A 56,602-nucleotide genomic window follows, 5' to 3' on the forward strand; every position below is an offset into this window, starting at 1 on the left:
GCCGCGGGCGGCGAGGTGGGGGTGGTGCGGGGCCTCGCGCAGCGACAGGACGGGGGCCACGCACGCGTCCGTGCCGTCGAAGACGGCCGTCCACTGGTCCCTCGTACGGGACTTGAAACGGGCGGCGACGGCCTCGCGCAGGTCACCCCAGCGGGTCCAGTCCTTGCGGGCCTCGGCGTGCTCCTGAAGGTCGAGCAGGCGGACGAACTCGGCGTAGAACTGCGGCTCCAGCGGCCCGACCGCCATGTGCTTCCCGTCGGCCGTCTCATAGGTGCCGTAGTACGGGCAGCCGCCGTCCAGGAGGTTGGCGCCGCGCCGGTCCTGCCAGCCGCCGGCGGCGAGCATGCCGTGGATCATCGCCGAGAGGTGGGCGGTGCCGTCGACGATGGCGGCGTCGACGATCTGACCGGTGCCGGTGGCGCGCGCGTGGTGGAGGGCGGCGAGGACGCCTACGACGAGGTAGAGGGAGCCGCCCGCGTAGTCGCCCAGGAGGTTGGCGGGGGCCGGCGGGGGCGCGTCGGGGCTGCCGATCATGCCGAGGGTGCCGGTGAGGGCGATGTACGCGATGTCGTGGCCGGCGCGCGGGGCGAGCGGGCCCTCCTGCCCCCAGCCTGTCATCCGGCCGTAGACGAGCCCCGGGTTGCGGGCGTGGCAGGCCTCGGGGCCGATGCCGAGGCGCTCGGCGACTCCGGGGCGATAGCCCTCGATCAGGATGTCGGCGCGTTCGGCGAGGTCGAGGACGCGGGCGGCGCCGTCCGGGGCCTTGAGGTCGATGATCACCGAGCGCTTGTTGCGGTTGGTGACGTCGTACTCGGCCTTGATGGCGAGCCCGGGGCCGCCGGGCCGGTCCACGCGGACCACGTCGGCGCCGAGGTCGGCGAGGAGCATGGCGGCGAACGGCCCCGGTCCGATGCCGGCCAGTTCGAGTACGCGTACGCCGGTCAGCGGGCCCTGCCCTGGCGTCGTTGCCGTTGTCATGCAGCCCCCATTGGCGTGACACAACTGATGTAACACCAGTGATGCTAAGAACCTGTTCCACTGGGCACAAGACCTCAACGAGCAAGCGCTTAGACAATCAGCCTCTCATTTCTCCCGTTTCTTCAGGGCATTTTCGGGCATGGCCACCGCACACCTCCGGCCTAGTCGCAGGGCTCCGCACCGCTCACGCTAGCCTCGGCCACCGACAACGGCGCGTGGTGCGGAACCGAGGGGTGTCATGAGCAGGCTGAACAGGGCGGACCGTCCGTACGACATCGTGCTCTTCGGAGCCACCGGGTTCGTGGGGACGCTCACCGCGGAGTACCTCGCCGCGCACGCGCCCGAGGGACTGCGCTGGGCTGTCGCGGGGCGCAACGAGGACAGGCTCCGGGCGCTGCGGGAGCGGCTGCCGGGCGGCGCGGAGGTCGGGGTGCTGCGGGCGGACGTGGCCGATCCGGCCTCGCTGCGGGCGCTCGCCGAGCACGCGCGCGTGGTGGCCACGACGGTGGGCCCCTATGTGACCTACGGCGAGGAACTGGTCGCGGCCTGCGCGGAGTCCGGGGCGGACTACCTCGACCTCACCGGTGAGCCGGAGTTCGTGGACCGGATGTACGTCCGCCATGACGCACGCGCGCGGGAGACCGGGGCACGTCTGGTGCACGCGTGCGGCTTCGACTCGGTGCCGCACGACCTGGGCGTGTACTTCACGGTGCGGCAGCTGCCGGAGGGGGTGCCGCTCACGGTGGACGGGTTCGTGACGGCGGACGCGACCTTCTCGGGCGGTACGTTCGCCTCGGCGCTGGGCCAGTTCGCGCGCGGACGGCAGATGATCGCCGCCGCGCGGGACCGTGGCCGGCACGAGCCGCGGCTGGTGGGGCGGCGGGCGTCGACGCCGAGCGGTGCGCCGCGATACGTCGGGGAGGTCGACTCGTGGGCGCTGCCGCTGCCGACGATCGACCCGCAGATCGTGGGGCGGTCGGCCCGGGCGCTGGAACGTTACGGCCCCGACTTCCGCTACCGCCACTACGCGGCCGTACGCCGGCTGCCGATCGCGGTGGGTGGGGTCGCGGCCGTGGGCGCGCTCTTCGCGGCCGCCCAACTGCCGCCCGCGCGACGCTGGCTGTCCGACCGGCTCAAACCGGGGGACGGGCCGAGTGCCGAGAAGCGCGCCAAGAGCTGGTTCAGGATCCGTTTCGTCGGCGAGGGCGGCGGCCGCCAAGTGTTCACCGAGGTGGCGGGCGGCGACCCGGGCTACGACGAGACGGCGAAGATCTTCGCCGAGGCGGCCCTCTCCCTGGCCTTCGACGACCTTCCGCCCACGTCCGGTCAGGTCACCACGGCGGTGGCGATGGGCGACGCGCTCACCGAACGTCTGCGGCGCGCGGGGATCGTCTTCCGGGTGGCCACGGCCCGGTGACCTACAGCGGCCAGGTGGCGACCGTGTAGATCATCCCGCAGATCCACGCGAGCCCCGCGAGCACGGCCAGGACGAGCGCGGCCATCACAGCCCGCTCGACCGGCCGGTTCGGGTCGGCGAGGGGCTTCGGGGAGCGGTGGCGGGGCATACGGTGCGTCGTCATGGGGCCCAGCCTGCCGATCACCCCGGGGCGCTCACATCCGTACAGATACTCAGATCGGGTACTCAGTCGCCCAGTACGGCGTCCACGCGCCCCCGCAGCTCAGGGTCGTCTCGGGGTCCCGTGCCGCCCGGTGCCCCTACGGGTTCCTGACCCGCGTCGCCTCCGTCAGGGCCCTCCGGCACAGGGAGTCCGCTCGGCGGGTCGTCTCCGGGAGGCGGTAGTCGGGGGTCAACGCCAGGGTGTGGGCGCAGGCGTTGTCCAGGTCCACGCGGTGGCCGACGGAGACGAAGACCGGCTTGACGGCCTCGCGGGTGCGGAGTGCGCGGCCGACCTCCTCGGTGCCCGCGAGGAGCGGGGAGGTACTGGCGCGTGGGGTGTCCGGGGCGTCGTAGGTGAAGGTGAAGGGGTTCTTGGCGACGCCGATCGTGGGGAGGCCGGTGAGGACGCCGAGGTGGCTGGCGAGGCCGAAGCGGCGGGGGTGGGCGAGACCGTAGCCGTCGCAGACGACCAGGCCGGGCGGGCACGGGAGCGCCTCCAACGCGGCCATGACCGTGGGGATCTCACGGAAGGCGAGCAGGCCGGGGACGTACGGGAACGGGATACGGCCGACCGCCGTCGCCTCGGCGACGACCTCCAGAGTCGCCGCGTCCAGCACGACCGCCGCGGCCGCCACGACGTCCCGTTCGTCGTCGTACGCCACGTCCACTCCGGTCACCCGCCCCGTACCGGGCGGCGGTCCCGGCTCGTCGAGCACCACCTTCGTCCGCAACTCGTCCTGGACGGCACGGGCTTGCTCCTCGGTCGCGGGCCAGCCCGCGGGAATGCTCACGGTCCTCATGGTGGGACGAGCGTACGTCGAAGTAGGCTCGCGATCATGTTCGTTCTGGAGCTGACCTACACCGCCCCGCTCGATCAGGTCGACGCCGCGCTGGAGGCACACGTGGCATGGCTCGACGCACGGTACGAGCAGGGCGTGTTCCTCGCCTCCGGGCGCAAGAACCCCCGCGACGGAGGGGTGATCCTCGCCGTCGCGGAGGACCGCGCGCGGATCGAGGGGATCGCGGCGACCGACCCGTTCGTCACGGCCGGCGTCTGCGCCTACCGCATCACCGAGTTCACAGCCACGAAGACCGCACCGGAGCTGGAGCGGTACCGCGAGTCGCCCTCCTGAGTCGTCGACGCGTTCGCACCGGCTTCCTTCCGCGGGCGTTCCGGATCAGCTCTCCAGGCGGGCCACGCGCCCCTTCTCGCCGGCCGCCCAGCAGCCGAGGTCGGGGGTGCAGTCCACGGTGTCGTACGAGCCCGTGTCGACCGTGCGCCAGGTGCGGCCGCCGTCCGTCGTCAGGTCGGTGCCGGTGGGACCGACCGCGAGGGCGGCGGTGCGGCTGTACGGGAGCCAGGCGACGCCCGAGCGGTAGGCGGGCGGCGGTGTCGCCGAGGGCTGCCAGGTGCGGCCGCCGTCCCGGGTCACGGCGCCGGCCTGCGGGGACGCCTGGTCGGGGCGGTAGTCGCCGCCGACCGCGAGGCCGTGGGCGCGGTCGCGGAAGGCGAGTGCGAAGACGCCTTTGGCGGGGTCGCCCGCCGGGATCGGCGAGTCCGTGGCCCGCCAGGTCAGGCCGCGGTCGGAGGAGTGCAGCACGCGTGCGCGTGCCGCTCCCCCGGTGGCCAGCCAGACGTCCTTGGGACCGGAGCTCACCAGGCACTGGCCACTGGCCGCGAACCCGGCCTCCCCCTCCAGCGCGGCCGGCATGCCGTCGCTCGGCAGCACCTTCCAGGAACGGCCGCCGTCGCTCGTGGACAGGATGCGGAACTTCCCGTCCACCGGGTCGCTCATCGCCAGACCGTGCTCGCGGTCGAAGAAGGTGAGGCAGTCGTAGAAGGCCCGTGCGTCGGTGTTGCGGAAGGACTCGGTCCAGGTGGCCCCGCCGTCGTCGGTCCGGTACACCCGGGACGCCTCGCCCTCGCCGATGGCCAGCACGACGGCCCGGCGCGCGTCGAAGGCCTCGATGTCGCGGAACTGGAGCTCGCCGACACCGGGCGGAGAGACGTTCCGCCAGCTCGCGCCGGCGTCCGTGGTGCGCAGGACGGTCCCCTGGGTGCCGGAGACCCAGGCGGTGGTCCGGCTGACGGCCGACAGTCCGCGGAACCGCACCTCCGGGGTCCCGCTGTCCTTGAGTTCCCAGTGCGGCGCCCGGTGCTCCGGCTGCGGCTGCGCCTGTGCGGGCAGGGCCGTCAGCGCGGCCAGCGCCGCCGCGCACGCCACCCCCGCGGCGAGCCGCCAAGCCGGCCGCCTGCCCGTAAGTCCCCTGTGTCGCGTGCGTCGCGTGCTCCCCATGCGCCTCATGGCGGGCGAAGCTAGTGCACGCGCCCGTGGCCGTCCAGACCGCCGTCGGGCGGGGCGGCGGTCGCCACACGTGCCCTTCGTGTCACGGAAGGTGGTCTGCGTCACTCACGCGCATGAGAAACGGTGACCGAGGTCACTCGACTTTCGTGTACACGGATGGGCCCGTTCCGTCGTCTCTACCAGTGCCCGGCCCGATCCGCCCGGAAGTCGGTCCAGCCGTCACGAGGGAGCAACGCGTTGTCCACTGTCATCGAGCAGCCCGTTGAGGCCCGTCTCGTCGCCGCCGCGCCGCGGATGCCGAGTATCCCCGCCACGCTGCACTACGACCGGCGCGATCCGTTCGCCGTCCGCATGACCTTCCCGGCTCCGGCCACGCTGGAGGGCGTGGAGGTCTGCTGGACCTTCTCCCGCGAGCTCCTCACCGCGGGGCTCACGACCGCCGAGGGGCATGGCGACGTGCGGGTGCGGCCGTACGGGTACGACCGCACCGTTCTGGAGTTCCACGCGCCCGAGGGCACCGCCGTCGTGCATGTGCGCTCGGGGGAGGTGCGGCGGTTCCTCCAGGCCACGGCCGAGCTGGTGCCGGTGGGGCTGGAGCACCTCCAGTTGGACCTGGACAAGCAGCTGGCGGAGCTGATGCGGGACGCGTAGCGCTCCGCGGAGAAGCGACTAGCGCACCCTTCCCAGCAGCTCGTTGAGCCTGCCGTAGTCGAGGCCCCCCACCAGCGAGTCGTACGTGCCCGCCACCAGCAGCTCCCTCGCGGCGCGGTGGACCAGCGCGTGCGCGGCCTGCGCGATGCCCGAACCGGCGCTCACGCGCGCGACGCCGAGCGCGGCCAGTTCCGCGACCGGCGGGGCACCGGGGCCGACCATGACGTTCAGCGGACCGTCGACGCCGTCGACGAGCAGCTTCACGGTTCCCGGCTCGACGGCCCCGGGGACGAAGATCCCGTCGGCGCCCGCGGCGCGGAAGGCGGCGGCCCGTTCCAGGGTGAGCTCCACGTCCCCGGCCTCCCGCAGGAACGTGTCGATGCGGGCGTTGACGAACAGCGGCACCCCCTCGGCATCGGCGGCCTCTCGCGCGGCGGCGATCCGCTCGGCCTGCTCGGCGACGGCCCGCAGCGGCCCGGCGCCCTCCCCGTACAGCGCGTCCTCGATGTTCACGCCGACCGCGCCCGCCGCGAGCACCGCGCGGACCGTGGCGCCGACGCCCTCCGGATCCACGGCGTAGCCGCTTTCGATGTCCGCGCTGACGGGCACGCCGACGGTGGCCACGATGTCCGCGACGACACCGAGCGCCCGCTCCCGCTCCACCCGGTCGCCGTCCGCCGCGCCCAGGGCCCAGGCGAGCCCCGCGCTGGTGGTCGCCACCGCGGCGGCACCGGCGTCCTCGACGACCCGGGCACTCGCGGTGTCCCAGGCGTTGGGCAGGACGAGCGGCCGCCCCGGCACATGCAGGGCGTGGAAGGCGAGGGCGCGGTCACGGAGGGAGGTCTGGTGCGTCATGGCGTCCAGCCAAGCAGCGGGTGCCGGGGCGGGTCTGGCAGGAATCCGACGTGGATGTGAGGGCAGGTACGCTCGCCGCCCTCAGACCCCCGTAGGCGCGGCGGCCGCCGTCAGCGCCGTGCTCAGCTCGTCCATGACCTTCCGCAGTCCCGGCGTCGCCGCCCCGCTGCGCTCGGTCAGCTCCGCCAGCCGCTCCGTGCCCCGTCCGTGCTCCTTGCGGGCGCCCAGCGCGCTCACCCCGGCCGCGGCCGCCAGCACGACGACGGCGGCGTCCCGCGCGGAGACGTCCGCGGGCCGCACGGGCCCTTCGAGGACCCGCCGTGCCTCCTCTCGCAGCGCGTCCACGACGGCGGCGCGTTCCAGGGCGTACTCGACGGTCGGGAAGAGGCCGAGGGCCCGGCGCTTGTCCGCCCGCAGGTATCCCTCGGCGGCGAGCTGTTCCCGTACGGCGTCCGCCGTCACGCGCGCGTGCAGCGGCACCCAGCTGCGCCAGTGGTGCGGCCGGGACTCGCGTACGAGTTCCAGGAGCCCGTCGAGGACGGCGTCCCCGGTCCGGGCGTCCATGTCGACCGGGGTGGCGATGCCGTCGTCGTCGACGAGCAGACCGCGCTGGGCCAGCTCGGCGAGGGCGCCGGCCCGCGCCAGGTGGGTGGTGCCGGCGGGCTCGTTCCTCGTGGTGTCCCAGGCCAGCAGATAGAGCCGGGCGGGCAGCGACAGCGAGCCGTTGGGCACGGGGCCTCCTTGAGGTGCGATCGGGTCTCACGTTAATTCGTTGACAGCCTTCTGGGCCTCTCCTACGGTGTATGACGGTCCTGTTGCCGCCGATTGGAGAAGGACGTTGCTCGTCTGAGGTCCTGAGACACCGCGTCACCCGCCGTATGTGGGTGCGTCGCGTGCGACCTCGGCGTTCGAGCCGTCCTCCGGTGCAGGGCTCTTCTCATGCCCCGGACATGCCCACGGAATCCGGCTCCCCCTTGGTCGCAGGTGTCTCGATACGCGTTTGCCCCCTGTCGCATCGAGCAACCGCGAGGCCCGTATGTCTACTTCCGTCACTTGCACCTCCCTCTTCTTCACCTGGCCCGACGGTACCCCCGTCTTCGAGGACCTGGACATCGCCATCGGCCCGGGCCGCACCGGGCTGGTCGGCGTCAACGGGTCCGGCAAGTCCACCCTGTTGAAGCTGATCGCCGGTGAACTCACCCCGGCCGACGGCGCCGTGCGCGTCGCGGGCGAGGTGGGTTACCTCCCGCAGAGCGTCACGCTCGACACCGGCATGAAGGTCGACGAGGCGCTCGGCATCGCCGACCGGCGCGCCGCGCTGCACGCCATCGAGGCGGGCGACGTGGCCGAGCGGCACTTCGAGACCGTCGGCGACGACTGGGACGTGGAGGAGCGCGCCCTGGCCACGCTCGGTGAACTCGGCCTCGGCGAGATCGGGTTGGACCGTACGATCGGCGAGGTGTCCGGCGGCGAGTCGGTGCTCCTGCGGCTGGCCGCGCTGCTGCTGCGCCGCCCGGACGTACTGCTCCTGGACGAGCCGACGAACAACCTGGATCTGTACGCCCGTCGGCGGCTGTACGCGGCCGTCGCGTCCTGGACCGGTGTCATGGTGGTGGTCAGCCACGACCGTGAACTCCTGGACCTGGTCGACCAGATCGCCGATCTGCGGGCCGGCGAGGTCACCTGGTACGGCGGCACCTTCTCCGCCTACGAGGAGGCCCTCGCCGTCGAGCAGGAGGCGGCGGAGCGGATGATGCGGGTCGCCGAGGCGGATCTGAAGAAGCAGAAGCGCGAACTGTCGGACGCCCAGATGAAGTTGGCCCGCCGCAAGCGGTACGGGCAGAAGATGTGGGACCAGAAGCGCGAGCCGAAGATCGTCATGGGGGCGCGCAAGCGCGCGGCGCAGGAGTCCGCGGGCAAGCACCGCATCATGCACGAGGAGAGGCTCGCCGAGGCCAGGGAGCGGCTGGACGAGGCGGTGGAGGCCGTGCGGGACGACGACGAGATCCGCGTCGAGCTGCCGTTCACGGCCGTCCCGCCGGGCCGCGAGGTCCTGACCCTCATGGATCTGGAGCTGGCGTACGGGGCGCAGGTGAAGGGCGGCTTCGATCTGCGCGGGCCCGAGCGGATCGCGCTGATCGGGCGCAACGGCGCGGGCAAGACGACGCTGCTGCGGACGATCGCCGGGGAGCTGGAGCCGGTGGCGGGCGAGGCGACGGCCCATGTGCCGCTGCGTTTCCTGCCGCAGCGCCTCGACGTGCTCGACGACGAGCTCAGCGTCGCCGAGAACGTGGCCCGGTTCGCGCCGGGCGCCACCAACAACCGGGTGCGGGCCCGTCTCGCCCGTTTCCTGTTCCGGGGCGCCCGCGCCGACCAGCGGGCGGCGACCCTGTCCGGCGGCGAACGCTTCCGGGCGGCGCTGGCCGCGCTGATGCTGGCCGAGCCGGCGCCGCAGCTGCTGATGCTGGACGAGCCGACGAACAACCTCGACATGGCGAGCGTCAGGCAGCTGACGACCGCGCTGGAGTCGTACGAGGGGGCGCTGATCGTGGCCAGCCACGATCTGCCGTTCCTGGAGTCGATCGGCATCACCCGCTGGCTGCTGCTGGACGGCGAGCTGCGGGAAACCACACCGGAGGCCGTCGCGGATCCCGCCTAGCCGCCCGGGCCGCGAGCACCGCTCGCGGCCCGGGTCCGGTTACCGCCGCGTATCTCAGGAGGGCCACAGCCTGGTACGGGGGGTTTTGGTTGCGCGGGCCCGCCCTGCATGATGGCTGACCGGTGCCGCTTTTCCGGGGTGCCGTCCCTGCCGCCGTTACGGAGTTACTCGTGTCCAGCAAGAAGGCCCTCGTCCGCCGCCCCAGCCCGCGCCTCGCCGAAGGCCTGGTGACGCACATCGAGCGCGAGAAGATCGACCTCGATCTCGCGGTCGAGCAGTGGGAGGCCTACGTCGAGACCCTGCGCGCGCACGGCTGGGACACGGTCGAGGTGGATCCGGCCGACGACTGCCCGGACTCCGTGTTCGTCGAGGACACGGTCGTCATGTACAAGAACGTCGCGCTGATCACCCGGCCCGGCGCCGAGTCCCGGCGCCCGGAGACCGCCGGGGTCGAGGAGGCGGTGGCCTCGCTCGGCTGCTCGGTGAACTGGGTGTGGGAGCCCGGCACGCTCGACGGCGGCGACGTCCTGAAGGTCGGCGACACGATCTACGTGGGGCGCGGCGGCCGTACCAACGCGGCCGGTGTACAGCAGCTGCGGGCCGCGTTCGAGCCGCTCGGGGCGCGGGTCGTCGCGGTGCCGGTGAGCAAGGTGCTGCATCTGAAGTCGGCGGTCACGGCGCTGCCCGACGGGACGGTCATCGGACACATCCCCAAGGTGGACCGGCCCTCGCTCTTCCCGCGCTTCCTGTCGGTCCCCGAGGAGGCCGGCGGCCACGTCGTGCTGCTCGGCGGCCACAAGCTGCTCATCTCGGCGAGCGCGCCCAAGACGACGGAGCTGCTCGCCGACCTCGGCCACGAGCCGGTCGTCGTCGAGATCGGCGAGTTCGAGAAACTCGAGGGATGTGTGACATGCCTCTCGGTCCGGATGCGGGAGCTGTACGCCTGACCGAGTGAGCGGACCACCCGTTCAGCCCCGGGACCTGCGGTCCTGGGACCTTTCGGGAATGCCCGGGAACACGGGCTGATCAGGGATCTTTACAGCGCACTTAACCTACGGTCTCGTAACCTACGGCTTCGTAGCCTACGCTCTCGTAAGTTCCGTTGGATCCGGCAACCGCTCGCCGGTTTGTTCAGCTTTGTCACACGTCCCCCTGGAGTTCCCGTGACGATCGCCACCCCTCACCTCGGCAGCCCTTCCGTCTGGACCGACGCCAAGCTGCTGTACGCGCTGGAGGAAGTGGTCGAGAAGGAGCTCAACCGGCACCTCAAGGTCACCAAGGACTGGATGCCGCACGAGTACGTGCCGTGGAGCGACGGGCGCAACTTCCCCGGCTTCTTCGAGGACGGCGAGGCCTGGGACAAGGAGCAGTCGAAGGTCACCGAGATCGGCCGTATCGCGCTCGTGGTGAACCTCCTGACCGAGGACAACCTCCCCAGCTACCACCACGAGATCGCCTCGCTCTTCGGCCGTGACGGCGCCTGGGGCACCTGGGTGCACCGCTGGACCGCCGAGGAGGGCCGCCACGGCATCGTGATGCGCGACTACCTCCTCGCCTCCCGCGCGGTGGACCCGGACAAGCTGGAAGCCTTCCGCATGCAGCACATGAGCGAGGGCTTCGAGTCGGACAACCGGCACTCGATGCTGCACTCGGTCGCCTACGTCGCCTTCCAGGAACTGGCGACCCGCGTCTCGCACCGCAACACCGGCCACCAGTCGGGCGACCCGGTCTGCGACCGCATGCTGGCGCGCATCGCGACCGACGAGAACCTCCACATGGTCTTCTACCGCAACCTTCTGAAGGCCGCGTTCGAGCTGGCCCCCGACCTGACCATGCAGGCCGTGCGCGACGTCCTCGTCAACTTCCGCATGCCCGGCCACGGCATGCCCGGCTTCGAGCGGTTCGCGGCCCAGATGGCGATCGGCGAGGTGTACAACCTGCGCATCCACCACGACGACGTCATCCAGCCGGTGCTGCGGTTCCTGAAGGTCATGGACATCGACGGTCTCGGCCCCGAGGGGCAGCAGGCACAGGACGAGATCGGCCTGTACATGGGCGGTCTCGACTCGGAGGCCGCCAAGTTCGACGAGAAGCTGGCCACGCGCAAGGCGCGGATGGCGGCGCGCGCCGCCGGCTGACCGCGCCTCCGGCCGACCGCCGAATTCCGGTGCGGTTCGCCCCTGGCCTGCGGCATCATGCGGCCATGCGGCAGAACAGCAGGGTGGAACAGGCGGTCGGCTTCCTGCTCGGCCTGGTCGACGGCGAGACCGCCGAGCGGGTACGGGCACGCACCGGGCTGCCCTCGCCCGAGCGACCCGAGGCCACGACGGAGCGTCTGCGGCGGGCCTGGACGTGGGCGATCCACCTGCCGGCCTCGGTGGCGCTGTGGATCCTGGAGAACGACGACCCCGCGCTCAACGCCGTGGTGTGGCGCCACATCCCGACCGACTCCGGGCTGCGCAGGGCCGTCTCGCGCGGTGTGCCGTTCCGGCCCGGCCGCACCGGGACCATCCCGGTCGAACGCGGCCTTCCGGGCTCGGAGCCCGAGATCCCCGAGAGCTACGTCCGCCATGGCCTCGTCGGCGGTCTGCGCGCGGTCGACTCGATGGCCGAGGGACGCGCCGCCGCGTCCATGGTGCTCACGCGGGACGACTGGTGGACCGTCGGCGAGGCGGACCGCGAGCGTCCGCTGCCGGGTTACGCGCGCTGGGCGCTGTCCGTGCGCCCGGACTGCCCGCCCCTGGTGCGCGAATCCTTCGGCTCGCACGCCAAGTTCACGCACCGGCTGCGCCAGGCGGGCGTGTACGGCGGTCCCGCCGAGTACGCGACGTCCCGGGGGCCCGCCATCGGTGTCCTGGAAGTGCTCGCGCTGGGGCACGCGCTGTTCCCGGCCCGCGTCCAGGAGGCCGAGGACGCGCTCCGCCCGCTCGTCCGGGAGCACTTGGGCGACCGTGAGGAGGCCTGGGCGGTGCTGGCCCAGCTGATGGAGACCTTCCACGGGAACGCACCGGAGCTGGTCGTGACCGCGGGTGCCATCGCCTAGGGGGGCGGGGCGGCTGGATTCGAACCAGCGTGTTCTGGTTTTGGAGACCGGTGCGCCTGCCTCTGCGCTACGACCCCGCCCTTGACGCCAGATCGTAATGCCTTGGCCCGATGTCAGTGGGCCCTGGTACCAATGAGGCACGGGGGCACGTCAGTACGGGGGGCACGGCATGGCGTACGGAGAGCGGGGGCGGCGTCCCCCGGTGGTCGACCTCGCCGACCGCAGGGCACTGGAGGCGTACCGCCCGGCGGATCCGGCGGTGGTGGCGCAGGCACGGCGGCTCAAGGAGGCCGCGCTGCTGGACTTCGGGCTGACGCAGTCGGCGGTGGCGTCCTGGCTCTACGCGAAGTGCCACCACCAGATCCCGACGACCGCGATCGACACGGCGGCCGTGGTGGCGTCCGGCGACGGCACGTGCCTGCTGCTGTTCAACCCGGACTTCTTCGTCGGACTCGGCCTGGACGGCGTGAAGTTCGTCCTGTTCCACGAGGCCCGCCACCTCGTGCACCGCCATCTGTTCGCCGACCCCGAGCTGCATGACGACCCGGTCTTCGAGCTGGCCGCCGAGGTGTCCATCAACCATGTGGCACTGGTCCGGCTCGACAGGTCCGAACTGCCGCTGCTGGACGGCCGGCCGACGGGTATCGACCCGCGCGCGGTGTACGAGCGCTACCGTGCGGACCTCACGGCCCACGGCCTGGAGCCGGTGTCGTACGAGACGTTCACCGAGACGGACCTGCGGGTGTACGGCGAGCTGAAGCGGATGCACCGCCCGCCGGTCCCGGAGCACCGGCTGTGTGCGCGTCTGGCGGGCGGCGCCCCGGTCCCGGCGGACCAGGAGACCGTCGACGCGGTGACCTCCTCCGCGCTGCTCAACTCCCTGCTGGCGGCCCGGCGCGGGCACGCGGGCGCGGAGCGGGAGCTGCTCGACCTCATGGACCGCACCACGGACGGCAGCGCCCGGGCGGCCCGGATCTGGGGGAACCTGGGCGCGGGCATGCTGCGTGGCGAGACCACGCGCACGCGTACGGTCCACTGGTGGCAGCGCTGGCTGGTCGACGTCCTCGGCTCCCGACTGCGCGACGGCGAACGGCTGGTGTACCCGAAGAAGCGCGGCGCCCTGCTCGCGGCCCTCGGCCAGGACCCGATGCTGGCGCGCCGCGGCCCGGTCCGCGACAAGGTCCTGGTCATCGCGTACGACACCTCGGGCTCGATGCCGCACCACGTGATCACCTGGCTCACCGCACTCGTGGGCCGGATCGACGGGGTCCAGGCGCACTGGCTGTCCTTCGACGCCGTGGTGATGCCCTTCGTGCCGGGCGAGCGGGTGTACGGCGGCGGGGGTACGAGCTTCCAGGCCGTCGCGGACTACGTGGAGGGCCGTACGGAGGTGAACGGGCGCCGTTTCGACGAGACCCCGGACGCGGTCGTGATGCTCACCGACGGGTACGCGCCGCCGGTCACGCCCGCCGAGCCGGACAAATGGATCTGGCTGATCACTGAGGGCGGCGACGAGTGGCCCGAGACGCACACACCCGCGATGGACTGCCATCGCGTCACCACGGGATCGCGGTAGATGACCACAGAGACAAGGCAAGAGACCAGGCAGTCGACGTCCGTTTCACGTCTTGAGTCGTTCATCGACGCGATGATCGACATGGGCCAGACGGGCCAGGTCTTCGGCGAGCACGGCATCGGCAAGACGGCGACGTTCTTCTCGCACCTCGCCCGCGCCCACCCGGACACCGCGCTGGTGTACGTACCGGCGGCCAACCTGACACCGGACGACCTGCTCGTCAACGCCCCGGTGCGCGATCCCCACACCGGTGAACTGGTGCTGCGCCAGCTGGTGATGAGCCAGCTGAAGCCCGGCACCCCGTTCGTGCTGCTGATCGACGACTCGTTGCAGGCGGGCGACACCATCCAGTCGCAGCTGATGCAGATCGCCTGCAACTGGACGCTGGGCGAGCACGATCTGCGGGCCCTGGGCTGCGTCGGGGTGTTCCTCACCGACAACGAGTCGCTCGCGGAGACCTCGTCGAGGCGCGGTGACCTCGCGCTCCTGGACCGCATGGTCACGCTGCGGATCACGGCCGACGACACGTCCTGGCGTCGGCATCTGGCGGCCAAGTACCGCCCGTGGGATCTGCGTCCGGTGTTCTCGCTGTGGGCGTCGCTCTCCCCCGCCCTGCGCGAGCGGCTCTCCCCACGCACCCTCGACCACGTCCTGGCCAACGCGAAGGAGGGCTTCCCGCTGCGCTGGGGCCTGCCCCTGGTCGACGGCGAGCGGCTGCGGCTGGCCGAGCCGGGACCGGACGGCAAGCCCGGGCAGAACCGCACGCACGAGATCCTGGACCGGATCGCCGAGTCGGTGGGCGTGGCCAACCCGTCGACGATCCCCGACCCGGTACGGCAGGTCGTGCGCGCCGCGCTGCGCAACCGCTGGACGGTGCTGCTCCAGGGCCCGCCCGGGTGCGGCAAGACGGAGCTGGTGCGGGAGACGGTGCGCGAGGGGCTCGGCCGGGACGCGCTGTACTTCTCGCTGCCGGTGACCAACGTCGAGGACCTGTGCGCGCCGGTCCCGTCGGCGGACGGCACCCTGGACAACCTGCTCGCCGCGCACTTCACGGGTCCTGAGCCCAAGGCGATCGTGTGGGACGAGTACAACCGGCCCAAGGACAAGGCCGCGTTCGCCAAGCTCATGGAGATCACCCAGGAGTGGTCGCTGGCCGGGCGGCGGATCGAGAACCTGCGCGCCCAGATAGCCGTCCAGAACCCGCCGTACCACCTCGGCCGCAAGCTGCTGGTGTCCCGGAACAACATCGCCCAGGCGACGCGCTTCACGGCCTCACTGACCGTCGAACCGGAGGACATCCCGGCCAACGAGTGGCTGCTCGCCCACTACGGCTCCGACGCGGAGACGGTCCTTGAGTGGTGGAAGCACGACATCGACGACGACGGGCGGGCCTGGATCACCAAGCGCACGCTGGAGCGGCTCATCAAGCTGCACCGGCGCGGGCTGCCGCTGGAGATGGGCACGGTGTATCTGGGCGACGGCGAGTACGCGCCGGTTCCGCTCACGGCCCTCATGGATCGGCTGAGGGGCCGCCAGGTCACGGGTCTGCGTGAGCTCGCCCGGGACGCCGACGCGTGGGAGGCCCGGCTACGTCGTGCCGCCGCGCACACCGACGAGGGCGGTGACGACAGTGACGTCGTCCACCAGATCCTCGCCAACGCGGAGCTGTCGCAGCTGAAGAAGCACCGCGCGGTGGTGGCACGTCTGGTCGCCCTGCTGCCGGCGAAGCTTCGGGCCACGTATCTCGTGGGGGCGTCGGAGCGCCAGCAGCGGTTCTGGACGGAGGTGTTCGTGGGGATGCGGAGACAGTGACTCTCAGGCCTCGGGCGGGGCCGTCCTGTGCACGCTCCGCACGGCGGCCACGTCGGAGGGGACAGCTGGTGGCGGGAGGTGTGCGCTGAGCGCGTTCAGCCGGCGTCTGACGCTGGCCGCGATGCCGTGGCCCAGGACGAAACGCGTGGCGGTGACGGCGCGGGGCGCGGTGTCGAGGAGGCGGTGGGCCTCGCGGCTGCGCATGCCGGTGTGGGTGAGGACCAGGTGGCTCAGTCGGTGCTCGGCGGCGGCCAGTGCTTCGGCCATCGTCTCGGCGGCCATCCGGTCGACGTGGTTGTCGGCCGCGCCCAGCACCGCCGCCGCGCGCACCCGGCCCAGGTCCAGCAGGGTGACCCCGGCCGCGGTGGCCGCCGTCACCAGCCGGGCGGCGGCCCGCGGTCCGATGCCGTTGCTGGCCACGGCGAGCCGGGTGAGCCGTCCGTGCGGCGCCCGCTCCAGCGCGTCGGCCAGCCGGAGCGCTCCCGCGTCCCCCAACCGGGCCGCGGACACGTACAGTTCGTCGATCGCGCCCGCCGCCACGACCGCGCCGAGCGCTTCCGATCCCGGCTCCCCCAGCGGGTTGCCGCCGACGAAGAGCCGCTCGATACGGCGCCCGTTGCCGGCCGCCGCCAGCAGCGCGTCGGCGAGGACGACGGCGCCTGCCGCGTCGAGGCCGGTCTGCACGAGGTCGAGGGTGCGCAACGACCGTGCGGACTCGATGAGTTCGGCCGCCGCCCGCCCTCCCCCGGCGCCCAGCGGATTGCGTTTGAGCCACACCCCGGTGACGACGTGCGGCGAGGCCCGCAGCTGGTCGGCGATCCGGCAGGCGCCGCCCGCGGTGATCCCGTTGCAGCCGAGGTAGAGCGTCTCGACCTCCGCGCCCGCTCCGGCCACGACGGCCGCCCCGGCATCGCCCAGTCCGTCCGTGCCGAGCAGCAGATGCCGTACCGGAGAGGGCCCCTGGGCCAGGGCATCGGCGACCAGGGCGGCACCCTCGGCGCCCAGCTCCTGCTTGCACAGGTCGAGCCGCCCGTCGGGCAGTGCCGTACCCGCCGGGAAGTCCAGCCGTTCCCCGGCGGGGCGCCCGGCTCGCAACCAGTCGAGCAGCGGGGCGAGTTCGGCGACCGGGCGCGGCACGACGGACGGCACACCGGCGAATCCGTCCGGTGTCACCATTGCGCCTCCCGATAGTCCTTGAGGAACACCCCGGACACCGGGTCCCCCGCCTCACCCCGCACGATCGGGTCGTACACCCGGGCCGCCCCGTCCACCACGTCCAGCGGCGTCCGGAAACCGGCCTGCGCCATCCGCGCCTTCTTCGGCGCCGGGTTCTCGTCGGTGATCCAGCCGGTGTCGACGGCGCACATGTGGACGCCCTGCTCGGCGAGTTCGGCGGCGCTGGTGCGGGTGAGCATGTTGAGGGCGGCCTTGGCCATGTTGGTGTGCGGATGGCCCGCCATCTTGTTGCGGACGGCGAAACGGCCCTCCACCGCGGTCACGTTGACCACGTACCGGCGCGGGTGCGGCGAGGCGAGCAGCAGGGGCAGCAGCCGGTCGCAGAGCAGGGCCGGGGCGAGGGCGTTGACGAGCTGGGTCTCCAGCACCTCGGCCGGGTCGAGGGCGCCGAGCCGGGCCGACCAGGAGTTCTCCGGTGACGGGTCGGGCAGCAGCCCCGCCTCGTCGGCCTCGCGCAGGGCGGCGGGGAGCGATGCGGCGCCGCCTTCCAGCATCCGCATCGGCGTGAAGCCGGGCGCCTGCCGCGCGCCCTCGGGCAGCGCGCCGTACTCCCCGGAGGCGAGCAGCGCGTACGACTCGGGCGGTCGCCGTACGGTCTGCGCGGCGTTGTTGACGAGGATGTCCAGCGGCTCGCCCTCCTGCCGCAACTCCTCGCACAGGCCGAGTACTTGGCGCGGGTCGCGCAGATCGACGGCGAGCACGGTCAGCCGGTCGCGCCACTTCCCGCTGCCCGGCTCGGCACGGAAGCGGCGCACGGTGTCGTGCGGGAAGCGGGAGGTGACCAGGACCTCGGCGCCGTCGCGCAGCATCATCAGCGCGAGCTGGAAACCGATCTTCACCCGGCCGCCGGTGAGCAGCACGCGGCGCCCGCGGAGGTCGGTGCCCAGCTGCCGCCGGGCCGTGTTGTCGGCGGCGCAGCCGGGGCAGAGGCGGTGGTAGAAGGCATCAACGTGTTGATAGGGCGACTTGCAGACATAGCAGGTGCGGGGCTTACGGAAGACGCCCGCGTCCCCGGACCCGGCCAGCGGTGCGTCCTCGCGGCGGCCCAGTGCGCCGGTCGCGGTCGCGGCCATGGCCCGCGCGTCGGCGGCGGAGGCCTCGGCGCCCCGTGCCTTGCGCCGCCGCAGCCGTCCGTCGCGGGCGAAGGACGCGGCGACCTGCTCGGCGCGCAATCGCACCGGGTCGTCGACGGGCAGCGCCCGCAGCTTGCCCACGACCTGGTGGAAGACGGCCAGTTCCGCCTCGCCGACCGCCTCGTGCTCCGAAGCGGACAGTCCCGCCGCCATGATCGCCTCGCCCCTGTGCCGTCCCCGCCCATCACCCGCCGTACCGCGGTCCCGACCGGATTCGAACCGGCGTATCCGCCCTGACAAGGCGGCGAGTCTGCCTCTGCTCTACGGGACCCCGCGCACGCATCCGGACGACCGGATTCGAACCGGCGTAACCGCCTTGAGAGGGCGGCGCGTCTGCCTCTGCGCTACGCCCGGACCGCGCCCCCGGATCCTAACCGCACCCCGAACGGCCGGTCGCACCGATTTACGGGACGCCCCGTCGGTGCAACGGTGCCCGAAGGGGGTGACACACCATGGCCCAGACCCATGAGTGGATGTTCTACGAGGTCATGTGGCGCGCCTGGGCGGGTCGGGAACAGGTCCCGTACCCCGTGCCCTGGTGGGCGCAGCAGGCCTTCCGACGCTGGAGCGACGAGTTCGACTCCGGCACCTACGAATCCAAGGAGGCGGCCTTCGCCTCCAACGCCCTGTACCGGTACTGGCACATGGTCGGCGTCAAGGACCACCGTCAGGAGTCCCTGATCGGCCAGGCGGGCGAGATCGAACCGGTCTACGACAAGTACAGCCTCTCGTTCTTCCTGCACGATCCGGCCACGGGCACCTCATGGCTGCCCCAACTCCCGGACGGCGGAAGGGTGGAGCAGCGGCTGGAGGCGCCGCATCTGCCGGTCGTGCTGACCACGTTCCGCACCGCGGACGACGTGGAGTTCGTGCAGCGCACCTTCGCCGGCACCGTCGGGGCGAGCGGCCGGGACCTGGTCGTCACCCGGGTCACCGTGGGCAGTCCGACGGGACAGGAGCGCACCGGGCTGCTGTGTGCGGCGGTGCTGCCGGCCGGGCCGAGCGGCTTCCAGCGGCACGACCGCGGCGGACGGCAGATCACCGACCGTCGGCTGACGTTCCTGCGTCATCTCCCCGACGAGCAGCGAGTGGAGACCAACTCGGGCTGGGGCCCGGTCTTCGACACCGCGCCGGAGCAGTACGGGGTCTACGGCAACCCGGACTTCTCCCACGACCCGGACACCTACCTCACCCGCAGCGCCTTCCACGACCTGGCCGTCGGCGGCAAGCTGAACGGCGCCCTGGAGGCACAGGACCAGGTGGCGGGGCTGTGCAGCGCCGTGTTCGCGTGGCCGTTCCGGATCGCCGAGGACGAGGTCTTCGAGATCGACGTACGCCTGCCCGTGGACCAGTTCTCCGGCGCGGCCGACCTCGCCGAACTCAGGGGCACGCCGACCGCCGAACTGGAGGCGGCCAACCGGGACTTCTGGACGGCGAAGCTCCTCGGGCAAGGCCTCCAGCCGGGGCTGCCGCGTCCGGTGGCGCACCTCGCCGACCAGTTCCGGCAGGCGCGTTCGCAGCTCCTGATCCTGTCCGACCACGGTGAGATCCATCCCGGCCCGACCGTCTACGACTCCTTCTGGATCCGTGACTCCAGCGTCGAGGCGACGGCATGCTCGCTCGTCGGCGACTCGGCCCTGGCCGAACGGCAGTTGGGAACCCACTACCCGCTGAAGTTCAACCGCGGGACCGGCCGGATCGGGCCATGCGCCGAGTACGGCTTCTACGGCGGACCGCACGAGAAGGACGACCGCGAGTGGGACAGCAACGGCCAAGCCCTGTGGGCGATCGGCCGGTTCGACCGCACGAGCGGCCGACGGGCGGCGTTCGGAGCCAAGTTGTACGTCCCGTACGTGCGCGACGCCGCCCGCTGGCTGCGGGACAACCGCGACGAGTACGGCCTGCTGCACAGCGGCTGGAGCGCCGAGCACCTCGGCGAGCGCGACAAGCCGCACTACTGGGACGACTTCTGGGGCCTGGCCGGACTGTACGAAGCGGCACGGCTCGCCGAGCGGATCGGGGCACCGGAGACCGCCGAACTCTGGGGCGCCTTCGACGACCTGAAGCACGCCACCGCCGAGTCGATCCGCTGGGTGCTCGGTGAGCAGCGGGCGCGCGGGGCCTGGGAGACGTACATCCCGACCGGGCCCGGCGATGTCGGCCGGCTCGACTCGACGATGATCGGCGCGGCCGCCTACTTCCACCCGCTGCGCCTGCACATGGGCAGCAAGCTGGGCGACGACATCGACCGGGCGGCGCGCTTCACGCTCGACACGATGTACGCGCACTTCGTCCGCGGTGGCTTCCGGCACGACGCCGCCTGGAACGCGTACGGGCCGTATCTGACCATGCAGTTGGCGCACGCCTGTCTGCTGGCCGGTGATCCGGGACGGATGGACGAGCTGCTCGGCTGGACCTTCGACGCGGGCTTCCCGCACACGGCCGGACGCGCGGCGGCCCTGGGCGCCTGGAACGAGCAGCACGCGTACCCGGTGGCCTCCGACTTCGCCGAAGTCCCCTTCGGCCGTTGGTACATGGGCGACATCCCGCACGGCTGGGCGGCCGCCGAGTATCTGCTGCTGATCCGCGACATCCTCTTCTTCGAGGCCGACGAGGACCACGACCCGCACCTGTACATCGCTCCCGGCGTGCGGCCGCACTGGGTGCCGGGGGACGAGCGCGTCACCGTGGACGCGGCGCCGACGCTCTTCGGCTCCCCGTTCGGCTACCGGCTCGCCCACGATCCGGCCGCGCGGACGGTGACCGTGGACATCACCCAGGCCCCGGAGGGGGTGCGGTTCGTCTACCCGTGCCGGTTCGGCGAGGTGCGCTCGGCCGAGGCGAACGGGCAGGAGCTCGCCGTGACCGGCCAGGACGTGCGGGTACCGGCGGGCACGTGGCGGTTCGGTGTGACGTACGCCTGATCAGTGTGAACGCCTGATCTCCAGGCGTTCCTTCTCCGACAGGCCGCCCCACACACCGAAGCGTTCGTCGTTGTCGAGGGCGTACTCCAGACAGGCGGAGCGGATCGGGCACAGGCCGCAGATCCGCTTCGCCTCCCGTACGGAACTGCCCGGCTCGGGGAAGAAGAAGTCTCCACCGGTCTGCGCGCACAACGCCTCGTCCTGCCAGTCCGGGCCGGGCGGGGTGATCGTTTCGATGAGCATGCTCTGGATCGTGCCGGGCGGCGAAAAACGTTCGATCAACGCGGGATCAACGCCGCGCTCGCGGGCCTCCGGCGCCTTGATGGTCCTCCGTAGCACGGCGTGGCGCACGGCGGCGCGCGGATTCGCGGGAAAACTGGGAGAGGCCTTCCGGTCACGGATGGTCACTGCCCGGGGCGATTGTCAGTGGGCGGTGCGAGACTCGTCAGTGCAGTGGACGGGACCCTTCAGAGGAGGGCAACGATGCTCACCACCCGTTATGTCACCGGCGCCCCGAACTGGCTCGATCTCGGCACCCCCGACATCGACGGCGCCGCTTCCTTCTACGGCGCGCTGTTCGGCTGGCGGTTCCAGCCGGGGCCGCCCGAGACCGGCGGATACGGCTTCTTCCAGCTCGACGGCAGGACGGCCGCGGCCGGCATGCAGAACCCCCCGGAGCAGGGCCCGCCCTCCTGGACGGTGTACTTCCAGACCCCGGACGCGGACGCCACGGCGAAGGCCGCCGAGCAGGCGCACGGCGCGGTGCTGATGCAGCCCATGGACGTCATGGACCAGGGCCGTATGGCCATCCTCGCCGACAAGGCGGGCGTCCCCTTCGGCATCTGGCAGCCCGCCCGGAACAAGGGCCTCGACGTCGTACGGGAACCGGGCTCGCTGTGCTGGCTGGAGCTGTACACACCGGACCAGCCCGCGGCCGCGTTCTTCTACAACGCCGCTCTCGGTCTGGAGACCTACGGCGTCGACTTCCCCGGCGGCACGTACACCACCGTCAACCCCGCCGGTGCCTCCGAGGACGCCATGTTCGGCGGCATCGTGCCCCTGTCCGAGGCCCCCGGGGAGACGGATCCGTACTGGCTGCCGTACTTCGAGGTCACCGACCCGGACACGGTGGTCTCCAAGACGCGGGAGCTCGGCGGCACGGTCCGTATGCCCGCCACGGACGTGGAGGGCGTCGGCCGCGTGGCCAAGCTGGCCGATCCGTACGGGGCGCGGTTCGCGGTGATCAGGAGCGTGCCGGAGCAGGGCTGACCGGGGTCGCGGGGAGCACGGTCGGTGAGCGCCCTTAACCTGTCGGGATGTTCAGGACGTTCACCGAGCGCCGGGCTCGGAAAGAGCAGGAGCGGCAGAGCGAGCTGTCCGCGCGGCTGAGGTCGCCCGAGCCGGAGGTACGGGTGACCGCCGCCGGGGAGATCGCCCAGGCGCGGGACACGGGGTGGGCGATACGGGAGCTGGCGCAGGCGATGGACCGGGAGCCCTCACCTATCTGGTTCGACGCCGTCGCGGGGCCGTTCTGCGATGCCGTGTGCCGGGATCGGGCGGTGCGGGAACGCGTGGAGCGGATGTTCGCCGCGCATGCCGATGAGCCGGTTGAACTGGTGCGTGCCTGGACCGCCCTGCTGGCGGAGTTCGGGACGGGTACCGCGTTGGACACCGTCGACGACGAGTTGGCGGCCGAAGTGGGCGCTCGGCTGCGGCGCGTGCGTGAGCAGGGCGGGAAGCCTCATGAGCTGTCCGGGACGGACCCGGACTCCCTCAACTACGTGGTCACCTTCGGTGTGACCGTCGAGTTGCTTCACGACGCCGTACGCCGCTACGTTCCGCTCCCCGCGGACGACATCGAGCGAACGCGACGCGAGACCCGGGAGACCTTGGAGCGGGCCCTCGCGCACCCGGCGGGGAGCGACGACCGCCACGCGCTGCTGGTTTCCCACGCCGAACCGCCCGATGACGAGACCTGGGCTGATCGGCAGCTGGCCGCCCTGCGCATCAGGGAGGCCCTCGACCTGTGCGGGAGTGCCGAACCGGACCGCGTGGCGCTGGGCGTGGAGGCACTCGCCGTCATGCTCCAGTTCAACCAGGTGTGCCTGAACGACGCCGTCCGCGCGACGCTCGACAGGCTCTGCGTACCGGACCAGGATCCGTTCACCTTCAGCGAGGTGCTGAGCTGCTACCCCGCGCTGCACGCCGGCCGACGCCTGGCCGACCCGCCGGTCGGGCTGTTCCTCACGGCGCTCGGTCACGCCGACCCGCTGGTACGGGCGAACGCCGCCGCCGGGCTGGACACCATCGCGCCCGGACTGCCCGAGGAGTCACGGGCGGTCGCCGCCCTGATCGAGGCCATGGAGAACGACCCCGACATCGAGGTCGTGCGCTCGGCGGCGTACGCACTCGCCACGATTCCCTGCGGCGAGGAGGCCGACACACGGGCCGCCTCCGCCGCGCTCGCGGGCAAGGCAGGATCGGCCGACCCGGGTCTGCGCGTGGCGAGCGTGGACGGAGCGATCCACCGCGACGAGCCCGGAGCGTACGACCGGCTGACGGCCGAGCTGCGACGGCCCGATGTCGAGGCCCGGTTCATCAGCTCCGTGGACCTCTTCCTCGATCTCGGAAAGCGGCCGCGGAAGGACGTGACCGCGCAGTGGACCCGGCTGCTGGAGGGGCTGCGCCAGGACGGCTGGCCCGACCGGCCGAACGAGCACGAGGACGGCGGCGACACGGAGCCCGAGTTCCGGGTGGCCCTGCTGGAGTTGACGCTGGACAAACTGCGCGCCCACCACGCCTAGGCGGACGCCCGCCGCACCAGCGTCGTCCGGAGCACGACGCTGGACGCGGCGCCGCCGGTGCCCAGCAGCAGCCGTGCCATCAACCGCCCCATCTCCTCGATGTCCTGACGGATCGTCGTGAGCGGCGGATCGGTCTGCTCCGCCACCGGCAGCATGTCGTCGAACCCGATCACGGCGACGTCGTCGGGTACGCGCCGCCCCCGCTCACGCAGCACCCGCAGCGCCCCGGACGCCATGAGGTCGTTCGCGGCGAACACCGCGTCGACGTCCGGGCACCGGTCGAGCAGCTCCCGCATGGCCCGTTCCCCGCCCCCGGGGGTGAAGTCCCCCTCGGCCACCAGCCCCGGACCGGCGTCCCCCATGACGTCCCGGAACCCCTCCAGCCGGTCCACCGCCGACGTCTGGTCCAGGGCACCGGTGATGTGCGCGACACGCCTGCGGCCGAGGCCCACGAGATGACGTACGGCGTCCCGCGCCCCGCCCCGGTTGTCGCTGTCGACGAACACCACGTCACGGCTGCCGTCGTTCCACCCGGGCCGCCCGCCGAACACCGTCGGGATCCTGGCCCGTTGGATCAGTTCGGGCAGCGGATCGTCGAGGTGCAGGGAGAAGACGAGCGCCCCGTCGACATGGCCGCCGGCGAGGTAGCGGCCGACCCGGGCATGGTCGTCGCGCCCCTCGGTCAGCAGCAGGACCAGCTGGTTGTCGTGTGCCGTCAACTCCTTGCTGATGCCCCTGAGTTGCCGGGCGAAGAAGGGGTCGGCGAAGACCCGGGTCTCCGGTTCGGCGACGACGACGGCGATCGCGTCATGGCGGCGCGTCACGAGGCTGCGGGCGGCCTGGTTGGGCACGTACCCCAGCTCCTCCACCGCGCGCCGGACCCGCTCGACGAGCGGCTCCCGCACCCCGTCCCCACCGTTCACCACCCGGGACACGGTGGCCCGCGAGACCCCGGCCCGCTCGGCCACGGCCTCCAGCGTGGGACGCGGCGCTGTCTCGGTCACTTCGGGGCCCTCCTCGTGGTTGCGGCTCAGGATAGCCCTGGTCGGGGAGGGCGTGAGAGCGCTCTCCGGGGAGATCGGAGCGGCGTGCGGATCGCCAGGATCGCCGTATGACGAGGAAGACGGCCCATGGCCGCTGACAGCCGACTCACCCCCGTACGCCCTGCTCCCCCGCGCCCACCACGGCCGGACCGTCCGGGACAGCTCCGTCGACGTGTTCGGGCGGGCGCGGTGGCCGCCGCGCGACTCGGCGGGGCCGGGTGATCCGTACGAGGCCGTGATCGTCACCGTGGAGGGCGGGCACTCGGACGCGACCCGCCTCGCCACCCGATCAGGGAGTCGCCGCGAACCGGGCCTGCGGTGCTGGAGCAGGACGGGGGGAGCCGGTATGGGGGCACCACCAGCCGCGGGAGGTCGGCTGGTTGCTCGGCGGCCTCACCGACTCGACGGTCGAGCCGGTCCAGGAGGGCCGACTGCTCGGTGTCGACGGCAGCCGCTCGGCCGGTCACCGTCGCGTGGTCTGCCGCGGCCCCCGCCTCGACGTGCAGGAGCAACCCGCCACGGAACGGGCCCTGTTCGTCCTCCCCGTCAGTGATCGTGCTCGTGCGGCTCGTACCCCGGGATGGTCCCGTCCGTCTTCTTCACCAGGAACAGCCCGACCATCCCCATGTCGGAGTGGCTCTGGACATGGCAGTGGTACATCCAGGCGCCCGCCCCGACGCCCTCCCCCGCGATCACCTGGAAGCCGAAGGAGTCCGCGGGCCCCACGATCTTGTTGTCGACGACCTGGCTCGGGTCGTCGGGTCCGGTGAGCATGCCCGTGCGGTTGTCGGCCCAGCGGTGACCGTGCATGTGGAACGTGTGGTAGTACTCCCCGTGGGTGATCATCACGAACTCGACGCGATCCCCCACCGTGGCCTCGAAGTCGGGCCCCGAATGCGCCGGCTTGTTGTTGATGAGCATGTCGTTGAAGACGATCGTGTACGTCCTGTCCGGGAGGACGTCGCCCTTGCGGCGCACGATCACCGGACCGTACAGGCCCTTGCGGATGCCGGTCGTGCCGTGCTCGGTGCCCACCACGTGGTCGTGGTAGTGCCAGTAGCCCGCGCTGCCCGCCCGCCAGGTGCCGTCCTTCCGGCGGCCGGGGGCGTGGGTGCGCCAGGTGTAGGTGCGGGTGCCGCCGGGCTCGACGTCGCTCTTGTTCAACTTGGTGCCGTCGCTGGTGATTTCGTAGTCGAGGCCGTGGACGTGCAGGCTCGCTCTGACGTCCATGGTGTTCTCGAACTCGATGTGCAGGGTGTCGCCCTCGTTGAGTTCGATGAGCGGGCCGGGGATCGTGGCCTTGCCCTTCTCGAAGCCGTAGCCCATCTGTCCGTCGGCGAGCTTCTCGGCGTAGAGCTTGATGTGTCTCACCTCGCCCCCGGCCGGTGCGGTCCTGGCCGGTCCGTCGGCGCTCGCGGCGTCCGGCGCCAGCGACAACGATGTCGCGGCGGCCCCGCCTCCCACGACGGCCGCGCCACCCAGCAGTACCCGTCGGTTGAACCCGCGTCGGTCCATGCGGAACTCCCCACCCTGATACGGAACTTGCGGAGGCGTACCTGTGATGAACCTGTGAGACGGTACCGGCCGTTCCGCTGTTTTTCCACGCCCAGGACAAAGTTGGCCCCAACTCGGTCATAGGTATTGGCGAGTTGCGCAAAGAGGTCTAGCTTCCATCGCGCTGTTGCTGTGACCGAGGAGGCGCCCATGCACTTACGAGGACTGAGCGCGAGAAGACGGGTCGGCGTGGCGGGTGTGACCGCCGCAGTCGTCGTCGCCGGACTGCTGTCGGGTCCCGCCGCCAGCGCGCGTCCGGCTCCCGAGCCACCCCTGACAACGATGTCCGTGAAGTCGCCGCCGGGCGGCGCGAACGTACGTGTGCTGGTCTTCTACGGTTCCGCGGCGGCCGGGGAGGAGTCGCCGGTCGTGAACGCGGGGATCGAGACGATCGAGAAGATCGGCCTGTCCGGGCCGACGGACCAGCGGTTCAAGACCGAGGCCACCGACGACGCGTCGGTGTTCACCGATGAGGCGAGGCTCGGGCGCTACAACGCGATCGTCTTCCTGACCGGCGGCGGTGACATCCTCGATCCGGAGCAGGAGGCCGGTCTGGAGGCCTACATGGAGGCCGGCGGCGGTTTCGTCGGCGTCCATGACGCCGCTCGTGCCGAGCCGTACTCGGACTGGTTCACGGGTCTCGTCGGTGCCCGTCCGGCCGCCTCCAGCCCAACCGCCGTACAGCGTGCGGTCGTCGAGGTCGGTGACCGGCAGCATCCGGCCACCAAGGATCTGCCGGTGCAGTGGAAGCGGCCCGACCAGTGGTTCAACTGGACCAAGAACCCCTCAGGAGCCGTGCACACCGTGGCGCGGGTCCGGGAGTCGAGCTACGCACCCGGAGCGAGCGCCAACGGCTGGGACCATCCGGTGAGTTGGTGCCGTGACTACGACGGCGGCCGGTCCTTCTACACCGGCATGGGCGGCACGGTGTCGTCGTACGACGAGAGCGACTTCCGTACGCATCTGCGCGGTGCCCTGTTGTGGACCTCGCGGCTGGTGCAGGCCGACTGCAAGGCGACCATCACCGGCAACTACAAGGCGGAGCGCCTCACCCAGCCCAACCAGGCCGGGCAGAACGACCAGATCGGCGAGCCGCACGGTCTGGTCACCGCGCCCGACGGCCGGGTGTTCTACATCGGCCGGGGCGGCGCGGACTCCTCCCGGCCGGTGGTCACCGACTGGAACAACCCCGACATCGGCAAGGGCAGGGGGGAGATCCATGTCTACGACCCGAGGACCAAGAAGGTCACCCTCGCGGGGGCGTTGACGGTCTTCGGCAACAAGGGCGGCGGCGACGAACTGGTCAAGGTCGAGGAGGGGCTTCTCGGCATCGAGCTCGATCCCCGCTTCGAGCAGAACGGCTGGGTGTATCTGCACTACACGCCGCACTCGCAGATCAACCGGGACACCCGGATGGCCGAGCGGCGGGTCTCGCGGTTCACACTAGACCTCGCCACGAACAAGCTGGACCTGGACAGCGAGAAGGTGCTGCTCAAGTGGCCGGTGCAGATCCACAGTTGCTGCCATGCGGGCGGCGGGATGACCTGGGACTCGAAGGGCAACCTGTACATCGCGACCGGTGACAACAACTCCAGCCGCTTCAGCGACGGTTACTCGGGCAACAACCCGGAGCCGAACTTCAAGGGCGTCTCCTTCGCCGACGCGCGGCGCACCGCCGGCAACACCCACAACCTCAACGGCAAGATCCTGCGCGTCCACCCGGAGCCGGACGGGACGTACACCCTGCCCGCCGGGAACCTCTTCACCGGCCAGGAGACCGACGAGGGCGGCGGGAAGACCCGCGGCGAGATCTATGTGATGGGCGTCAGGAACCCCGCCCGCATCTTCGTCGACCGGAAGACCGACATCCTGTACGCCGGCTGGGTCGGCCCGGACGCCTCGGCGCCCTCGACGACCTGGGGCCCTGCCAAGTACGACACGTTCGCCGTCATCACCGAGGCGGGCAACCGGGGCTGGCCGTACTGCATGGGCAACAAGCAGCCCTACCGCGACCGCAACCTCCCCGACCCGACGAAGCCGCTGGGCTGGTACGACTGCGACCACCCGAAGAACGAGTCCCCGAACAACGACGGCCTCGTCAACCTCCCGCCGGTCACCGGCAACAACATCTGGTACTCGCCCCAGGGCGGCGCACCGGACTTCCCGCGCGACGCGAACGGCATCCCGTCGTACAAGCAGGAGGAGTCCACGTATCTGCTGCCGTGGCTGAAGGGTGGCGGACAGGCCGCGATGAACGGGCCGGTGTACCGCTACGACACGGCGAGCGCCAGCGAGGTCAAGTGGCCCGCCTACTGGGACGGCAAGTGGTTCGTCGGCGACTTCTACGACGCCGACCAGCCGCGCAACGCCGTCATCACCGACCCGAAGACCCACGGGGACGGTGGACTGCCCGTGCACTCCGAGTCGTTGAAGAAGATCGTGCCCGTCGGCAACGACGGCATCAGGAACCTCATGGACTGGAAGTTCGGTCCGGACGGCTCGCTGTACGTGCTCGACTACGGCCGCGGCTTCTTCACCTCGGACGCCAAGTCGGCACTGTGGCAGGTCACTTACAAGGGAGGCGGCCCCACCCCGGCCGCCGGTCAGCTGGCGAGGGGGGCCGCTCGGTGACACAGCGACGAAGAATCTGGACCGCCCTGCTGGCCGCCGTACTGATCATGCTCGGGTTGCAGTCGGTGCCCGTCTCCGCCCGGCAGCCCGTCGAGCGGGCGGCCGCCGCGCAGACCCTCACATGGACGGCCGGCGACGACATCACCAAGTACCTGTCGGCGCCCGTGACCGCGGTGGCGGGGCAGGCGACGATCGTCTTCGAGAACAGCGCGGCGACCGGTAACACCACCGGCATGCCGCACACGTTGACGTTCGTGACGAGCGACCCCGAGTTCAACAGCGATGTGCAGTTGAACATCCTCGCCAACCCCAACGACGACATGGGCGGCCGCCACACCGCCGAGGTCACCCTCACCCCGGGCCGCTACTTCTACCACTGCACGATCCCGGGCCACGGACAGATGCAGGGCATCCTGGTGGTGACCGAGGGCACCGGCGAGGACACCACCCCGCCCGCGACCGCGGCGCAGGTGACCGGCACGCAGAACGCGCAGGGCGAGTACGTCGGCTCGGCGAGTGTCGCGATCAGCGCGACGGACGAGACCGGCGGGTCGGGGGTCGACGGCATCCAGTACGCGGTCGGCGACACCGGCGACTGGCTGCCGTACACCGCCCCGGTCGTCGTCGACCAGGTCGGCAGCCACACCATCCGCTACCGGGCGCTCGACAAGGCGGGCAATGTCGCCGCCGAGAAGAGCGTGCGGTTCACGGTGGTCCCCCCGCCCTCGGACGACACCACCGCCCCGGCCACCTCGGCGACGGTGACCGGACAGCAGAACGCCGACGGGGCGTACCTCGACATGGCGACGGTGACCGTGTCCGCCTCGGACACCGGCTCCGGCGTCAACACCATCGAGTACGCCGTCGGCGACGGGGCCTGGCAGCCGTACACCGCGCCCGTGATGGTGCATCAGCTCGGCACCCACACCGTGCGCTACCGCGCCACCGACAAGGCGGGCAATGTCGCCGCCGAGAAGAGCGTCCGGTTCACGGTCGTCGCGACGCCCACCCCGGACACCACACCGCCGGTGACGGGGGTGACCGTCGAGGGCACGAAGAACTCGGCCGGGGCCTATGTCGGCAACGCCAGGGTGACCGTGAGCGCCGCGGACGGGCACGGCGGGAGCGGTGTCGACCGGATCGAGTACTCGATCGACGGTGGACCGTACCTCGCGTACACCGCACCGGTGGTCGTCGACCGGGCCGGCACCCACACCCTGGCCTACCGGGCCACCGACAAGGCGGGCAACACCGCCGCGGCCCGTACGGTGACCTTCACCGTCGTGTCGAGCCAGGTTCCCGCGCCCAACTGCCCGGAGTTCGACGAGCGGTTGACGGTCATCGTCGGCGAGGTCGACTCGGGGGTGCCCAACCGGCTCACCAACAGCCGTTGCCGTATCAACGAGTTGATCGAGGACGAGAAGGAGTGGACCTCCCACGCGCTGTTCGTCAAGCACGTGAAGACGGTCCTCGACAAGCTCCTCAAGGAAGGGGTCGTCGACCAGCGCGAGTACGACGCCGTCCACAAGGCCGCCCGGCAGTCCGGGATCGGCGAGCCCGGGCAGACCGAGGGCTACCGGAAGATCCTCGACGGCAGCGCGGAGTCGTTCGCCAAGTGGCAGCAGGTGGGCGGCGGTTCGTTCGGGCTGAACGCCGACGGCTCGATCACCTCCGGCACCACGAAGGCCGGGCTCGGCATGCTGTGGTTCCCGGAGCGCAAGTACGGCGACTTCTCGCTGCGGCTCCAGTGGCGGGACGACGCGCCGGGCACCGGCAACGCCAACTCGGGGGTGTTCGTGCGCTTCCCGTGGATCCACGACCACCCCGAGGAGTCACGGCCGGAGTGGGTCGCCATCAAGTACGGCCATGAGGTGCAGGTCCTGGACCGGCCCGACGGCGACATGTACAAGACGGGCTCGGTCTACGGCTTCGACCGCGTGGGCCTGGCCGGCGCGGGCGTGACGCAGAAGGGCACCTGGAACGACTACGAGATCCGGGTGGTCGACCAGCACTACTCGGTCTACCGCAACGGTGTGCTGATCAACGAGTTCGACAACATCGGCGGCCAGGACTTCACCCCGCCCCGCTCGGACGACCCGGGCACGGACGGGCGGCGGTTCGCCTCCGGCTACCTCGGACTCCAGGTGCACGGCACGACGGACGTGGTGTCGTACCGGGACATCCGGATCAAGGAGTTGTGAGCGCCGTCCTCAAGTGATTCCCAGGGGTGCGGACCGCCGCGGCGACGGCGGGCCGCACCCCGCAAACCGTTTGCCCGGCGGCAACGGCTCGTGCGAGCCTGCCTCCCATGACACTCGGCATGGTGCTCGGCGACGTCTCCGCTCGCGCTTCGACGCGGGAGCGGTAGCCCCGGCGCTCCGCACAGAGCCCGTCCGCCCCTTCACCTCACCCGCGGCCACGCCCTGGCGTCGGCCGCTTCCCGCACTCCTCGTCGAAGCGCTCTTCGTGTATCCGCACGTTCGACCACGAGGAGTTCACCGTGTCCACCATCTCCTGGACCGAGCCCCGCACCGCCACCGTCCGACACGCCCGCTGGCACTCCGAGAGCGCGGCCCCCGCCCCACGACGTGTCGTCGTCGCCGTCGACCGCATGCGCGCCGACACCGCCCACCGGCTGGCCTGCGAGGGCACCGCGCTGCTCTGGCAGGGCGACTTCCCCCACGCGCGCCGGCTCCTGGAGGCCGTCGGCCGCCGCATCGACCGCAAGCCGCCACGGCCCGGTGACAGCCCGATCGACTCCTTCCACCTGCACCGCAGGGCCCGCGGCCACCGTGCGCGGGTCCTGGGCCGCCTCGTGGTGCTACTGGCGGACGACCACGCTCTGACCCTGCGCAGGGCCCCGGACGTCCGCGAGGCATGTGCCGCGGCCTACGGTCCGCCCCGCGGCGGCCCCGTGGCCGTCTCCCTCAGGGAGTTGCTGGGGGTGATCGGAGCGCACGAGTGGCGCCGCAAGGGCGTCGAGGTACCCGCCCTCGGCGGCGCCCGCGTCCACCCCCACTACGGAGTGTTCTCCCCGGTCAGGGGCGAGTACGTCGACCTCGTCGCGACGGCGCCCCTCCCCGTGCCCGTGCCACGCACCGCGTTCGACCTGGGCACCGGCACGGGAGTGCTCGCCGCCGTGCTGGCCCGCCGGGGGTTCGGCCGTGTCACGGCCACCGACATCAGCCCGCGCGCCCTGGCCTGTGCCCGCGACAACGCCCGGCGGCTTGGCCTCGCCGGGCGCATCGAGGTGACGGGCCCGGGGCTGTTCCCCGGGGGACGCGCCGACGTCGTCGTCTGCAACCCGCCCTGGCTCCCCGTCCGGCCGTCCTCCGCTCTGGAACAGGGTGTCTACGACCCGGGCGGCACCATGCTGCACGCCTTCCTGGACGGACTGGCCTCCCGTCTCACTCCGGGCGGCGAGGGCTGGCTCGTCCTGTCGGACCTGGCCGAGCGGCTGGGGCTGCGCTCACGTGGCGAGCTGCTGTCGGCGATCGAGGGCGCGGGGCTGCGGGTCCGCGGGAGGATCGACACCCGGCCGCGTCACCCCCGCGCGACGGACCCCGGTGATCCCCTCCACGCGGCGCGGAGCCGGGAGACGACCTCGCTGTGGCGGCTGGCCGCCCGCCGCTGATCCACCGTCAGCTGTCGTCGTGTCTCGCCCGGCTCGGCTGCACCCGCTTGGGCTCCCCCGGCATCTTCGGATACTCCGGCGGGTAGGGCAGGTCTCCCAGACCGTGGTCGTGTTCGTCCTGGCGTGCCAGTTCCAGCAGGGCGTCGAGCGAGAAGGCGTGATCGTCCATGTCCGCGTGCACGTCGCCGAGTTCGGCGAAGCGCGCGGGCATGGTCACGAGGTCGAAGTCCTGAGGGTGCGCCTCGCCGACCTCCTCCCAGCGCAGGGGCGCCGACACAGGGGCGTGCGGGCGCGGCCGTACGGAATAGGCGGACGCGATGGTGCGATCCCTGGCGGTCTGGTTGTAGTCGACGAAGATCCGCTCGCCGCGCTCCTCCTTCCACCACTTGATCGTCACCTGGTCCGGCATCCGCCGTTCCAGCTCCCGGCCCACCGCGATCGCCGCCCTGCGGACCTCCGTGAAGGTCCAGCGGGGTTCGATCGGCACGAACACATGCAGGCCCCGCCCGCCGGACGTCTTCGGCCAGCCGCGCAGACCGCCGAACTCCTCCAGCACGGCGCGGAGTTCGCCCGCCGCGCGCACGGCGTCGTCGTAGTCCGTGCCGGGCTGCGGGTCGAGGTCGATGCGGAGTTCGTCGGGCCGGTCGACGTCGTCGCGCCGCACCGGCCAGGGGTGGAAGGTGAGCGTGCCGTACTGGGCGGCCCACAGGACGGCGGCCTCCTCGGTGGGGCACATCTCGTCGGCGCTGCGGCCGCTGGGGAAGGTGATGTGGGCGGTCGGGATCCAGTCGGGCATGTTCTTCGGTGCGCGCTTCTGGAAGAAGGACTCGCCGGCCACCCCGTCCGGGTAGCGCTCCAGGGTGGTGGGCCGGTCGCGCAGGGCGCGCAGGATGCCGGGGGCGACCGCCTGGTAGTAGCGGGCCAGGTCGAGCTTGGTGTATCCGCGCTCCGGGAAGAAGATCTTGTCCGGGCTGGACAGCCGTACGGTCCGGCCGCCCACCTCCAGTTCCACCGCTTCACCCATGCGAGCCACGGTAGGCGTACCGCGCAAACCTCGCACACCGGGCATACACGGCTTCGCGGGCGCAGAATCGAGAGCATGGATCTGCCGGTGATGCCGCCCGTGAAGCCGATGCTCGCCAAGTCGGTGGCCAGGATCCCGCCGGACATGCAGTACGAGGCGAAGTGGGACGGGTTCCGGGCGATCGTGTTCCGCGACGGGGCCGAGGTCGAGCTGGGCAGCCGTACGGGCAAGTCGCTGACCAGGTACTTCCCCGAGCTCGCGGCCGCTCTCCAGGAGCGGGTCCCCGAGCGCTGTGTGCTGGACGGGGAGATCGTGATCGCCCGGGACGGCCGCCTGGACTTCGACGCGCTCACCGAGCGCATCCACCCGGCGGCCTCCCGGGTCCGCACGCTCGCCGAGCGGACGCCGGCGTCCTTCGTGGCCTTCGACCTGCTGGCCCTCCGGGACGAGCCGCTCCTGGACGTCCCGCTGAGCGACCGCAGGAAGCTCCTGACCACGGCACTGTCCTCGACGACCGCTCCGGTGCACGTGGCCCCGGCGACCACGGACATCGAGGTGGCGCGGCGGTGGTTCGAGCAGTACGAGGGAGCGGGCCTCGACGGGGTCATCGCCAAGCCGCTCACGCTGCGCTATCTCCCGGACGAGCGCGCCATGTTCAAGATCAAGCACGAGCGCACGGCGGACGTCGTCGTCGCCGGCTACCGCTTCCACAAGAGCGGCCCGATCGTCGGCTCGCTCCTGCTCGGTCTCCACGACGACGCGGGCACGCTCCAGCACGTGGGGGTGTCGGCCGCGTTCCCGATGAAGCGGCGCGCCGAGCTGGTGGCGGAGCTGGAGCCGCTGCGCATGGCGGATCCCGCCGGACACCCCTGGGCGGCCTGGTCGGACGAGACGGCCCACGAGAGTGCCCGGCTGCCCGGGGCGCCGAGCCGCTGGTCGGGCAAGAAGGACCTGTCCTGGGTGGCGATCCGGCCGGAACGGGTGGCCGAGGTGGCGTACGACCACATGGAGAACGGCGCGCGGTTCCGGCACACGGCCCGCTTCCGCCGCTGGCGCCCGGACCGGGAGCCGGAGAGCTGCACGTACGCGCAGCTGGAGGAGCCCGTCGGGTACGACCTGAACGACATCCTGGGCTGACGCACCGGGACCCGTCGACGGACGTTCGCCCACCGGGTCCACCCCACCCTCACCCCCTTCGCCGAGCGGCTTGTGGGCCGCTCGGCGTAGCGGCGCGCTCCTCAGAGGTACTCACCTCGCCCGATCAAATCCGACCGGGTATGGCAACCAATGAGCACATAAGCGCACAATCAGTGAAACGAGACTTGGGTGGCGACGGTGGGCATGGGACGAAGGGCGCGCACGCGACGCGCCATGACTACGGCGGCGCTCCTGGCCGCCGCACTGACGGTTTCCCTGGCGGCGGGCTGCACAGGCACCAACCAGCCCGGCCCGTCCGACGACGGAAGAGGAGCGGAACAGGACCGGACCCCGCAGACCCCGAACCAGGACCCGGGCCAAGAGCCCTCGCAGAGCGGGCTGACCGGCGAGTCGGCGCTCGCCGTGAAGATCGACAACGTGCGGGCGGCCCGCCCGCACACGGGCACCGACTCCGCGGACATCATCTACGCCGAGCAGGTCGAGGGCGGCCTGAGCCGGCTGATGGCGGTGTACGCGACCAAGCTGCCCAAGGTCGTCGGGCCGGTGCGCAGCGCCCGGGAGTCCGATCTGGAGCTGCTGCGCCAGTTCGACCACCCGACGCTCGCCTTCTCCGGCGCCCAGGGGAAGCTGATGCCGCTGATCGACAAGGCGCCGCTGAACCCGCAGACGCCCGGCGAGACGTCCGGCGCCTACTACCGGGGCAGCGACAAGTCCGCCCCGCACAACCTCTATCTGCGCCCGGACCGTCTGATGCCCTCGGTTCCGGGCGCGGACGCCCTGACGACCGGCTTCACCTATGGCGCCGCCCCGTCGTCCGGCGGGACGAAGGACACCTCGGAGACCGTGCGCTACCCGGCGGCCACCTTCCGGTTCACCTGGTCCCCGAGCCGGGACCGCTACCTGGTCTCGATGGACGGGACACCGTCGGTGACGACCACCGGCAAGCGGCTCGCCCCGGCGACGGTCGTCGTGCAGTACGTCAAGATCCGCAAGTCCGGCTTCCACGATTTCCTCGGCAACAACACGCCGTACACCGAGACGGTGGGCTCGGGGAAGGCGAAGGTGCTGCGTGACGGGAAGGCGTACACCGTCGACTGGAAGCGCGAGAAGGCGACGGACGGTACGACGTTCACGACGGGTGACGGCGACCCGGTGAACTTCGCCGAGGGGCAGGTCTGGGTGGTCTTCGCCAAGGCCTGAGCGGGTCGGGCGAAGTCCACTGCGGCGCCTCACCGCTCAGCCGGCGGAGCGCCTAGCGCTGGGCGACGAGGGGTTCCGCGGGGTTGCGGAGCCCCTCGGCCGCGTCCGAGACACGCTGGATGAGTTCGAAGAAGACGGACCGCTCGTCGGCGGAGAGCGGGGCCAGGAAGACCTGGTTCATCCGGGCCGTGCGCACGGTCAGTTTGCGGTGGGTGCGCGTCCCGTCGTCGGTGAGGCGCAGCAGGAACCGCCGGCCGTCCTGCGGGTCGCGCACCTTGTCGACCAGTCCGCGGCGGTCCAGACGGCTGATCACCTCGGCGATGGTGGACCGGTCCAGGCCCACCCGCTCCCCCACCGTGCGCTGGTCGAGACCCGGCTCGGTGACGAGCGCGTTGAGGACGGCGAACTGCGGCGAGGTGATCTCCTCCGAGACCATCGTGTTCCAGAGCAGGTAGTGCGCCTGCTGGAGCCGCCGGGCCAGGTGCCCGGGGTGGGTGGTGAGGTCCACCGCGGCCATGTGCGCTCCCGAGGTCGTATTCGTAAGTGCACTGAACGATACCCGGCGGGACGCAGACTGTCTGCAACCTCGCTCACGCTACTGACCTCACACTTCTCCTGGGTCTTGACGTCGTCGCCGTCCGGTGGCAGCGTGAAGGAAACTTCACCGAAATGCTCAGTGCCCTGATTAATCAGCGAGATGGAGCTTCACGCATGGACAAGGTGGTCGCCACCGCCGCCGAGGCGGTGGCCGATGTGCCGGACGGCGCGACACTCGCCGTCGGCGGCTTCGGACTCAGCGGGGTGCCGAACGTGCTGATCCAGGCCCTGTACGAGCGTGAGGTCAGCGGCCTCGGCGTGGTCTCCAACAACTGCGGTGCGATGGAGTCCGGGCTGGCGGTCCTGCTCGCCGCCGGGCGCATCGCGCGGGTGACCGGCTCCTACATCGGCGCCAACAAGGAGTTCGCGCGGCAGTACCTGTCCGGTGAGCTGGAGGTCGAGATGATCCCGCAGGGCACGCTCGCCGAGCGGCTGCGCGCCGGTGGCGCGGGCATCCCCGCCTTCTTCACCCCGGCCGGCGTGGGCACCCAGGTCGCCGAGGGCGGGCTCCCGTGGCGCTACGACGGTGAGGGCGGCGTCGCGCTCGCCTCGCCGCCGAAGGAGGTGCGGGAGTTCGACGGCACCGAGTACGTGCTGGAGCGCGGGATCCGCACCGACTTCGCGCTGGTGCGGGCGGCTCGCGGGGACCGGCACGGGAACCTCGTCTTCAACAAGTCCACGCGCAACTTCAACCCCCTCGCGGCGATGGCCGGGCGGATCACGATCGCCGAGGTCGAGGAGCTCGTCGAGCCGGGCGAGATCGAGCCGGACGCGGTGCATCTGCCGGGCATCTTCGTGCAGCGGGTGGTGGCACTGACGGCGGAGCAGGCCGCCGACAAGCGGATCGAGCAGCGGACGGTGAGCAACTGATGGCCTGGACACGCGAGCAGATGGCCGCGCGCGCGGCGCGCGAGCTTCAGGACGGGCAGTACGTCAACCTCGGCATCGGCCTGCCCACGCTGATCCCCAACTACCTGCCCGAGGGAGTGGAGGTGATCCTGGAGTCCGAGAACGGCATCCTGGGCACCGGCCCCTACCCCACCGAGGACCAGGTCGACCCGGATCTGATCAACGCCGGCAAGGAGACCGTCACGGTCCTGCCCGGCGCCTCCTTCTTCGACTCGGCGCTGTCCTTCTCGATGATCCGCGGCGGCCACATCGACGTCGCCGTGCTGGGCGCGATGCAGGTCTCCGCGGGCGGTGACCTGGCGAACTGGGCCATCCCCGGGAAGATGATCACCGGGATCGGCGGGGCGATGGACCTGGTCCACGGCGCCCGCACGGTCATCGTGGTGATGACCCACACCGCCAAGGACGGCTCGCCGAAGATCCTCGCGGAGTGCGCGCTGCCGCTCACGGGCAAGGCGTGTGTGAACCGGGTCATCACCGACCTCGGAGTGATCGACGTGACCGCGCAGGGGCTGGTGCTGACCGAGGTCGCCCCCGGCGTCGCCGTGGACGACGTCATCGCGAAGACCGACGCCAAGCTGACCGTCGCGGAGGACCTGCTGTGAAGCCCGTGTACATCGTCGACGCGGTCCGCACCCCGATCGGCCGCTACAGCGGCGGCCTGTCCTCGGTGCGCCCGGACGACCTGGCCGCCCACGCCATCCGCGAACTCCTCGCCCGTACGCCCGGCCTGGACCCCTCCCGCGTCGAGGACGTCTACTTCGGCAACGCCAACGGCGCCGGCGAGGAGAACCGCAACGTCGCCCGCATGGGCGCGCTGCTCGCGGGCCTGCCGACCTCCGTCCCCGGCGTCACCGTCAACCGACTGTGCGCGTCCGGCCTGGAGGCGGTGATCCAGGCGGCCCGCGCCATCGCGGTCGGCGACGCCTCCGTCGCCGTGGCGGGCGGTGTCGAGTCGATGACCCGCGCGCCGTACGTGCTGCCCAAGAACGACCGGGCCTTCCCCGCCGGGCACACCGAGATGTACTCGACCACCCTCGGCTGGCGCATGGTCAACCCGAGGATGGATCCGCAGTGGACGATCCCGCTGGGCGAGTCGGCCGAACTCATCGCCGACAAGCACAAGATCACGCGTGAGCAGCAGGACGAGTTCGCGCTGGCCTCGCACCAAAAGGCGGCCGCCGCGCAGGAACAGGGTCTCTTCGACGCCGAGCTCGCGCCCGTGCCGATCCCGCAGCGCAAGGGCGAGCCGGTGGTCCTCGGCGCCGACGAGTGCGTGCGGGCCGACGCCTCGCTCGCGGCGATGGCGAAGCTCAAGCCGTCGTTCCGTAAGGACGGCGGTACGGTCACCGCGGGCAACGCCTCCCCGCTGAACGACGGTGCGGCGGCGCTCCTGCTGGTGGACGAGGAGGGCCTGCGGGCGACGGGGCGCGAGCCACTGGCCCGCGTCTCGGCGACCGGGGTGAACGCCCTGGACCCGGACTACTTCGGGCTCGCCCCGGTGGAGGCCGTCAACCGGGCACTCGCCAAGGCCGGCAAGGGGTTTGACGACCTGTCGGTCCTGGAACTGAACGAGGCCTTCGCCGCCCAGGTCCTCGGATGCGTCGCCGAATGGCCGGAGTTCGACCCGGCGATCCTCAATCCGCAGGGCGGCGCGATCGCCCTCGGGCATCCGCTGGGGGCGTCCGGTGCGCGCCTCGCCGGCACGGTGGCTCATCAACTTGCCCGGGCGGGCAGTGGAGTTGGTGTGGCCACGTTGTGCATCGGCGTCGGCCAAGGGCTCGCCCTCGTCCTGGAACGCTGAGCTGTGATCGCGACTACCGGCCGTCTGTAGCTGGTCGCGCCCACGCGGCAGAGCCGCAATTCAGTACAGCCCCGCGCCCCTGAAGGAGCGCGCCACCTCCCCCGATTCGACCTGAACGCCCGGAACCCCCAGGACCATCCCATGACACTCACCCAGCACGACATCGACCAGGAGATCGCGGCCGAGCACGCCGCCTACGAGAAGCGGGTCGCCGACGGGGCGCCCGTCGAGCACCAGCCGCGCCGCGACTACGCGCCGTACCGCTCCTCGGTGCTGCGGCACCCCGAACAGCCGCCGATCACGATCGACGTGTCCAAGGACCCGGAGCTGGTGGAGCTGCACTCCCCCGCCTTCGGGGAGCGGGACATCACCGAGATCGACAACGACCTCACCCGGCAGCACAACGGTGAGCCGATCGGTGAGCGGATCACCGTCTCCGGGCGGCTGCTGGACCGCGACGGGCGTCCGTTGCGCGGCCAGCTGGTCGAGATCTGGCAGTCCAACTCGGCCGGCCGGTACGCCCATCAGCGCGAGCAGCACGACGCCCCGCTGGACCCGAACTTCACGGGCGTGGGCCGCACCCTCACCGACGGCGACGGGCACTACCGCTTCACGACGATCCAGCCGGGCCCCTACCCGTGGCGTCAGCACCTCAACGCGTGGCGGCCCGCGCACATCCACTTCTCCCTCTTCGGCACGGCGTTCACCCAGCGGCTCGTGACACAGATGTACTTCCCGGCCGACCCGCTGTTCCCGTACGACCCGATCATCCAGTCGGTGACGGACGACGCGGCCCGGCAGCGCCTCGTCGCCACGTACGACCACGACCTGTCGGTGCCGGAGTTCTCGATGGGCTACCACTGGGACATCGTCCTCGACGGCCCGAACGCCACCTGGATCGAAGAAGGACGCTGACCTCCCATGACGAAGATCGACACAAGCCGTCCCGAGACGGTGCTGCCCACTCCGTCGCACACGGTCGGCCCCTTCTACGGCCACGCCCTCCCCTTCCCCGGCGGCGGCGACATCGCGCCCGTCGGCCACCCGGACACCATCGCGCTCCAGGGATACGTCTACGACGGCGAGGGAAACCCGCTGCCGGACGCGTTCGTGGAGCTGTGGGGGGCCGACCCGGACGGCAATGTCCCGACGGTCGACGGCTCGATGCGGCGCGACCCGGCGAGCGGTGGCTTCCTGGGCCGCAACGGCGTGGAGTTCACCGGCTGGGGACGCGTCCAGACGGACGCCAACGGCCACTGGTCCGCGCGGACGCTGCGCCCGGGCGCCCGGGGAAAAAGCGCGCCCTACCTCAGCGTGTGCCTCTTCGCGCGCGGGCTCCTCGTGCACCTCTACACCCGGATCTACCTCCCGGGCGACGACGCGGCGCTCGCCGCCGACCCGCTGCTCTCCCAGGTGGCCGAGGCACGCCGGAACACGCTTGTCGCCACGGACGGCGCGCTGGGGACCTACCGTTTCGACATCCGCCTTCAGGGCGAAGGCGAAACGGTCTTCCTGGAGTTCCAGTGACTTCTGCCGAACCCGACACCGGTCTGCTCGCCCCCGGGTGGGCCGGTTCCCCCGCCGCGTCCGCGACGAGCGACACCGCCTATCTGCGGGCCCTGCTCGACGCGGAGGCCGCGCTGACCCGCGCCCAGGCGACGCTGGGCCTGGCTCCCGAGGAGGCCGCCACGGCGGTCACCGCGGCCGCCCGGTCCACGGCCTTCGACCCCCAGGACATCGCCGTACGGGCGCGGGCGGGCGGCAACCCGGTGATCCCGCTCGTCGCCGATCTCACGAAGGCGGTCGTCGGGGCGTACGGGTCGTACGTCCATCGGGGTGCGACGAGCCAGGACATCATGGACACGGCGACGGTGCTGGTCGCCGTACGCACCCTAGACCTGGTCCGTGCCGACCTCGGGCGGACGGAGTCGGCGCTGGCCCGGCTGGCCGCCGCGCACCGGGACACCGCGATGCCGGGACGCACGCTCACCCAGCACGCCGTGCCGACGACCTTCGGGCTGAAGGCGGCCGGGTGGCGGTCGCTGGTGCTGGACGCGCGGGACCGGATCACGGCCGTACGGAACTCGCTGCCCGCCCAACTCGGCGGCGCGGCCGGGACCCTGGCCGCCTTCACCGCGTACGGCGCCGCCGACCCGACCTCGCTGCCGGCGGCGTACGCCCGGGAACTCGGTCTGCGGGCGCCCGAGCTGCCCTGGCACACCCTGCGCACCCCGATCGCCGATCTCGCCGGATGTCTGGCGTTCGCGGCCGGAGCGCTGGGGAAGGTCGCCGCGGATGTGCTGACGCTGGCCCGTACCGAGATCGCCGAGGTCTCGGAGGGCAGCGGCGGCGGTTCGTCGGCGATGCCGCACAAGGCGAATCCCGTACGGTCCACGCTGATCGCGGCCGCGGCCCGGCGGGCGCCGCAGCTCGCGGCCACGCTGTACGCGTCGCTGGCCGCGGAGGACGAGCGGCCGGCCGGGGCCTGGCACGCGGAGTGGGAGCCGCTGCGGGACCTGCTGCGGCTGGTCGGCGGTGCCGCCCGGGACGCCGCCGAACTCACCGAAGGGCTGCGGGTGCACGCGGACGTGATGCGTGCGCACCTGGACCTCACCCACGGGTTGATCGTCTCCGAGCGACTCTCCGCCGAACTGGCGCCGGTACTGGGCCGGGCGCGCGCCAAGGCCCTGCTGACCGAGCTGGCCGGCCGTACCTACGCCGAGGGCCGCGGCCTGGGCGAACTCCTGGCGGAGGAACCGGAGTTGAAGGGCGTCGATCTCGACAGCCTCACCGACCCAGCCCGCTACACGGGGGCGGCCGCCGCCCTCACCGATCGTGCTCTGGAGCGACGTTGACCGAGAAACTCCTCAACCACCACACCGAGGGCCCGGATTCGGCTCCGCCGCTGATCCTCGGACCGTCGCTCGGGACGTCGTACGCCCTGTGGGACAAGGTCGCGCCCGAGCTCTCCCTGACCCACCGGGTGGTCCGCTGGGATCTGCCGGGGCACGGCGGCGGCGCGGCCGGCCTGATCGGTCCCGGCGCCACCGTCGGTGACCTCGCCGACCTGGTGCTCGCGCTCGCGGACTCGCTGGGCATCGAGCGGTTCGCGTACGCGGGAGTGTCGCTGGGCGGGGCGGTCGGGCTGCACCTGGCCGTGCATCACCCCGAGCGGGTGTCGTCGCTCGCCGTGATCTGCTCGTCGGCGCACTTCAACGGTGCGAAGGCGTGGGAGGAACGGGCCGCGCGGGTCCGCGCCGAGGGCATGGACTGGCTCGTGGAGAGTGCGGACGCCCGCTGGTTCACGCCCGGCTTCACGGTGCCCCGGCTCGTCCAGGACCACCGGGACGCCGACCCCGAGGGCTATGCCGCCTGCTGTGACGCGCTGGGCGCCTTCGACATCCGGGAGCGGCTGGCGGAGATCTCCGCGCCCACTCTGCTCGTCGCGGGCCGGGAGGACCCGGCGACCCCGCCGGCGCATCTGCGGGAGATCGCGGACGCGGTGCCGGGTGCCGCGCTCGTCGAGATCCCCGGGGCCTCGCATCTGGCGGTCGCGCAGTGCCCGGAGGCCGTACTGACCGCTCTGCGCGCGCACTTCGACGGCGGCGCCCTGCGGGGCATGGAGGTGCGGCGCGAGGTGCTCGGCGACGCGCACGTGGACCGGGCGCAGGCCCGGCAGTCGCCCTTCACCGCGCGCTTCCAGGACTTCATCTCGCGCTACGCGTGGGGCGAGATCTGGACCGACCCGACGCTCAGCCGCCGCGAGCGCAGCATGATCACCCTGACCGCGCTGGTCGCCCACGGGCACTACGACGAGCTGGCCATGCATGTCCGGGCGGCCCGGCGCAACGGTCTGACGCCGGAGGAGATCGGCGCGGTCCTGCTCCAGACGGCCGTGTACTGCGGGGTTCCGGCGGCCAACTCGGCGTTCGCCGCCGCGCAACGCGTGCTGGCGGAAGAAGAAGGGTGACCCTGCGGGTCGTAGCCTCGACAGCATCACGCAGACGCCTCCACCGTGGGCCTACGGTGGAGGCATGTCCACGATTCTGATCACCGGCGCCACCTCCGGCCTCGGCCGCCACCTCGCCTTCGAGCTGGTCCGCGCCGGACATGTCGTCCTCGCCCACGGCCGTGATGCGGACCGTACCGGGCGGCTCGTCGAGGAACTGCGCACCGAGGGCGACGCCGAGGCGTTCGTGGCCGACCTGGCCTCACTGGCCGAGGTACGGGAGCTGGGCGCCCGGGTCGCCGCCGCCCGTCCCGGCCTCGACGTGCTGATCAACAACGCGGGCGTCGGAGCGGGCGCGCCGGGCACCGGGCGCGAGTTGAGCGTGGACGGCCATGAACTGCGTCTGGCCGTGAACTACTTGGCGCCGGTGACCCTGACCCGTGCCCTGCTGCCGGTGCTGCGCGCGAACACCCCCGCACGGATCGTCAACGTGGGTTCGGTCGGCCAGGACCCCGTCGACTTCGACGACATCGAGTTCCGGCGCGGCTACGACGGCTTCGCGGCGTACCGTCGTGCCAAGTTCGCGCTCGCGGCCCATACCTTCACGCTGGCCGAGGAGTTGGCGGGCACGGGCGTCGCGGTGAACGTCGTGCATCCGGCGACGTTCATGGACACCGGGATGGTACGCGAGGGCGGGTTCGCGGCCCTGAGCACCATCGCGGACGGGGCCCCGGGGGTACTGGCCCTGGCCACACAGGACGTGGGGACGGGCGGCTACTTCGACGGGACGCGTCCGGCGCGGGCGCACGGGGGAACGTACGACAGGGAGACGCGGAAGCGACTGGAGGCGGTCACAGACCAACTACTGGCGCTGTAGAGCCCCTTGAACACACAGCCTGCGGCCTACAGCTCACCGTAGCCCCCTCCCCGTCTCCAACACCTCACGCGCCTGCGCCACAAGCCCGTTCGCCCCGCACGACCGGGCAAGCCCCAGCCCCCGATTGATCTCGGCGACGGACCGCGCGGCGATCCCGTACTCCACCCGCGCGGCCGCATGCTCGTACTGGCACGGCGAGGACTCCAGGTACGTCACCGCCTGGGACAGCAACCGCACCGCCCGCTGCCCGGTCTCCAGCGCGGCAGCGCACCTGAGCGCCTCCCCGATCGCCGTGTCCGTACCGAAGCGCTCGGCGCGGCGCCGGGCGTCGGAGGCGAGTTGGGCGGCGCGGACCGGGTCCGACGTGGCGAGGGCGCGGGCGAGGTCGAGCGCCCAGGGGACCATCACCGGGTTGAGGTGACCGCGGGCGGTCGCCGCCTTCTCGGCGGCCTCCAGCTCGTTGACCGCGTCCTGGGTGCGGCCGACGGCGAGCAGCAGCCGGCCGCGTACGGAGCGCGGGTCGGGCAGCACGATGGTGGACGGGTAGGGCGGGGCGAAGCCGTACTGTTCGGCGATCTCCCAGGCCTCGTCGACATGGCCGCGGGCGAGCAGCGTGTCGACGAGGTTGCAGGTCGCCGACCAGTACAGGGGCAGTCCGCGGCCGACGCGCTCGGCGATGCGCAGGGACTCGCGCAGGGTGGACTCGGCCTCCCTGAGGCGGCCGCGCCGGCGGTGCGCGAAGCCGAGGAAGGCGTGGGCCAGGGCGAGGTGGCCGCCGCTCCAGCCGGCCGACTCGTAGGTGCGCAGCGCCTCGGTGAACATGCTCTCGGCGCGGTCGAGCCGGTCGGTGTAGGTGTAGGAGCTGGCGAGCATCATGAGGATCTCCAGGCCCCACTCGGTGTCGGTCCAGCCGAGTCCGGGTGCCAGGCGGCCGTTGACGAGGGCGCGGTCGCTCAGCTCGACGACGATCTCCGCGTTCTCGCCGTGGGTCATGGCGTCGAAGCCGCGCAGGATGAGCAGGGCGCGCTCGGAGTTGTCGCGGCCGGTGCAGGTCGCGGCGAGTTCGGCGAGCCGCTCGGAGCGGCCCGGGGAGCTCGCCTCGCCCGCGTGGATGCCCTCCCACATGTACTGCACGGCCTGGAGCCGCAGCTGTGCGGGCCCTGGTCCGAGCCGGGCGGCCTCCGCCTCGACCGTGCGGACGGCGTCCTCCAGCTGGTCGTTGTGGAGCAGTGCCTGGGAGAGGCGGAAGACGGCGTCCACGCGTTCGACGCCGTCCAGGCCGGGCATGGCGAGGGCGGACTGGAGGTGGTCGACGGTGGTGGCGGGCGCGGTCAGCAGGGTGGCGCAGCCGAGTTCGTAGAGCACGCGTGCGTGGGTCTCCGGGCGGGGCGGTTCCCGCAGTGCCCGTTCCAGACAGCGGCGGGCCGCGTCCGGGGCGCCGACGGCGACGTGTTCGCGGGCGGCCTCGCGCAGCTGCTCGACGAGTTCCTCGTCGTCGTCCGGGTGCACCTGGAGGAGGTGGCGGGAGGCCATGGCGGCGCCGAGCCCGGAGTCGGCGACGACCTGGGCGGCGATGCCGTGCATGGCGGTGCGCAGGGCGTCGGGGATGGAGTTGTAGACGGCGGTGGCGATGAGCGGGTGGACGAACTCCAGGTCGCCGTCGCCGGCCGGTACGGCGGCCGGGTCGGGTTCGGTGAGGATGCGGGCGTTGCGCAGGAGTTCGGCGCAGCGCACGGCGTCGTCGCGGCTCATGGTGGCGAGCTTGGCGACGAGTTCGACGGAGATGCCGGTGCCGAGGATGGCCGCCGCCCAGGCGAACCGGGTGGCCTCGATGCCGAGTCCCTCCAGGCGGGCGACGAGGCCGCCGCCGCGCGCGGAGCGGTTCAGGGCGCGCAGTTCGCAGGCCTGGGCCTCGGCCGGTTCGAGTTCGCTGTCCTGGACCTTGGCGAGGAGTTCGACGGTCTCGTAGGGGTTGCCGCCGGTGACGGCCCAGACCTCGCGGCAGAACGGGGCGTCGGCGTGCGCGCCGAGGGTGGCGCGGGTGAGGCCCGCGGTGGCGTCCGGGGTGAGTGCGCTGAGGGTGGCGACCGGGCCGCCCGCGGCGGCGGCGACCGCGTCGAGGTGCCGGGCGCTGTCGCCGGTGACGTCGCCGGGGCGGCGGGCCACCACGAGCAGGACGGAGAGGTCGTCGAGGCGCTCGGCGAACGCGGCGAGCCAGCGCAGGGTCTCCTGGTCGGCCCAGTGCGCGTCGTCGATGACGAGGACGAGCGGCCAGTCGCGGCGGGCGAGCCGGCGCACCGCGGCGACCAGACCGTCGCACACGCCCTGCGGGTCGGGCTGGCGCTCGCCGGGCTCCGTCACACCGAGGGCGGGTCCGGCGATGTCGTACCAGTCGCCGAGGTACTCGCGTGCCTCCTCCGGCATCAGGGAGACCAGCGCGGGCTGGAGCAGCTGGCGCACCACGTTGAAGGGGACGGACCTGAGGGTCTCGCCGCCGCGGGCAGACCAGACGACGCAGCCGCGGGCCTCGGCGATCCGGCGTGTCTCGGTGAGCAGCGCGGTCTTGCCGAGTCCCGCCTCGCCCCGGAACACCAGGAGGCTGCCCGAGGAGGACTGGTCCGCGCGGAGCCTGTCGATCGCCCGCTCGACGGCGGTGACCTCCTCGTCGCGCTCCCACAGGGAGGCCGAGGCGGCCGACTCGGGCCCTTCCTCCGTCATCCCATTACCTCCCCAAGTCGCCCGAACGACGTACAGACCTCGAGCGTAGCCGTCCGATTGGCTATGCGGAGGTCGGTCCGGGCAGCTGTTGCCCTGACGGGTGACGGAGGGTCCGGACGGTCGACGCACCGGCCCTGTGACCTGCCACCCCCTACTATTTGACTGATGGTCAAAAAACGGAGGAGAAGCCTCATTTTCCAAGATCGGAAGGCGGCCGGCTCCCGCCGTGCGCTGGTGGCGGGCTCGGTGGGCAACTTCATCGAGTGGTACGAGTTCGGCGTCTACGGCTACTTCGCCACGATCATCGCGGCCCGCTTCTTCACCCCGGAGGGCGGCGGCGAGGCCGAGGCGCTGGTGCGGACGTACGCGGCGTTCGCGCTCGCGTTCTTCTTCCGGCCCGTCGGCGCGGCCCTGTTCGGCCGACTCGGGGACCGCGTCGGGCGCCGGCCGGTGCTGATCCTGGTGATCGCGCTGATGACCGGCGCGACGACACTGATCGGCGCACTGCCGACGTACGCCCAGGCCGGCGCGGTGGCGCCCTGGCTGCTCACGTTCCTGAGGGTGCTTCAGGGGCTGTCCGCGGGTGGGGAGTTCGGTGGGGCGGTGTCGGTGATGACCGAGTTCGCGCCGCCGGGCCGGCGGGGGCTGTACGGGTCGTGGCAGTCGTTCACGGTGGCGCTGGGGCTGTTGGGCGGTGCGGGGGCCGCGGCGCTGCTCGCCACCGTGCTCACGGAGCGGCAACTGGGCGACTGGGGCTGGCGGCTGCCGTTCCTGCTGACGCTGCCGCTGGGGCTCGCGGCGCTCTGGTTGCGGCTGCGCCTTGACGAGACGCCCGCGTTCCGGGAGGAGCACGAGGCCGAGCGTCCCCCGGTGCGCCAGGTGGTGGGCGCGGTCGCGCTGGGCGCGGGACGGATCATGGGCTGGGCGGCGGCCGGTTACACCTTCCTCGTCGTGCTCCCCTCGTATCTCCAGGGCACGCTGGACGCGAGCTTCCGACAGGCGCTGGTGGCCACCGTGCTGGCCAACCTGGGCTTCGCGGCGACGATCGTCCCGGCCGGGCTGCTGAGCGACCGGGTGGGGCGGCGGCCGGTGATGCTGACGGGGGCGGTGCTCGTGGCGGTCCTGGCGGTGCCGCTGCTCAACCACCTTCAGGACACCGGGACTTCGAACGCGGTGAAGGGCGTGGCGGTGTGCGGCGCGGGTGCCGTGGTGGGGCTGATGGCGGGGCCGGGTCCGGCGATGCTGGCGGAGCTGTTCCCGACCAACGTGCGCTACACGGGCCTGGGACTCGCCTACGCCCTGTCCAATGCGGTGTTCTCGGGCTGCGCGGGGCTCATCATCACCAAGGCGGTGGAGCGGACCGGGAACCTGGACATCCCCGGGTACTACGCGGCGGCGACCTGTGCGGTCAGCGTACTGGCGCTGCTCAAGTCCCCCGCACGGAAGGCGGGTTGAGCGGATGCGGGTGATCGGCCTGATGTCCGGCACGTCGTACGACGCCATCGACGCGGCGGCGGCCGAACTGGACCTCGTCGGGGACGGTCTGGTCCTGAGACCGCTGGGGATGGTGAGCGCGCCGTACGACGACGCACTGCGCGAGGCGCTCGCGGCGGCGCTTCCGCCGGGGACGACGTCGATGGCCGAGGTGTGCCGCCTCGACACCCTGATCGGGCAGGCGTTCGCGGCGGCGGCCGTCCGGGCCGATCGTGAACTGTGCGACGGTCGGGCCGAGTTGGTCGCCTCGCACGGGCAGACGGTGTACCACTGGGTCGCCGGCGGCCGGGTGCACGGCACCTTGCAGATCGGGCAGCCCGCCTGGATCGCCGAGGCGACCGGGCTGCCGGTGGTCGCCGACTTCCGGCCCCGCGACATCGCGGCCGGCGGCCAGGGCGCGCCGCTGGTCAGCCTGGTCGACCTGCTGTGGCTGCGCGGCCGCCCGGGCACCCCGGTCGCGCTCAACCTCGGCGGCATCGCCAACCTCACCGCACCGGACGGGACCGCCTTCGACACCGGCCCCGGCTGCGCGCTGATCGACGCGGCGGCCCGGGGGTTCAGCGGCGGGCGCCTGGCCTACGACGCCGACGGGGCGCTGGCCGCCCGCGGGAAGGTGCACGGGGCGCTGCTGGAGCGGCTGCTCGCCGAGCCGTACTACGCGCTGGAGCCGCCGAAGACGACCGGCAAGGAGCTCTTCCACCTCGGGCATCTCCAGGAGGCCCTCGCGGGGGCCGGGACGCTGTCGGCCGAGGACGTCGTCGCCACGCTGACGGCGCTCACCGCCCGGACGGTGGCCGACGCGGTCCGGGCGGTGCGCGCGACGGAGGTGATCGCCTCCGGCGGCGGGACCCGCAATCCGACGCTGATGGGCCTGCTGGCGGAGTCCCTGCCGGGCATCGCGCTGCGTACCTCCGACGCGCTGGGGCTGGCGTCGGACGCGAAGGAGGCGTACGCCTTCGCCGTCCTGGGATTCCTGACCGTGCACGGGCTGCCCGGCACCGTGCCCGCGAGTACCGGCGCCCGACACGCGTGCGTGCTCGGATCGGTGACTCCCGGCCGCGACGGACTGCGTCTGCCGCCGCCCGCACGGGAGAAACCTGTACGACTCGTACTGGAATGACCGCGATGGGGTCCGCCCCTCTCATCCGCCTTTCACCGACGCCTCATACGGTGGGGGCATGACGCAGGTGACTCCTCCCGGGTGGTACCCCGATCCCGGGCAGACAAGTGACGGTCCCGCCACCGAGCGCTGGTGGGACGGCAAGGCATGGACGGACCAGACCCGCCCCGCGGGGTCGGCCGCCGTATGGGGTTCTCCGGCGCCGGCGCCCGCCGAGGGGGCGTATCCCGCCTATCCGGCCTATCCCGGTCAGCCGCCGGCCGGCGGCCGGCGCGGTCTGCGCACGGGCATAGCCGTGGCGGCGGCGGTCGCGGTCCTCGCCAGCATCGGTGTGGGCGTGTGGGCGCTGGCCGGCAACGACTCGGACGGCGGCAGCGCGAGCTCGCAGCAGGGACCGGGCGGCGGGCAGGGCGGCACCGGGGGCCAGGGCGGGCCCGGCGGCCAGGACGGTTCCACGGGCGGCCAGGGCGGGCCGGGCGGAAACGGCGGCTCGGGCGGTTCGGGTGGGGCCTCGCCCTCGCCCGAACAGTCCGAGGCGCCGAAGATCGAGAGCGGTTCGGTGACCGACGCGATCAGCGGGATCAGCATCCCCATCCCGGACGGCTGGTACGGCCAGCAGATCCAGGCCGGTGCGTCGGTCACGTCGAACGACTCCTACCAGTGCCCCGGCGACACCTCCCAGAACTGCACCAAGGGCGGCGCGTACTCGGCCCCCGCGACACTGCTGGGCACCGCCGGCTCGACGGCCGAGCAGGTCGCCAAGGCCGACATCGAGGCGAACGCCGAGCAGTCCTACGGCGGCAAGACCTACGGTGCGATCACCTCGCACGACGTGCTGGCCTCCAAGGCCGTGACCGTCGCCGGGCAGAAGGGCTACCTGGTCCGCTGGAAGGCGGTCACCAGCAAGGGCGCCGACGGCTACGTCGAGTCGCTGGCCTTCCCCTCCCCCGCGAACGCGCAGCAGATCGTCGTCGTGCGCTTCGGCGTCGACGTCGGCGAGAAGCAGTCGGTCATCGACGAGATCACCAAGGGGATCAAGGTGTCCACGGGCAGCGGCAGCGGCCAGGACGTCTGACGCCCCGGGGAAACCCGACGGCCGGGTGGGGCGCCTCTCCGCTCAAGAGGAACCCCACCCGGCCGGGGGGTGCGCGCCGCCCCCGTCCCCACGGTGCGGCGCGAGCAGGTCACCGTCCAGTCATCCCGTGGACGGCGGCCTGGGTCTCAGGTGAGCCCCAGTGCGGGAAGCACCGCGGCCTCCACGAAGCAGACCAGGTAGTTCTGGTCGGCGTACTCCCCGTCCACGATGGGCCGCGCCCGGATCACGCCGAACATCTGCGCCGGGATGTACTCCAGCGCCGGATGCCCGGCGGCGACCTCGCCCCGGTCGACCCCGCGCTGGAGGATCTCCTTAAGCGACGCGATCTCCGGGTCGACGAGCGCCTCCCGCAGCGCCTTGGCGAGCTCCGGGTCCTGTGTGACGGCGTGTCCGAGGGCCTGGAGCAGCTTGGTGTCGCTATTCGACCAGCGGCCCGCGGCCCGCGCCACCTCGCGCAAGTCCTCCGCGAGCGATCCTGTATCGATGCCGTCGAACTTCGACCGGCGCCGGGACCGCAGCGCGGCCACCACGAACTGCGACTTGGTCTTCCACTGCCGGTACAGCGTGGACTTGCTGCACCGGGTGCTGGCGGCGACACCCTCCATGGTCACGGCCTCGTAGCCGCACTCGCGGACCTGTTCGAGCACAGCGTCGAAGAACTCCTGCTCACGCTCGGGCGTGATTTTGGAGCGGCGCGAGGCGGCGACCGTCTCCGGTCCGTCCGCGGCCTGCGACGTCATCTGCTCTTCTCCTCGTTCGAGTGGGGCTTGAGCGACTTCATACAAGGTGGGGCGGGGCTGCTTCCAGTGTGGCGTACGTCTATCGATACGTCAGTGTACCGGTACAGGACCGTATCGGTACACTGACGTATCGGTACGCACCCGTATCGATGAGCGCGATGAGTTCGCCGCACCAGACGAGTCACAAGCTCAGCCCGCACCACCGTCAGCGAAGGGGCCGGGGGATGAATGCCCGAACCGAGCCTGCAGAAGCGGAGACCCGCGCCATAGCGCGGCCGCCGCTCGTCCGTGAGCTCCTGCTCGTCGCAGGACTCTTCCTCGTCTACAAGCTCGGCCGTCAGCTGGCGACCGGCCACACCGGAGAGGCGTTCCGCAACGCCCGCCGCGTGTGGGACCTGGAACGAGCCGTCCACCTGCCCGGCGAGGGCGACATACAGAATCTGCTGCTGCACGGCGACTCCCTCGTGCATCTCGCGAACACCTACTACGCGACGGTCCACTTCCCGGCCACCTTGGCCTTCCTTGTCTGGATGTACCTGCGCCGCCCGGCGCACTACGTGTGGGCCCGCCGGGTGCTGGCCACGCTCACCTCCGCGGCCCTGGTGCTGCCCTTCGTGTTCCCGCTCGCGCCGCCTCGGATGCTCGCCGCCACGGGACTCGTCGACACCGCCCATGTGTACGGACCCTCGGTCTACGGCCCGCCGTCCTCGGACCATCTCTCCAACCAGTTCGCGGCGATGCCGTCGCTGCACTTCGGCTGGGCCCTGATGGTGGCGGTCGGCCTGATCGTGGCGACCCGCTCGCGATGGCGCTGGCTGTGGCTGCTGCACCCCTTGGTGACATTGGTGGTGATCGTGGGAACCGCGAACCACTACTGGCTCGACGCGATCGTGGCGGCGGCCATGCTCGGTATCGCGCTCGCGGTGATCCGGCCGCCGCGCCGCACACCGGTGCCCCCGGGGCCCGCCCAGCAGGCCCCGGCCCCGATCAAGAAGAACGTCCTGGTCGGAGCCGGCCGATGAGCGCCACCGCCCTCGCCGTCGTCCTCTCGCTCTTCTCCGCCGTCGCCTACGCGGGCGCGGCCGTCGCCCAGGAGCGGCTGGCCTCCCGCGACCCCGGTTCGGGGATGCTGCGGCTGCTGGGCTCGGGCGCCTGGTGGTGGTCCGTCGCCCTCAACGCCTGCGCCGCCCTGCTGCACGTGGTGGCCCTGAAGTACGGCCCGCTGACCGTGGTCCAGCCGCTCGGCGCGCTCACCCTGGTCGCCGCGGTGCCCATGGGCGCGCGGGTCGCCGGGCGGCGGGTCAGCGCGACGGAGTGGCGCGGTACGGCGTACACCCTGATCGGCCTGGCCGCGATCCTCGTCGCCGCCTCCGGCCCGGCGCCCGACGACGTGCTCAGCGCGCCGGAGGCACTGGCGGTCGCCGGGGTGACGGCCGCGGTGATCGGTTTCCTGGCCCGCCGGGGCACCCGTCCCGGCCTGCGGCACGCGTCCGCGTCCGGCTTCGCCTCCGGAGTCGCCTCGGCGCTCACCCAGACCGTGACGGTGGCCGCGACCGACCGCTCGGACTCCCTGCTGAGCGTGCAGGTCATCGGCGTCGCGCTGCTCGTCGCGGCGTTCGCCGCGGGCGGTCTGCTGCTGTCCCAGGTCGCCTACCGGGGCGGCCTCGGCGCTCCGCTGGCGGTGGTGACCCTGGCGAATCCGGTGGCGGCCGCGGTCATCGGCCTGTCCCTGCTGGGCGAACGCCTCCAGGGTGGCGCGACGGGCATCCTCCTCGCACTGGCCGGGGCGGGGCTCTCGGCGTGGGGTGTGGTGCTGCTGAGCCGGGTGGTGCCGGAGGTGGTTGCGGTGGATGAGACGTACGACGACGGCGTCATGGCATCCGACGACCACGCCCATGACCACCCTGTCGCCGCTGTCCTGGCCCTGGAAGCCGCGAAGGTGCCGCCCGAGTCGGTGCTGATGCCCCGGCAGCCAGGACCGGGGCATCTCACACCGTTGTGAGCCTGTCTACTCGGTGACGATCGCCGGGTCGCTCACCCCGGGCCGCCCGTTCTCGACGTGCCCGGCGAACCTCCGCAGGAACGCCGGGTCGGCGTCGGAGGTGACGGTCAGGTCGTACCAGCGCCGGCTCGCCGCGAGGTCCACGCAGTGCCTGACGGTGGTCCCGGGTCGCACGGTGACGGTGCGGGCACGGCCGCCGTAGCCGCTGGTGACCTTGAGCCGGGCCGTGGCGGTGCCCTTGTTGGTGAAGGTCAGCTCGACGTCGTCACCGGTGTGGCGTGCGGTGATCTCGGGTCCGGCCGTCCTGTTCGCGCCCTTGAAGGAGCGCACGAAGCCGTTCGGGCCGTGCACGGTCAGGTCGTACGAGCCGCCGGAGTACGCCGAGTTCCAGGTGTCCGCGACGGACTTGCCGGCCTCGGTGGTGTACATCCAGGGGCCGTCGGTGCGGTTGCCCGACGTCACGTGGAAGGCGGCACCGGCCTTGGCGCCGGAGGCGAAGCTCAGTGTGAACCTGCCGGCCGCCGCGTCGACGGAACCGTCCACGCGCGGGGCGTACCTGAGCGGGCGGGACGGACGCAGACCGCGCTCCTGCCTGGGCATGTCCGGGTCGGCCGGAGGTGTCGGCCTGTAGTCGGGGTGCCGCTCGCGGTCCGGCGGCTCGTACGCGTCCGTCTCGGGCAGCGCGGCGGGGCGGCTGTCCTTGCGGGAGAAGTCGAAGGCGGAGGTCAGGTCGCCGCAGACGGCCCGGCGCCAGGGCGAGATGTTCGTCTCCTGGACGCCGAAGCGGCGCTCCATGAACCGCAGGATCGAGGTGTGGTCCAGGGTCTCGGAGTCGACGTAACCGCCCTTGCTCCACGGCGAGACGACCAGCATCGGCACGCGGGGGCCGAGACCGTAGGGACCCGCCGGACGGCCGGCGTCGCCCGGGTAGAGGTCGAGGGAGACGTCGACGGTCGACTTGCCCCGGGAGGCGTCCTTCGGCGGGAGCGGCGGCACCACGTGGTCGAAGAAGCCGTCGTTCTCGTCGAAGGTGATGAACAGGGCCGTCTTCGACCAGACCTCCGGGTTGGAGGTGAGGGCGTCGAGGACCTGGGCGATGTACCAGGCGCCGTAGTTGGAGGGCCAGTTGGAGTGCTCGGAGAAGGCCTCGGGGGCGGCGATCCAGGAGATCTGGGGCAGCTGACCGGCCTTGACGTCCGCGCGGAGCCGGTCGAAGTAGCCGTCGCCGTGCTTGACGTCGGTGCCGGTGCGGGCCTTGTCGTACCAGGGGTCGCCGGGCTTCGCGTCACGGTACTTGTTGAAGTAGAGCAGCGAGTTGTCGCCGTAGTTGCCCCGGTAGGCGTCCGCGATCCAGCCCCAGGAGCCCGCCGCGTCCAGGCCGTCGCCGATGTCCTGGTAGATCTTCCACGAGACGCCGGCCCGCTCCAGGCGCTCGGGATAGGTCGTCCAGCCGTAGCCCAGCTCGTCGTTGCCCATGACCGGGCCGCCACCGGTGCCGTCGTTGCCGGTGTGTCCCGTCCACATGTAGTAGCGGTTCGGGTCGGTCGAGCCGATGAACGAGCAGTGGTAGGCGTCGCAGATGGTGAAGGCGTCGGCGAGGGCGTAGTGGAAGGGGATGTCCTCACGCGTCAGGTACGCCATCGTCGTGGTGCCCTTCGCCGGCACCCACTTGTCGTACTTGCCCCCGTTGTAGGCCTGCTGGCCGTCGGTCCAGCCGTGCGGCAGCCCCTCCAGGAACTGCAGGCCCAGGTCGTCGGCGGTGGGGTGGAACGGCAGGATGTCCTTGCTGCCGTCCGACTGGTGATAGATCGACCTGCCGTTCCCGTGCTGCACCGGGCGCGGGTCCCCGAAGCCGCGCACGCCCCGCAGCGCGCCGAAGTAGTGATCGAACGAACGGTTCTCCTGCATCAGGACGACGATGTGCTCGACATCCTCGATCGACCCCGTGCGGTGGTTCGCCGGGAGCGCGGCGGCGCGCTGGATACTGCTCGACAGCGCGGTGAACGCCGAGGTGGTGCCCGCGAGTTGAAGGAATCTGCGCCGGTTGACTTCGGGCATGGGTGGGTACTGCCTCTCATCCAGGGGTGCGGATGCCGGAACATGACGGGATGCGCGCGGTGCGAGTGTTCCAAGGGCACCGAACGTCAGGGAAGGGTCCGGTGGCGCCTGTGTGAAAGTCGGCGGTACGGGAGGTGCGCAGGGGCGGGTGCCCGGGGACGGCCGCGATCCACGTACCGGGGAGACCGGACCCGGCTCCGTCCCCTCGCCGTCCGCCTGACCAGCCTCTTCACGGAACCTCTTCCGCCTGACAGAAGCCGCCTTGCCCAGCCCCCGCGTGCCTCACGAACCTGGGTCCAACCACGGCACGCGGGGCGACGGCGCCTCGCCGACAGGGATGGGAACGCCATGCCTCACATGACCGCCTTCGCCAGGAACCAGTGGTACGTCGCCGCCTACAGCCACGAGGTGGGGCGGGAGGAACTGCTGGGCCGGACGATCCTCGGGGAGCCGCTCGTGTTCTACCGGACCGAGGAGGAGGGCACGCCCGTCGCGCTGGCCGACCGGTGTGTGCACCGCCGGTTCCCGCTGCACGAGAAGCCGAGCCGGCTCGACGGTGACCGGCTGGTGTGCGGGTATCACGGGTTCACGTACGACACGACGGGCACGTGTGTGTACGTGCCGGGGCAGAAACGCGTCCCGCGCACCGCGCGTGTCGCCTCGTACCCGATCGCCGAGCTGGACTCCCTGGTCTGGGTGTGGATCGGCGACCCGGCCCTCGCCGACGTCGACACCATCCCGCGGGCCCGGCACCTGGACTCCCCCGGCTGGACGACCGTGCGCGGCATGGAGCCCATCGACGCCGACTACGGACTCCTCGTCGACAACCTCCTCGACCTCTCCCACGAGACGTATCTGCACGGCGGTTACATCGGGACCCCCGAGGTCGCCGAGACGCCGATCACGACCGAGGTCGACGAGGGTGCGGGCATCGTGCGGGTGAGCCGGCACATGGACGATGCCGAGTGCCCGCCGTTCTACGCCAAGTCCACCGGGATAGCGGGCCGGATCACGCGCTGGCAGGACATCGAGTACCACACGCCGTGCCTGTATCTGCTGCACAGCCGGGTCGCCCCGGTCGGTGTGGTGCCGGAGGCGGACGGCAGCGACCCGAACGGCTTCCACACCGAGGTGACGTACGCGATCACGCCGTCCTCCGACGGCAAGGTGTACGACTTCTGGATGGTCTCGCGCGACTGGGCGGTCGAGGACGACGAGGTCACCGAGTTCCTGCGGAAGAACAACCACACCGTCGTCATGCAGGACGTGGACGCGCTCAACCTGCTCCAGAAGACGCTCGGCACCGAGCGGACGGGGTACCAGGAGCTGAGCATCAACATCGACACCGGTGGCCTCGCCGCCCGCCGTATCCTCGCCCGGCTGGTCGAGGAGGGCGCCA

Annotated in this window: 47 protein-coding genes and 3 tRNA genes (1 of these 50 cut by a window edge); 31 read left to right on the forward strand and 19 right to left on the reverse strand. The window is 71.8% G+C overall.

Features of this window, described 5'->3' with window-relative positions:
- Positions 1-978: CaiB/BaiF CoA-transferase family protein (locus tag HLK59_RS03620; RefSeq protein ID WP_171139722.1), on the reverse strand; the 978-nt coding region annotated here is incomplete at its 3' end.
- A 238-nt stretch (positions 979-1,216) separates the two neighbouring features.
- Between HLK59_RS03620 and HLK59_RS03625 the strand changes: the two genes are divergently transcribed.
- Positions 1,217-2,395 carry a saccharopine dehydrogenase NADP-binding domain-containing protein gene (locus HLK59_RS03625; protein WP_171139723.1) on the forward strand — a complete coding sequence of 393 codons (1,179 nt, stop codon included), beginning with the start codon at positions 1,217-1,219 and terminating at the stop codon, positions 2,393-2,395.
- Position 2,396: 1 nt separating this feature from the next.
- On the opposite strand, the gene HLK59_RS03630 is transcribed toward HLK59_RS03625, so the two are convergent.
- Together HLK59_RS03630 and HLK59_RS03635 are read right to left on the reverse strand one after the other, a co-directional pair.
- A complete protein-coding gene (locus tag HLK59_RS03630; protein ID WP_171139720.1) occupies positions 2,397-2,558 on the reverse strand; it encodes a hypothetical protein in 162 nt (53 codons plus the stop codon).
- Between the two features lie 136 nt (positions 2,559-2,694).
- Entirely contained in the window at positions 2,695-3,396 is a 702-nt protein-coding gene (locus HLK59_RS03635; RefSeq protein ID WP_171139724.1) for an endonuclease V, read from the reverse strand.
- A gap of 36 nt (positions 3,397-3,432) precedes the next feature.
- Here HLK59_RS03635 and HLK59_RS03640 point away from each other — a divergent pair, with 36 nt between their 5' ends.
- Positions 3,433-3,729, forward strand: a complete 297-nt coding sequence (locus tag HLK59_RS03640; protein WP_171139725.1) for a YciI family protein — start codon at positions 3,433-3,435, stop codon at positions 3,727-3,729.
- 45 nt (positions 3,730-3,774) lie between these two features.
- Here HLK59_RS03640 and HLK59_RS03645 read toward each other — a convergent pair whose 3' ends face one another.
- On the reverse strand, positions 3,775-4,893 hold the full coding sequence (locus HLK59_RS03645) for an oxidoreductase (protein ID WP_240982187.1): 1,119 nt from the start codon (positions 4,891-4,893) through the stop codon (positions 3,775-3,777).
- 246 nt (positions 4,894-5,139) lie between these two features.
- Between HLK59_RS03645 and HLK59_RS03650 the strand changes: the two genes are divergently transcribed.
- Positions 5,140-5,553, forward strand: coding sequence for an SsgA family sporulation/cell division regulator (locus tag HLK59_RS03650; RefSeq protein ID WP_171139726.1), 414 nt, complete (start codon positions 5,140-5,142; stop codon positions 5,551-5,553).
- 18 nt (positions 5,554-5,571) lie between these two features.
- Here the strand turns inward: HLK59_RS03650 and HLK59_RS03655 are convergent, their stop codons facing one another.
- Both HLK59_RS03655 and HLK59_RS03660 read right to left on the reverse strand, forming a co-directional pair.
- The gene (locus tag HLK59_RS03655; RefSeq protein WP_171139727.1) at positions 5,572-6,408 is read right to left on the reverse strand and encodes an isocitrate lyase/phosphoenolpyruvate mutase family protein; all 837 of its coding nucleotides are present in this window, start codon (positions 6,406-6,408) and stop codon (positions 5,572-5,574) included.
- A gap of 81 nt (positions 6,409-6,489) precedes the next feature.
- Positions 6,490-7,140, reverse strand: a complete 651-nt coding sequence (locus HLK59_RS03660) for a GPP34 family phosphoprotein (protein ID WP_171139728.1) — start codon at positions 7,138-7,140, stop codon at positions 6,490-6,492.
- Positions 7,141-7,444: 304 nt separating this feature from the next.
- Between HLK59_RS03660 and HLK59_RS03665 the strand changes: the two genes are divergently transcribed.
- From HLK59_RS03665 to HLK59_RS03680, 4 genes are all read left to right on the forward strand, one after another.
- Positions 7,445-9,067 (forward strand): ABC-F family ATP-binding cassette domain-containing protein, encoded by a 1,623-nt coding sequence (locus tag HLK59_RS03665; protein ID WP_171139729.1) that lies wholly within the window; start codon positions 7,445-7,447, stop codon positions 9,065-9,067.
- Between the two features lie 170 nt (positions 9,068-9,237).
- Complete coding sequence (ddaH, locus tag HLK59_RS03670) at positions 9,238-10,014, forward strand: dimethylargininase (protein WP_171139730.1); 777 nt, start codon at positions 9,238-9,240, stop codon at positions 10,012-10,014.
- 216 nt (positions 10,015-10,230) lie between these two features.
- The gene (locus HLK59_RS03675) at positions 10,231-11,205 is read left to right on the forward strand and encodes an acyl-ACP desaturase (RefSeq protein WP_171139731.1); all 975 of its coding nucleotides are present in this window, start codon (positions 10,231-10,233) and stop codon (positions 11,203-11,205) included.
- Between the two features lie 65 nt (positions 11,206-11,270).
- Complete coding sequence (locus tag HLK59_RS03680; RefSeq protein WP_171139732.1) at positions 11,271-12,110, forward strand: hypothetical protein; 840 nt, start codon at positions 11,271-11,273, stop codon at positions 12,108-12,110.
- Between the two features lie 3 nt (positions 12,111-12,113).
- Here HLK59_RS03680 and HLK59_RS03685 read toward each other — a convergent pair.
- A tRNA-Trp gene (locus HLK59_RS03685) sits at positions 12,114-12,189 on the reverse strand.
- Positions 12,190-12,279: 90 nt separating this feature from the next.
- On the opposite strand from HLK59_RS03685, the gene HLK59_RS03690 reads away from it, so the two are divergent.
- Positions 12,280-13,686: a hypothetical protein gene (locus HLK59_RS03690; RefSeq protein WP_171139733.1), complete on the forward strand. Its 1,407-nt coding sequence runs from the start codon at positions 12,280-12,282 to the stop codon at positions 13,684-13,686.
- Complete coding sequence (locus HLK59_RS03695) at positions 13,687-15,498, forward strand: AAA family ATPase (RefSeq protein WP_171139734.1); 1,812 nt, start codon at positions 13,687-13,689, stop codon at positions 15,496-15,498.
- A 3-nt stretch (positions 15,499-15,501) separates the two neighbouring features.
- Here the strand turns inward: HLK59_RS03695 and HLK59_RS03700 are convergent, their stop codons facing one another.
- The 4 genes from HLK59_RS03700 to HLK59_RS03715 form a co-directional block, all read right to left on the reverse strand.
- Complete coding sequence (locus HLK59_RS03700; protein ID WP_171139735.1) at positions 15,502-16,674, reverse strand: ribonuclease inhibitor; 1,173 nt, start codon at positions 16,672-16,674, stop codon at positions 15,502-15,504.
- Entirely contained in the window at positions 16,668-18,020 is a 1,353-nt protein-coding gene (locus HLK59_RS03705) for an SDR family oxidoreductase (RefSeq protein ID WP_171139736.1), read from the reverse strand. Before HLK59_RS03705 ends, HLK59_RS03700 begins: the two co-directional genes overlap by 7 nt.
- Positions 18,021-18,066: 46 nt before the next feature.
- Positions 18,067-18,138, reverse strand: a tRNA-Asp gene (locus HLK59_RS03710).
- An 11-nt stretch (positions 18,139-18,149) separates the two neighbouring features.
- A tRNA-Glu gene (locus HLK59_RS03715) sits at positions 18,150-18,221 on the reverse strand.
- A 98-nt stretch (positions 18,222-18,319) separates the two neighbouring features.
- On the opposite strand from HLK59_RS03715, the gene HLK59_RS03720 reads away from it, so the two are divergent.
- Positions 18,320-20,791, forward strand: coding sequence for a hypothetical protein (locus HLK59_RS03720; protein WP_171139737.1), 2,472 nt, complete (start codon positions 18,320-18,322; stop codon positions 20,789-20,791).
- On the opposite strand, the gene HLK59_RS03725 is transcribed toward HLK59_RS03720, so the two are convergent.
- Positions 20,792-21,034: a WhiB family transcriptional regulator gene (locus tag HLK59_RS03725; RefSeq protein WP_171139738.1), complete on the reverse strand. Its 243-nt coding sequence runs from the start codon at positions 21,032-21,034 to the stop codon at positions 20,792-20,794.
- A gap of 240 nt (positions 21,035-21,274) precedes the next feature.
- On the opposite strand from HLK59_RS03725, the gene HLK59_RS03730 reads away from it, so the two are divergent.
- Positions 21,275-22,060, forward strand: coding sequence for a VOC family protein (locus HLK59_RS03730; protein ID WP_171139739.1), 786 nt, complete (start codon positions 21,275-21,277; stop codon positions 22,058-22,060).
- Positions 22,061-22,107: 47 nt separating this feature from the next.
- Complete coding sequence (locus HLK59_RS03735) at positions 22,108-23,595, forward strand: HEAT repeat domain-containing protein (RefSeq protein ID WP_171139740.1); 1,488 nt, start codon at positions 22,108-22,110, stop codon at positions 23,593-23,595.
- Here HLK59_RS03735 and HLK59_RS03740 read toward each other — a convergent pair.
- Together HLK59_RS03740 and HLK59_RS03745 are read right to left on the reverse strand one after the other, a co-directional pair.
- On the reverse strand, positions 23,592-24,599 hold the full coding sequence (locus tag HLK59_RS03740; RefSeq protein ID WP_171139741.1) for a LacI family DNA-binding transcriptional regulator: 1,008 nt from the start codon (positions 24,597-24,599) through the stop codon (positions 23,592-23,594). The two genes, HLK59_RS03735 and HLK59_RS03740, sit on opposite strands and share 4 nt — an antisense overlap.
- Positions 24,600-25,184: 585 nt before the next feature.
- A complete protein-coding gene (locus tag HLK59_RS03745) occupies positions 25,185-26,153 on the reverse strand; it encodes a multicopper oxidase domain-containing protein (RefSeq protein ID WP_171139742.1) in 969 nt (322 codons plus the stop codon).
- A 189-nt stretch (positions 26,154-26,342) separates the two neighbouring features.
- Here HLK59_RS03745 and HLK59_RS03750 point away from each other — a divergent pair, with 189 nt between their 5' ends.
- The 3 genes from HLK59_RS03750 to HLK59_RS03760 all read left to right on the forward strand — a co-directional run bounded on the left by HLK59_RS03750 (position 26,343) and on the right by HLK59_RS03760 (position 32,457).
- Positions 26,343-28,823 (forward strand): ThuA domain-containing protein, encoded by a 2,481-nt coding sequence (locus tag HLK59_RS03750; RefSeq protein WP_171139743.1) that lies wholly within the window; start codon positions 26,343-26,345, stop codon positions 28,821-28,823.
- A gap of 47 nt (positions 28,824-28,870) precedes the next feature.
- Positions 28,871-31,024 carry a family 16 glycoside hydrolase gene (locus HLK59_RS03755; RefSeq protein ID WP_171139816.1) on the forward strand — a complete coding sequence of 718 codons (2,154 nt, stop codon included), beginning with the start codon at positions 28,871-28,873 and terminating at the stop codon, positions 31,022-31,024.
- 299 nt (positions 31,025-31,323) lie between these two features.
- Positions 31,324-32,457, forward strand: a complete 1,134-nt coding sequence (locus tag HLK59_RS03760; protein WP_171139744.1) for a class I SAM-dependent methyltransferase — start codon at positions 31,324-31,326, stop codon at positions 32,455-32,457.
- A 7-nt stretch (positions 32,458-32,464) separates the two neighbouring features.
- On the opposite strand, the gene ligD is transcribed toward HLK59_RS03760, so the two are convergent.
- Positions 32,465-33,481, reverse strand: a complete 1,017-nt coding sequence (gene ligD, locus HLK59_RS03765; RefSeq protein ID WP_171139745.1) for a non-homologous end-joining DNA ligase — start codon at positions 33,479-33,481, stop codon at positions 32,465-32,467.
- Positions 33,482-33,556: 75 nt separating this feature from the next.
- Between ligD and HLK59_RS03770 the strand changes: the two genes are divergently transcribed.
- Positions 33,557-34,618: an ATP-dependent DNA ligase gene (locus HLK59_RS03770; RefSeq protein ID WP_171139746.1), complete on the forward strand. Its 1,062-nt coding sequence runs from the start codon at positions 33,557-33,559 to the stop codon at positions 34,616-34,618.
- 234 nt (positions 34,619-34,852) lie between these two features.
- The gene (locus HLK59_RS03775) at positions 34,853-35,839 is read left to right on the forward strand and encodes a DUF3048 domain-containing protein (RefSeq protein WP_240982188.1); all 987 of its coding nucleotides are present in this window, start codon (positions 34,853-34,855) and stop codon (positions 35,837-35,839) included.
- A gap of 52 nt (positions 35,840-35,891) precedes the next feature.
- Here the strand turns inward: HLK59_RS03775 and HLK59_RS03780 are convergent, their stop codons facing one another.
- Complete coding sequence (locus HLK59_RS03780) at positions 35,892-36,356, reverse strand: MarR family transcriptional regulator (RefSeq protein WP_171139748.1); 465 nt, start codon at positions 36,354-36,356, stop codon at positions 35,892-35,894.
- A 194-nt stretch (positions 36,357-36,550) separates the two neighbouring features.
- On the opposite strand from HLK59_RS03780, the gene HLK59_RS03785 reads away from it, so the two are divergent.
- The 8 genes from HLK59_RS03785 to HLK59_RS03820 all read left to right on the forward strand — a co-directional run bounded on the left by HLK59_RS03785 (position 36,551) and on the right by HLK59_RS03820 (position 43,975).
- Entirely contained in the window at positions 36,551-37,306 is a 756-nt protein-coding gene (locus HLK59_RS03785) for a CoA transferase subunit A (RefSeq protein WP_171139749.1), read from the forward strand.
- The gene (locus HLK59_RS03790) at positions 37,306-37,950 is read left to right on the forward strand and encodes a CoA transferase subunit B (RefSeq protein WP_171139750.1); all 645 of its coding nucleotides are present in this window, start codon (positions 37,306-37,308) and stop codon (positions 37,948-37,950) included. The genes HLK59_RS03785 and HLK59_RS03790 overlap by 1 nt, the downstream gene beginning before the upstream one ends.
- The gene (locus HLK59_RS03795; RefSeq protein WP_171139751.1) at positions 37,947-39,149 is read left to right on the forward strand and encodes a thiolase family protein; all 1,203 of its coding nucleotides are present in this window, start codon (positions 37,947-37,949) and stop codon (positions 39,147-39,149) included. Before HLK59_RS03790 ends, HLK59_RS03795 begins: the two co-directional genes overlap by 4 nt.
- 141 nt (positions 39,150-39,290) lie before the next feature.
- Positions 39,291-40,064: a protocatechuate 3,4-dioxygenase subunit beta gene (gene pcaH, locus HLK59_RS03800; protein ID WP_171139752.1), complete on the forward strand. Its 774-nt coding sequence runs from the start codon at positions 39,291-39,293 to the stop codon at positions 40,062-40,064.
- A 6-nt stretch (positions 40,065-40,070) separates the two neighbouring features.
- Complete coding sequence (pcaG, locus tag HLK59_RS03805) at positions 40,071-40,676, forward strand: protocatechuate 3,4-dioxygenase subunit alpha (RefSeq protein ID WP_171139753.1); 606 nt, start codon at positions 40,071-40,073, stop codon at positions 40,674-40,676.
- Positions 40,673-42,004 (forward strand): 3-carboxy-cis,cis-muconate cycloisomerase, encoded by a 1,332-nt coding sequence (gene pcaB / locus HLK59_RS03810; RefSeq protein WP_171139754.1) that lies wholly within the window; start codon positions 40,673-40,675, stop codon positions 42,002-42,004. Before pcaG ends, pcaB begins: the two co-directional genes overlap by 4 nt.
- Positions 42,001-43,119, forward strand: coding sequence for a 3-oxoadipate enol-lactonase (gene pcaD, locus HLK59_RS03815; RefSeq protein ID WP_171139755.1), 1,119 nt, complete (start codon positions 42,001-42,003; stop codon positions 43,117-43,119). Before pcaB ends, pcaD begins: the two co-directional genes overlap by 4 nt.
- A 64-nt stretch (positions 43,120-43,183) precedes the next feature.
- Entirely contained in the window at positions 43,184-43,975 is a 792-nt protein-coding gene (locus tag HLK59_RS03820; RefSeq protein WP_171139756.1) for an SDR family NAD(P)-dependent oxidoreductase, read from the forward strand.
- Between the two features lie 33 nt (positions 43,976-44,008).
- Here the strand turns inward: HLK59_RS03820 and HLK59_RS03825 are convergent, their stop codons facing one another.
- Positions 44,009-46,693 (reverse strand): AAA family ATPase, encoded by a 2,685-nt coding sequence (locus HLK59_RS03825; RefSeq protein ID WP_171139757.1) that lies wholly within the window; start codon positions 46,691-46,693, stop codon positions 44,009-44,011.
- Positions 46,694-46,858: 165 nt separating this feature from the next.
- Between HLK59_RS03825 and HLK59_RS03830 the strand changes: the two genes are divergently transcribed.
- Genes HLK59_RS03830 through HLK59_RS03840 form a run of 3 tightly spaced genes read left to right on the forward strand, consistent with a single transcriptional unit; the run spans position 46,859 to position 50,382 of the window.
- Complete coding sequence (locus tag HLK59_RS03830) at positions 46,859-48,148, forward strand: MFS transporter (protein WP_171139758.1); 1,290 nt, start codon at positions 46,859-46,861, stop codon at positions 48,146-48,148.
- 4 nt (positions 48,149-48,152) lie between these two features.
- Positions 48,153-49,307, forward strand: coding sequence for an anhydro-N-acetylmuramic acid kinase (locus HLK59_RS03835; protein ID WP_171139759.1), 1,155 nt, complete (start codon positions 48,153-48,155; stop codon positions 49,305-49,307).
- A gap of 58 nt (positions 49,308-49,365) precedes the next feature.
- Positions 49,366-50,382, forward strand: a complete 1,017-nt coding sequence (locus tag HLK59_RS03840; protein ID WP_171139760.1) for a DUF2510 domain-containing protein — start codon at positions 49,366-49,368, stop codon at positions 50,380-50,382.
- A gap of 146 nt (positions 50,383-50,528) precedes the next feature.
- On the opposite strand, the gene HLK59_RS03845 is transcribed toward HLK59_RS03840, so the two are convergent.
- The gene (locus HLK59_RS03845; protein WP_171139761.1) at positions 50,529-51,143 is read right to left on the reverse strand and encodes a TetR/AcrR family transcriptional regulator; all 615 of its coding nucleotides are present in this window, start codon (positions 51,141-51,143) and stop codon (positions 50,529-50,531) included.
- A gap of 224 nt (positions 51,144-51,367) precedes the next feature.
- Here HLK59_RS03845 and HLK59_RS03850 point away from each other — a divergent pair, with 224 nt between their 5' ends.
- Together HLK59_RS03850 and HLK59_RS03855 are read left to right on the forward strand one after the other, a co-directional pair.
- Positions 51,368-52,165: a phosphatase PAP2 family protein gene (locus tag HLK59_RS03850; protein ID WP_171139762.1), complete on the forward strand. Its 798-nt coding sequence runs from the start codon at positions 51,368-51,370 to the stop codon at positions 52,163-52,165.
- Positions 52,162-53,145, forward strand: a complete 984-nt coding sequence (locus HLK59_RS03855) for a hypothetical protein (RefSeq protein ID WP_171139763.1) — start codon at positions 52,162-52,164, stop codon at positions 53,143-53,145. The genes HLK59_RS03850 and HLK59_RS03855 overlap by 4 nt, the downstream gene beginning before the upstream one ends.
- Before the next feature lie 6 nt (positions 53,146-53,151).
- On the opposite strand, the gene HLK59_RS03860 is transcribed toward HLK59_RS03855, so the two are convergent.
- Positions 53,152-55,203, reverse strand: coding sequence for a phospholipase C, phosphocholine-specific (locus tag HLK59_RS03860; RefSeq protein WP_171139764.1), 2,052 nt, complete (start codon positions 55,201-55,203; stop codon positions 53,152-53,154).
- Between the two features lie 348 nt (positions 55,204-55,551).
- Here HLK59_RS03860 and HLK59_RS03865 point away from each other — a divergent pair, with 348 nt between their 5' ends.
- Positions 55,552-56,602, forward strand: the 5' portion of a protein-coding gene (locus HLK59_RS03865; RefSeq protein WP_171139765.1) for an aromatic ring-hydroxylating dioxygenase subunit alpha. It continues 23 nt past the right edge of the window; 1,051 of the gene's 1,074 nt are visible here — the first part of the coding sequence; its start codon is at positions 55,552-55,554; its stop codon lies beyond the right edge, outside the window.

Source organism: Streptomyces sp. S3(2020) (genome assembly GCF_013044505.1).
Classification (GTDB): Bacteria; Actinomycetota; Actinomycetes; order Streptomycetales; family Streptomycetaceae; genus Streptomyces.

What these genes read in the sequence shown, in the direction of transcription:
- HLK59_RS03665 (WP_171139729.1), top strand. Translation starts at nt 7,445, where the DNA reads ATGTCTACTTCCGTCACTTGCACCTCCCTCTTCTTCACCTGGCCCGAC.
- HLK59_RS03745 (WP_171139742.1), bottom strand. Translation starts at nt 26,153, where the DNA reads ATGGACCGACGCGGGTTCAACCGACGGGTACTGCTGGGTGGCGCGGCC.
- HLK59_RS03820 (WP_171139756.1), top strand. Translation starts at nt 43,184, where the DNA reads ATGTCCACGATTCTGATCACCGGCGCCACCTCCGGCCTCGGCCGCCAC.
- pcaG (WP_171139753.1), top strand. Translation starts at nt 40,071, where the DNA reads ATGACGAAGATCGACACAAGCCGTCCCGAGACGGTGCTGCCCACTCCG.
- HLK59_RS03855 (WP_171139763.1), top strand. Translation starts at nt 52,162, where the DNA reads ATGAGCGCCACCGCCCTCGCCGTCGTCCTCTCGCTCTTCTCCGCCGTC.
- HLK59_RS03720 (WP_171139737.1), top strand. Translation starts at nt 18,320, where the DNA reads ATGGCCCAGACCCATGAGTGGATGTTCTACGAGGTCATGTGGCGCGCC.
- HLK59_RS03835 (WP_171139759.1), top strand. Translation starts at nt 48,153, where the DNA reads ATGCGGGTGATCGGCCTGATGTCCGGCACGTCGTACGACGCCATCGAC.
- HLK59_RS03840 (WP_171139760.1), top strand. Translation starts at nt 49,366, where the DNA reads ATGACGCAGGTGACTCCTCCCGGGTGGTACCCCGATCCCGGGCAGACA.
- HLK59_RS03735 (WP_171139740.1), top strand. Translation starts at nt 22,108, where the DNA reads ATGTTCAGGACGTTCACCGAGCGCCGGGCTCGGAAAGAGCAGGAGCGG.
- HLK59_RS03780 (WP_171139748.1), bottom strand. Translation starts at nt 36,356, where the DNA reads ATGGCCGCGGTGGACCTCACCACCCACCCCGGGCACCTGGCCCGGCGG.
- HLK59_RS03860 (WP_171139764.1), bottom strand. Translation starts at nt 55,203, where the DNA reads ATGCCCGAAGTCAACCGGCGCAGATTCCTTCAACTCGCGGGCACCACC.
- HLK59_RS03655 (WP_171139727.1), bottom strand. Translation starts at nt 6,408, where the DNA reads ATGACGCACCAGACCTCCCTCCGTGACCGCGCCCTCGCCTTCCACGCC.
- HLK59_RS03830 (WP_171139758.1), top strand. Translation starts at nt 46,859, where the DNA reads ATGGTCAAAAAACGGAGGAGAAGCCTCATTTTCCAAGATCGGAAGGCG.
- HLK59_RS03630 (WP_171139720.1), bottom strand. Translation starts at nt 2,558, where the DNA reads ATGACGACGCACCGTATGCCCCGCCACCGCTCCCCGAAGCCCCTCGCC.
- HLK59_RS03690 (WP_171139733.1), top strand. Translation starts at nt 12,280, where the DNA reads ATGGCGTACGGAGAGCGGGGGCGGCGTCCCCCGGTGGTCGACCTCGCC.
- HLK59_RS03640 (WP_171139725.1), top strand. Translation starts at nt 3,433, where the DNA reads ATGTTCGTTCTGGAGCTGACCTACACCGCCCCGCTCGATCAGGTCGAC.
- HLK59_RS03785 (WP_171139749.1), top strand. Translation starts at nt 36,551, where the DNA reads ATGGACAAGGTGGTCGCCACCGCCGCCGAGGCGGTGGCCGATGTGCCG.
- HLK59_RS03695 (WP_171139734.1), top strand. Translation starts at nt 13,687, where the DNA reads ATGACCACAGAGACAAGGCAAGAGACCAGGCAGTCGACGTCCGTTTCA.
- HLK59_RS03730 (WP_171139739.1), top strand. Translation starts at nt 21,275, where the DNA reads ATGCTCACCACCCGTTATGTCACCGGCGCCCCGAACTGGCTCGATCTC.
- HLK59_RS03825 (WP_171139757.1), bottom strand. Translation starts at nt 46,693, where the DNA reads ATGACGGAGGAAGGGCCCGAGTCGGCCGCCTCGGCCTCCCTGTGGGAG.
- pcaH (WP_171139752.1), top strand. Translation starts at nt 39,291, where the DNA reads ATGACACTCACCCAGCACGACATCGACCAGGAGATCGCGGCCGAGCAC.
- HLK59_RS03700 (WP_171139735.1), bottom strand. Translation starts at nt 16,674, where the DNA reads ATGGTGACACCGGACGGATTCGCCGGTGTGCCGTCCGTCGTGCCGCGC.
- HLK59_RS03850 (WP_171139762.1), top strand. Translation starts at nt 51,368, where the DNA reads ATGAATGCCCGAACCGAGCCTGCAGAAGCGGAGACCCGCGCCATAGCG.
- HLK59_RS03625 (WP_171139723.1), top strand. Translation starts at nt 1,217, where the DNA reads ATGAGCAGGCTGAACAGGGCGGACCGTCCGTACGACATCGTGCTCTTC.
- HLK59_RS03845 (WP_171139761.1), bottom strand. Translation starts at nt 51,143, where the DNA reads ATGACGTCGCAGGCCGCGGACGGACCGGAGACGGTCGCCGCCTCGCGC.
- HLK59_RS03705 (WP_171139736.1), bottom strand. Translation starts at nt 18,020, where the DNA reads ATGGCGGCGGGACTGTCCGCTTCGGAGCACGAGGCGGTCGGCGAGGCG.
- HLK59_RS03680 (WP_171139732.1), top strand. Translation starts at nt 11,271, where the DNA reads ATGCGGCAGAACAGCAGGGTGGAACAGGCGGTCGGCTTCCTGCTCGGC.
- HLK59_RS03755 (WP_171139816.1), top strand. Translation starts at nt 28,871, where the DNA reads ATGCTCGGGTTGCAGTCGGTGCCCGTCTCCGCCCGGCAGCCCGTCGAG.
- HLK59_RS03790 (WP_171139750.1), top strand. Translation starts at nt 37,306, where the DNA reads ATGGCCTGGACACGCGAGCAGATGGCCGCGCGCGCGGCGCGCGAGCTT.
- HLK59_RS03725 (WP_171139738.1), bottom strand. Translation starts at nt 21,034, where the DNA reads ATGCTCATCGAAACGATCACCCCGCCCGGCCCGGACTGGCAGGACGAG.
- HLK59_RS03750 (WP_171139743.1), top strand. Translation starts at nt 26,343, where the DNA reads ATGCACTTACGAGGACTGAGCGCGAGAAGACGGGTCGGCGTGGCGGGT.
- HLK59_RS03645 (WP_240982187.1), bottom strand. Translation starts at nt 4,893, where the DNA reads ATGGGGAGCACGCGACGCACGCGACACAGGGGACTTACGGGCAGGCGG.
- HLK59_RS03635 (WP_171139724.1), bottom strand. Translation starts at nt 3,396, where the DNA reads ATGAGGACCGTGAGCATTCCCGCGGGCTGGCCCGCGACCGAGGAGCAA.
- HLK59_RS03770 (WP_171139746.1), top strand. Translation starts at nt 33,557, where the DNA reads ATGGATCTGCCGGTGATGCCGCCCGTGAAGCCGATGCTCGCCAAGTCG.
- HLK59_RS03775 (WP_240982188.1), top strand. Translation starts at nt 34,853, where the DNA reads ATGACTACGGCGGCGCTCCTGGCCGCCGCACTGACGGTTTCCCTGGCG.
- ligD (WP_171139745.1), bottom strand. Translation starts at nt 33,481, where the DNA reads ATGGGTGAAGCGGTGGAACTGGAGGTGGGCGGCCGGACCGTACGGCTG.